This is a genomic window from Cellulomonas endometrii, assembly GCF_949769265.1.
Lineage (GTDB): Bacteria > Actinomycetota > Actinomycetes > Actinomycetales > Cellulomonadaceae > Cellulomonas > Cellulomonas endometrii.
On record NZ_CATKPC010000012.1, the window covers coordinates 54,729 to 112,399 of the forward strand.

At 72.5% G+C, this 57,671-nt stretch carries 48 protein-coding genes and 3 pseudogenes (2 of these 51 cut by a window edge); 34 read left to right on the top strand and 17 right to left on the bottom strand.

Going from position 1 to position 57,671, the window contains the following annotated elements; translation table 11 throughout:
- Positions 1-297 carry the 3' portion of an ImmA/IrrE family metallo-endopeptidase gene (locus QNH85_RS13495; protein ID WP_282947202.1) on the top strand. It extends 264 nt beyond the left edge of the window, so only the last 297 of its 561 coding nucleotides appear in the window; its start codon lies off the left edge, out of view; the stop codon is at positions 295-297.
- A 454-nt stretch (positions 298-751) separates the two neighbouring features.
- A complete protein-coding gene (locus QNH85_RS13500; protein WP_282947204.1) occupies positions 752-1,312 on the top strand; it encodes a hypothetical protein in 561 nt (186 codons plus the stop codon).
- Here QNH85_RS13500 and QNH85_RS13505 read toward each other — a convergent pair.
- Entirely contained in the window at positions 1,243-2,214 is a 972-nt protein-coding gene (locus QNH85_RS13505; RefSeq protein WP_282947206.1) for an IS481 family transposase, read from the bottom strand. The genes QNH85_RS13500 and QNH85_RS13505 overlap by 70 nt on opposite strands.
- A gap of 304 nt (positions 2,215-2,518) precedes the next feature.
- Positions 2,519-4,294: an acyclic terpene utilization AtuA family protein gene (locus tag QNH85_RS13510; protein ID WP_282947207.1), complete on the bottom strand. Its 1,776-nt coding sequence runs from the start codon at positions 4,292-4,294 to the stop codon at positions 2,519-2,521.
- 107 nt (positions 4,295-4,401) lie between these two features.
- Here QNH85_RS13510 and QNH85_RS13515 point away from each other — a divergent pair, with 107 nt between their 5' ends.
- The gene (locus tag QNH85_RS13515; RefSeq protein WP_282947209.1) at positions 4,402-4,986 is read left to right on the top strand and encodes a TetR/AcrR family transcriptional regulator; all 585 of its coding nucleotides are present in this window, start codon (positions 4,402-4,404) and stop codon (positions 4,984-4,986) included.
- 105 nt (positions 4,987-5,091) lie between these two features.
- Here QNH85_RS13515 and QNH85_RS19955 read toward each other — a convergent pair.
- Positions 5,092-6,635 (bottom strand): annotated as a pseudogene (locus tag QNH85_RS19955) (CoA transferase).
- 180 nt (positions 6,636-6,815) lie between these two features.
- A pseudogene (locus QNH85_RS13525) lies at positions 6,816-7,031 on the bottom strand (IS3 family transposase); the annotation flags it as partial.
- Positions 7,032-7,204: 173 nt separating this feature from the next.
- Here QNH85_RS13525 and QNH85_RS13530 point away from each other — a divergent pair.
- The gene (locus tag QNH85_RS13530) at positions 7,205-8,836 is read left to right on the top strand and encodes a HEPN domain-containing protein (RefSeq protein WP_282947211.1); all 1,632 of its coding nucleotides are present in this window, start codon (positions 7,205-7,207) and stop codon (positions 8,834-8,836) included.
- A 100-nt stretch (positions 8,837-8,936) separates the two neighbouring features.
- Here QNH85_RS13530 and QNH85_RS13535 read toward each other — a convergent pair whose 3' ends face one another.
- Together QNH85_RS13535 and QNH85_RS13540 are read right to left on the bottom strand one after the other, a co-directional pair.
- Positions 8,937-9,434 carry an urease accessory protein UreD gene (locus tag QNH85_RS13535; RefSeq protein ID WP_282947213.1) on the bottom strand — a complete coding sequence of 166 codons (498 nt, stop codon included), beginning with the start codon at positions 9,432-9,434 and terminating at the stop codon, positions 8,937-8,939.
- Between the two features lie 76 nt (positions 9,435-9,510).
- A complete protein-coding gene (locus QNH85_RS13540; protein ID WP_282947215.1) occupies positions 9,511-10,143 on the bottom strand; it encodes a hypothetical protein in 633 nt (210 codons plus the stop codon).
- 282 nt (positions 10,144-10,425) lie between these two features.
- On the opposite strand from QNH85_RS13540, the gene QNH85_RS13545 reads away from it, so the two are divergent.
- From QNH85_RS13545 to QNH85_RS13560, 4 genes are read left to right on the top strand one after another with little or no spacing between them, the layout of a single operon-like run.
- The gene (locus tag QNH85_RS13545; protein ID WP_282947217.1) at positions 10,426-13,182 is read left to right on the top strand and encodes an MMPL family transporter; all 2,757 of its coding nucleotides are present in this window, start codon (positions 10,426-10,428) and stop codon (positions 13,180-13,182) included.
- Positions 13,179-15,044, top strand: a complete 1,866-nt coding sequence (locus QNH85_RS13550) for a YhgE/Pip domain-containing protein (RefSeq protein ID WP_282947220.1) — start codon at positions 13,179-13,181, stop codon at positions 15,042-15,044. Before QNH85_RS13545 ends, QNH85_RS13550 begins: the two co-directional genes overlap by 4 nt.
- A gap of 21 nt (positions 15,045-15,065) precedes the next feature.
- Entirely contained in the window at positions 15,066-15,746 is a 681-nt protein-coding gene (locus QNH85_RS13555; protein WP_282947222.1) for a response regulator transcription factor, read from the top strand.
- A gap of 44 nt (positions 15,747-15,790) precedes the next feature.
- Positions 15,791-17,167, top strand: coding sequence for a sensor histidine kinase (locus QNH85_RS13560; protein WP_282947224.1), 1,377 nt, complete (start codon positions 15,791-15,793; stop codon positions 17,165-17,167).
- A gap of 186 nt (positions 17,168-17,353) precedes the next feature.
- On the opposite strand, the pseudogene QNH85_RS20055 reads toward QNH85_RS13560, so the two are convergent.
- Both QNH85_RS20055 and QNH85_RS13565 read right to left on the bottom strand, forming a co-directional pair.
- Positions 17,354-17,872: pseudogene (locus QNH85_RS20055) on the bottom strand (IS3 family transposase); the annotation flags it as partial.
- A complete protein-coding gene (locus QNH85_RS13565) occupies positions 17,761-18,138 on the bottom strand; it encodes a hypothetical protein (RefSeq protein ID WP_282947226.1) in 378 nt (125 codons plus the stop codon). The gene QNH85_RS13565 and the pseudogene QNH85_RS20055, both read right to left, overlap by 112 nt.
- Positions 18,139-18,787: 649 nt before the next feature.
- On the opposite strand from QNH85_RS13565, the gene QNH85_RS13570 reads away from it, so the two are divergent.
- The 6 genes from QNH85_RS13570 to QNH85_RS13595 all read left to right on the top strand — a co-directional run bounded on the left by QNH85_RS13570 (position 18,788) and on the right by QNH85_RS13595 (position 26,552).
- Positions 18,788-19,621, top strand: coding sequence for a hypothetical protein (locus tag QNH85_RS13570; protein ID WP_282947228.1), 834 nt, complete (start codon positions 18,788-18,790; stop codon positions 19,619-19,621).
- The gene (locus QNH85_RS13575; protein ID WP_282947230.1) at positions 19,606-21,801 is read left to right on the top strand and encodes a hypothetical protein; all 2,196 of its coding nucleotides are present in this window, start codon (positions 19,606-19,608) and stop codon (positions 21,799-21,801) included. The genes QNH85_RS13570 and QNH85_RS13575 overlap by 16 nt, the downstream gene beginning before the upstream one ends.
- Entirely contained in the window at positions 21,798-22,799 is a 1,002-nt protein-coding gene (locus QNH85_RS13580) for an AAA family ATPase (RefSeq protein WP_282947232.1), read from the top strand. The genes QNH85_RS13575 and QNH85_RS13580 overlap by 4 nt, the downstream gene beginning before the upstream one ends.
- The gene (locus QNH85_RS13585) at positions 22,792-24,315 is read left to right on the top strand and encodes a TniQ family protein (RefSeq protein ID WP_282947234.1); all 1,524 of its coding nucleotides are present in this window, start codon (positions 22,792-22,794) and stop codon (positions 24,313-24,315) included. Before QNH85_RS13580 ends, QNH85_RS13585 begins: the two co-directional genes overlap by 8 nt.
- Entirely contained in the window at positions 24,290-25,678 is a 1,389-nt protein-coding gene (locus tag QNH85_RS13590) for a TniQ family protein (protein ID WP_282947236.1), read from the top strand. Before QNH85_RS13585 ends, QNH85_RS13590 begins: the two co-directional genes overlap by 26 nt.
- A gap of 145 nt (positions 25,679-25,823) precedes the next feature.
- Positions 25,824-26,552, top strand: a complete 729-nt coding sequence (locus tag QNH85_RS13595) for a hypothetical protein (protein ID WP_282947238.1) — start codon at positions 25,824-25,826, stop codon at positions 26,550-26,552.
- Positions 26,553-27,132: 580 nt separating this feature from the next.
- Here the strand turns inward: QNH85_RS13595 and QNH85_RS13600 are convergent.
- A complete protein-coding gene (locus tag QNH85_RS13600) occupies positions 27,133-27,309 on the bottom strand; it encodes a hypothetical protein (RefSeq protein ID WP_282947240.1) in 177 nt (58 codons plus the stop codon).
- Positions 27,310-27,725: 416 nt separating this feature from the next.
- On the opposite strand from QNH85_RS13600, the gene QNH85_RS13605 reads away from it, so the two are divergent.
- The 4 genes from QNH85_RS13605 to QNH85_RS13620 all read left to right on the top strand — a co-directional run bounded on the left by QNH85_RS13605 (position 27,726) and on the right by QNH85_RS13620 (position 34,186).
- Complete coding sequence (locus QNH85_RS13605; protein ID WP_282947242.1) at positions 27,726-28,127, top strand: hypothetical protein; 402 nt, start codon at positions 27,726-27,728, stop codon at positions 28,125-28,127.
- 193 nt (positions 28,128-28,320) lie between these two features.
- Complete coding sequence (locus tag QNH85_RS13610; RefSeq protein WP_282947244.1) at positions 28,321-33,483, top strand: SdrD B-like domain-containing protein; 5,163 nt, start codon at positions 28,321-28,323, stop codon at positions 33,481-33,483.
- Between the two features lie 116 nt (positions 33,484-33,599).
- The gene (locus QNH85_RS13615) at positions 33,600-33,965 is read left to right on the top strand and encodes a hypothetical protein (protein WP_282947246.1); all 366 of its coding nucleotides are present in this window, start codon (positions 33,600-33,602) and stop codon (positions 33,963-33,965) included.
- Positions 33,966-33,991: 26 nt separating this feature from the next.
- Positions 33,992-34,186 carry a hypothetical protein gene (locus QNH85_RS13620; protein ID WP_282947248.1) on the top strand — a complete coding sequence of 65 codons (195 nt, stop codon included), beginning with the start codon at positions 33,992-33,994 and terminating at the stop codon, positions 34,184-34,186.
- On the opposite strand, the gene QNH85_RS13625 is transcribed toward QNH85_RS13620, so the two are convergent.
- The gene (locus tag QNH85_RS13625) at positions 34,183-34,596 is read right to left on the bottom strand and encodes a phage holin family protein (RefSeq protein ID WP_282947249.1); all 414 of its coding nucleotides are present in this window, start codon (positions 34,594-34,596) and stop codon (positions 34,183-34,185) included. The genes QNH85_RS13620 and QNH85_RS13625 overlap by 4 nt on opposite strands.
- Positions 34,597-34,755: 159 nt before the next feature.
- Here QNH85_RS13625 and QNH85_RS13630 point away from each other — a divergent pair, with 159 nt between their 5' ends.
- The 9 genes from QNH85_RS13630 (at position 34,756) to QNH85_RS13670 (ending at position 42,559) form a co-directional block, all read left to right on the top strand.
- A complete protein-coding gene (locus QNH85_RS13630; protein ID WP_282947250.1) occupies positions 34,756-35,091 on the top strand; it encodes a LapA family protein in 336 nt (111 codons plus the stop codon).
- Between the two features lie 27 nt (positions 35,092-35,118).
- The gene (locus QNH85_RS13635; RefSeq protein WP_282947252.1) at positions 35,119-35,520 is read left to right on the top strand and encodes a hypothetical protein; all 402 of its coding nucleotides are present in this window, start codon (positions 35,119-35,121) and stop codon (positions 35,518-35,520) included.
- Positions 35,521-35,562: 42 nt separating this feature from the next.
- Positions 35,563-36,600: a LacI family DNA-binding transcriptional regulator gene (locus QNH85_RS13640; RefSeq protein ID WP_282947254.1), complete on the top strand. Its 1,038-nt coding sequence runs from the start codon at positions 35,563-35,565 to the stop codon at positions 36,598-36,600.
- Between the two features lie 121 nt (positions 36,601-36,721).
- Positions 36,722-37,975 (top strand): ABC transporter substrate-binding protein, encoded by a 1,254-nt coding sequence (locus tag QNH85_RS13645; protein ID WP_282947256.1) that lies wholly within the window; start codon positions 36,722-36,724, stop codon positions 37,973-37,975.
- Positions 37,976-38,056: 81 nt separating this feature from the next.
- Complete coding sequence (locus QNH85_RS13650) at positions 38,057-39,019, top strand: carbohydrate ABC transporter permease (protein WP_282947258.1); 963 nt, start codon at positions 38,057-38,059, stop codon at positions 39,017-39,019.
- Positions 39,019-39,918 carry a carbohydrate ABC transporter permease gene (locus QNH85_RS13655; RefSeq protein ID WP_282947260.1) on the top strand — a complete coding sequence of 300 codons (900 nt, stop codon included), beginning with the start codon at positions 39,019-39,021 and terminating at the stop codon, positions 39,916-39,918. Before QNH85_RS13650 ends, QNH85_RS13655 begins: the two co-directional genes overlap by 1 nt.
- Positions 39,915-41,222 (top strand): family 1 glycosylhydrolase, encoded by a 1,308-nt coding sequence (locus tag QNH85_RS13660; protein ID WP_282947262.1) that lies wholly within the window; start codon positions 39,915-39,917, stop codon positions 41,220-41,222. Before QNH85_RS13655 ends, QNH85_RS13660 begins: the two co-directional genes overlap by 4 nt.
- A 93-nt stretch (positions 41,223-41,315) precedes the next feature.
- Entirely contained in the window at positions 41,316-42,239 is a 924-nt protein-coding gene (locus tag QNH85_RS13665; protein WP_282947264.1) for a pseudouridine synthase, read from the top strand.
- Between the two features lie 110 nt (positions 42,240-42,349).
- On the top strand, positions 42,350-42,559 hold the full coding sequence (locus QNH85_RS13670; protein ID WP_282947266.1) for a hypothetical protein: 210 nt from the start codon (positions 42,350-42,352) through the stop codon (positions 42,557-42,559).
- Between the two features lie 19 nt (positions 42,560-42,578).
- Here the strand turns inward: QNH85_RS13670 and QNH85_RS13675 are convergent, their stop codons facing one another.
- Both QNH85_RS13675 and QNH85_RS13680 read right to left on the bottom strand, forming a co-directional pair.
- A complete protein-coding gene (locus QNH85_RS13675; protein ID WP_282947267.1) occupies positions 42,579-43,883 on the bottom strand; it encodes an RNA polymerase sigma factor in 1,305 nt (434 codons plus the stop codon).
- Entirely contained in the window at positions 43,856-44,278 is a 423-nt protein-coding gene (locus tag QNH85_RS13680; RefSeq protein ID WP_282947268.1) for a YciI family protein, read from the bottom strand. The genes QNH85_RS13675 and QNH85_RS13680 overlap by 28 nt, the downstream gene beginning before the upstream one ends.
- A 123-nt stretch (positions 44,279-44,401) precedes the next feature.
- Here QNH85_RS13680 and QNH85_RS13685 point away from each other — a divergent pair, with 123 nt between their 5' ends.
- The 5 genes from QNH85_RS13685 (at position 44,402) to QNH85_RS13705 (ending at position 51,783) form a co-directional block, all read left to right on the top strand.
- Positions 44,402-46,048 (top strand): ABC-F family ATP-binding cassette domain-containing protein, encoded by a 1,647-nt coding sequence (locus QNH85_RS13685; RefSeq protein ID WP_282947270.1) that lies wholly within the window; start codon positions 44,402-44,404, stop codon positions 46,046-46,048.
- A 113-nt stretch (positions 46,049-46,161) separates the two neighbouring features.
- Positions 46,162-47,454, top strand: a complete 1,293-nt coding sequence (locus QNH85_RS13690; RefSeq protein ID WP_282947271.1) for an ABC transporter substrate-binding protein — start codon at positions 46,162-46,164, stop codon at positions 47,452-47,454.
- Between the two features lie 37 nt (positions 47,455-47,491).
- The gene (locus tag QNH85_RS13695) at positions 47,492-48,421 is read left to right on the top strand and encodes a carbohydrate ABC transporter permease (protein ID WP_428830408.1); all 930 of its coding nucleotides are present in this window, start codon (positions 47,492-47,494) and stop codon (positions 48,419-48,421) included.
- Positions 48,418-49,320: a carbohydrate ABC transporter permease gene (locus tag QNH85_RS13700; protein ID WP_428830409.1), complete on the top strand. Its 903-nt coding sequence runs from the start codon at positions 48,418-48,420 to the stop codon at positions 49,318-49,320. The genes QNH85_RS13695 and QNH85_RS13700 overlap by 4 nt, the downstream gene beginning before the upstream one ends.
- Before the next feature lie 51 nt (positions 49,321-49,371).
- Positions 49,372-51,783 carry a glycoside hydrolase family 31 protein gene (locus tag QNH85_RS13705; protein ID WP_282947272.1) on the top strand — a complete coding sequence of 804 codons (2,412 nt, stop codon included), beginning with the start codon at positions 49,372-49,374 and terminating at the stop codon, positions 51,781-51,783.
- A gap of 14 nt (positions 51,784-51,797) precedes the next feature.
- On the opposite strand, the gene QNH85_RS13710 is transcribed toward QNH85_RS13705, so the two are convergent.
- The gene (locus QNH85_RS13710) at positions 51,798-52,826 is read right to left on the bottom strand and encodes a LacI family DNA-binding transcriptional regulator (protein WP_282947273.1); all 1,029 of its coding nucleotides are present in this window, start codon (positions 52,824-52,826) and stop codon (positions 51,798-51,800) included.
- Positions 52,827-52,876: 50 nt separating this feature from the next.
- Between QNH85_RS13710 and QNH85_RS13715 the strand changes: the two genes are divergently transcribed.
- Positions 52,877-54,736: a glycoside hydrolase family 2 protein gene (locus tag QNH85_RS13715; protein WP_282947274.1), complete on the top strand. Its 1,860-nt coding sequence runs from the start codon at positions 52,877-52,879 to the stop codon at positions 54,734-54,736.
- Between the two features lie 89 nt (positions 54,737-54,825).
- Positions 54,826-55,284, top strand: a complete 459-nt coding sequence (locus tag QNH85_RS13720) for a nitroreductase family deazaflavin-dependent oxidoreductase (RefSeq protein WP_282947276.1) — start codon at positions 54,826-54,828, stop codon at positions 55,282-55,284.
- A 7-nt stretch (positions 55,285-55,291) separates the two neighbouring features.
- Here the strand turns inward: QNH85_RS13720 and QNH85_RS13725 are convergent, their stop codons facing one another.
- The 4 genes from QNH85_RS13725 to QNH85_RS13740 all read right to left on the bottom strand — a co-directional run.
- Positions 55,292-55,765 (bottom strand): ATP-binding protein, encoded by a 474-nt coding sequence (locus QNH85_RS13725; protein ID WP_282947278.1) that lies wholly within the window; start codon positions 55,763-55,765, stop codon positions 55,292-55,294.
- A gap of 91 nt (positions 55,766-55,856) precedes the next feature.
- On the bottom strand, positions 55,857-56,336 hold the full coding sequence (locus QNH85_RS13730) for a GNAT family N-acetyltransferase (RefSeq protein WP_282947280.1): 480 nt from the start codon (positions 56,334-56,336) through the stop codon (positions 55,857-55,859).
- 19 nt (positions 56,337-56,355) lie between these two features.
- The gene (gene ppk2 / locus QNH85_RS13735) at positions 56,356-57,174 is read right to left on the bottom strand and encodes a polyphosphate kinase 2 (protein WP_282947282.1); all 819 of its coding nucleotides are present in this window, start codon (positions 57,172-57,174) and stop codon (positions 56,356-56,358) included.
- Between the two features lie 60 nt (positions 57,175-57,234).
- Positions 57,235-57,671 carry the end of an APC family permease gene (locus tag QNH85_RS13740; RefSeq protein WP_282947284.1) on the bottom strand. 943 nt of this gene lie beyond the right edge of the window, so the window shows 437 of its 1,380 coding nt (coding positions 944-1,380); its start codon lies beyond the right edge, outside the window; its stop codon occupies positions 57,235-57,237.

Genomic DNA, 57,671 nt, shown 5'->3' on the forward strand with positions numbered 1-57,671 from the left:
TCGAACCTCGCGCACGAGGTGGCGCACTTCGCGGCCGAGCACGAGCTCTCCGCCGCGTGGATGGACGAGAAGGGCAGCTGCGGATCCTCGTCCAAGAGCGACGAGAAGGACGCGGCCGAGCTCGCTGCGGCCTTGCTCATCCCGCCTGAGGCCGCACGCAGCCACGCATTCACCGGAGGAAGCCCGAGCACCCTGGCCGCGCGGTACCGGGTCAGCGAACGCATGGCGCTCTGGCGCATGGAAGTCTCCGGAGGCCGGAAGATCGCGCAGCGGCACCGCGCGAAGCAGCCACGCTGAGGGCACGCCTTCGTCTTGGGGTAGGCACCCAGCGACCAGATCGTGTCAGCGCGAACTGGTTCGATCTGCGCTCGTGAGTACCTCCCCGCCTCGGACCCGCTCGTGACGCCTTCTCACGTGTCTGTGGCCGGCGAGCTGGCATTCGTCTGCGGGACGATCGCATCGCTCAGCGCCGGGTGCGCGCTCTATGGGTGGTGGCTCACCTCGATCGCCCTGACCTGGTTCCGCACTCGGCACCCGAGGACGAGGATTCGCAGACGGGAACGCAAGAGCTGGCCCATCTCGGTGATCGCCGCAGTGCGGGGCGCGTCGAACGATATCGATCGTGCACGCCTAGCCGGAGGTCTGGCTCGCAACGAACTGGCGCGCGTTTCGCCAACGAGTCGGGGTGTCGGTCCTGTCAGCGATCTGCGTTGGCGGAGCTGCTGCGGCACTCCTGTCTCGTGTCCTGGACGTGCGTGAGCCCGACCACGTGGTGTTCCTCATCCTCGGGTCGGGCATGGCGGTCCTGGTCGGCCAGGTCGGGTCACTGCTCCTGGTTCTCCTGGCCCAGAGGTCGCGCGCTCGCCGCGACCCGCTCGACGCGGCTGCAGCCGCAGTCGGGCGGGCGCTGTCGCAGCAGGACCAGCCCGACGACGGTTCGCGCTTCTGGCAGCGCAAGGGCCGCCTCGACACGGCTGATGCCGTCGTCGACGCGCTGTCCCGGGCGAGCATCCCGCACGCCGACCTTGCCGTCCTGCGCTGCGTCGTCGGGGACGACAACTCCGAATGGAACAGAGTCCGTCACGTCGCGCTGCTGAGGGTCGGGCGCGCCTACGAGGGCGAGTTCCTCGCCTCTTCGACCGTCAACCATTCTTCGGAGAGGACGTTGCCGTGGTGGGAGCGACGCTCGGCGGCAATCTCCGGCGCCTTGGGGTTGGGCACCGCGCTAGGTGTACTGAGCCATCACGTTGGTGACAGTCGGCTGATCGGTGGGAGTCCGCCGAGGGCGGTGTGGCTTCGTCGAGTGTTGTAGTACTCGAGCCAGGGGGCAAGGGCTGCGGTGCGCTCGAAGTTGTCGGCGAAGACCTGCCGGTAGGCCCACTCGGTTGCCAGCGTCCGGTTGAGTCGTTCGACCTTCCCGTTCTGCCAAGGGCAGTGCGGGCGGATGAACACCTGTCGGGCGCCCAGGACGGTGGCCGCTTCGCGCAGTGACCAGCGGTAGGCCGAGGCGTTGTCGGTCATGATTCGCTCGATGCGGGCGATGCCGTGATCAGCGAAGTAGGCCGCGCCGCGCAGCAAGAAGCCAGCGCAGGTCGGGCCCTTTTCGTCGAGCAGGACCTCGCAGTAGGCCAGTCGTGAGTGGTCGTCGACCAGGGCGTGGACGTAGTCGTAGCCGATCGGGGTCTTCTCGACGCGCGACTGGTGGTTCGCGCTCGTCCAGCCGGTCGCGCGCCACCCGCCGCCGGGCGGGATGCGGCCGATCTTCTTGACGTCCATGTGAACCAGCTCGCCAGGACGTTCGCGCTCATAGCGCACCGCGGTGACCCGTAAGGCACGGATCGGTTGACCGGTCAGCGGATCGCAGTCGGCGAGCCGCGGGACCTGGTGGCGGGCCAGGACGCGCGAGACGGTCCGGGCAGGGGCGCCGGTTTGCTCGGCGAGCCAGTCCGGCCCGCGCCGCTCGGCCAGGCGCAGCCGGACCACGGCCTGCTCGACGTTCGCACTGGTGCGGGTCGGGCAGCGGTGCGGCCGTGAGGAACGATCGATCAGCCCAGCCGGCCCCTCCGTGCGGAACCGGTTGACCCAGTGGTGCGCGCACTGGCGCGAGACGCCCAGCTCCTTGGCGACGTGCGCGACCGGGCGGCGCTCTTCAATCACCCGCCGCACCAGCAGAGCCCGGCCATGGACAGTCAGACGCGCATTACCGTGAGACACGAGAACCTCCGGCGGGATGTGGGCCTTCGACAAGCCACACCCCAGCCGGAGGTTCTCCTCACGTCAACCATCCCGCACTGTCACGAACGTCCAGGCCGAGTACACCTAGCCCCGGGTGTTCCCGGCGCTGGACGCGGCGGTGACCGGACAGCGCGCTCAGTGCGCTCGTCCGCGCAGCGCGCGCCGGGTGGCGCGCCTCGCCTTCCAGTCGTTGCCCAGAATCTGACTCACCGCGTCGTATACGTGCGGCTACGTCACGGGCGCGCAGCCCCCGACGAGATGGACAGCGCCGGTCGCAGTGCCGTCAGATGGCCGTCGCGAGTGCGGCGACGTCGGCCGGGACCCGCACCAGGCGAGCGCGCAGGAACTCCGACAGCGCCTTGCCGAGGGTGTCGACGTCGAGATTGCTCGCGCCGCTGGTGCCGAGGTGGCCTCGCAGGACGAACGCGAGGCCGTTCAGGTTCGCCAGCTCGTACCGCTCGATCGTGACGTCAGCGGGCTCGTGGAGCAGTTCCCGCAGCCGGTTGGTGGTCAGGAAGCGGATGAGCCAGTTGGCGGCGGTCGGGTCGGCTGCCCAGACTCCGAGGTCGCAGTTGGCTCCCTTGTCGCTGGACCGTGCATAGACCAGCGCGCCCAGCGGGAGAGTCACCTCGTCCTCGGTTCGGGCGGATGCGATGCCCGTCGCTCCGGGGTGCTGCTTCTGACCGTGGTACTCGGCGCCAGGGACGACGGGGGCTTCGACGGCGGCACCATCGGGGAGGTGCACCACCTGCGAGACGGTGGACTGGAGCATCAGACCGGGCAGGTACTCGGTGCGGGCGGTGATGTTCAGCGACCCGTCGGCGTACCAGCCCGGGTAGCTGCTCAGGCCGAGTCCCATGAACCCGGCATGCAACGCCTGCAGCGTGTCCTTGTCGGCGGCCGCAGCGCTGATGAACACCGCCATCGTGGCCTGCCACTGGGAGGCGGGGTCGACGACGGGCCGGCCCAGCGGGCGCAGGCGGAGCTCGGAGACCTGCAAGGAGTCGGCGATCCCACGCAGCTGCTCCTCGAGCAGTGCCACCTTCTGCTCGTGGTCCAGACCGGTGACGAAGCCGTAGAAGGTGCTCTTGTACCCGTGCTCGGCGAAGATGCCGATCTTGGTGGTCAGCGGTGCCGGGCTGCCAACGATTCCTGAGACACGGACCCGGTCGGGACCCTCCTGGGTGACCGACACGGTGTCCATGTGCACGATCACGTCGGGGTTGAGGTACCGCACCCCCTGGATCTCGTAGAGCAGCTGGGCGGTCACCGTGTTCACCGTAACCGCCCCGCCTGCACCCGGGTGCTTGGTGATGACGCTGCTCCCGTCGTGCGCCACCTCGGCGACCGGGAAGCCGAGCACGACACGGTCGGGGACCTGCAGGAATCCGGAGAAGTTTCCTCCCGAGGGCTGCGGACCGCACTCGATGACGTGCCCGGCTACGACGGCGCCGGCTACCCGGTCCCAGTCGTCGAGGTTCCAGTCGTGCCACCAGGCCGCCGGCCCGGTGACGAGGGAGGCGTCTGCCACGCGGCCCGTGATGACGATGTCGGCGCCGGCGCGCAGGGCGGTGGTGATGCCCCAGCCGCCGATGTAGGCGTTGGCGGCGACGACGCGCCGGTCGGACACGTCCAGCAACCCGCCGGTGTCAAGGTGACGAAGCTCGCCGCGGTGCTGCATGTCCGGCAGCGTGGCAAGCACATCGTCCCCGTCGATGTACGCCACCGTCAGGCTGAGGCCGTGGTCGGCGATCAGACCGCGCAGAGCCTCGGCCAGCCCGCAGGGGTTGAACGCGCCCGCGTTGACGACGACCTTGATGCCCTTGTCGGCGATGAAGCCGAGCTCAGGCTCGATCTGCGCAAGGAACGGTGAGGCGTAGAACGCCCGCTGGCCTTCAAGGTCGCCGCGCAGAGCGGAGGTGACCCCCGCCATGGTCGCCTCGGCGAGGTAGTCGCCCATGACGACGTCGACCTCACCGCCGTGCAGCATCTCGCTCAGCGCCGTGAACCGGTCGCCGAGGAAGCCTGAGAAGTTACCGATGCGCACCGGGCGAGCCACGGTCGTCCTCCATCCTGGTCGGAGACGTACTCCGATGCTGTCGCGGACGGCTGTCCGCGAACACCACTGTACGCTTTCACGGTCAGGTGTCAACGAAGGGTGAGGTCATGGCCAGGCGGTCGACCAGCACGGACCCGCGTGCGCAGCGCGCGCGCCAGGCGATCAGGCGTGCCGCGATGGACCTCGCCGCGCGCGAGCCGGTCGACTCCATGACGCTGGCCCGGCTGCTGGAGGAGGCGGGCGTCAGTCGCCAGGGGTTCTACGAGCACTTCCGGGACCGGGACGAGGCGCTGCTCGCCGCGATCACGATGGACTTCCAGGCCGGCGTGGAGGAGCCCTGTCGGTCGGCGCGCGATGTCCAGGAGATGCTCGACATCCTGACCGCCTACGTCGACGTGCACCGGCCGATGTACCTCAACCTGCGTTCCAGCGCGGTCTTCGAGGACGTGGTCGAGATGTGGCGTGAGCTGTTCCTGCCGCACTGCCGGGACATCGCGGCACGCGCCATCGAGGTGCGCGGGGAGTACCTGGACGACTCTGACCGGGAGGCACTTACGCGCTTCGTGCTCGGGGGGCTGGTGGAGCTGATCCGGACATGGCTGCGCGAGGGCGACCGTTCCGTCAGCCCGGCAACGGAGGCGGGCGTCATCGCGCGCCAGCTCGAGCGGTTCCTAGGGCTGCCCGCGGCATGACGTCGGAGGTTCGCCCTGCTCGGCAGCGCTCGAGGACGCCGTCCAGCGACAACGGCGGGGCCCCGGCTATCCAGGGTCCCGCCGTTTGCATCGAGCCGACGACGGTCAGCTCGTGCCGAGGATGGCCGAGATGAGGGCCTGGACGTCGAGCGCCTCGGGCCTGGGCAGCCACGTGCCCTGGTCGGCACCCCGGGCCGAGAGCACGTTCGTGTAGTGGTGCGGCGTCCGGCTCAAAGTGACCTGCTCCGTCACGCCCTGGTAGAGACCCAACGGTGTCAGAGACGTGAACAGCTGTGGGTCGACGAGCTCGTGCTGGCCGCCCGTGCCCACCGTCGACCGCACGTACTCCGGGTCGAAGAACCCGAGCGAGTTCAACCAGATCGCCGCCCGGTCGAGCGAGACGTGCACCCTGTAGCTGCCACCCTCGCTCGCCCTGCGCCGCAGAGCCACCATCGCGCCGGTCGCCGCGAGCCACGCGACCAGGTAGTCGTTCACGATGGAGGTCGGCGGCAGCTTGGGGTTCGCAAGTGTTCCCTCCGCCGCCAAGCTCCCGGTGACGGCACCGGCGGGCTGGTCGAATCCGACCCGCCCGCCCCGGCCCCCTGCCCGTGCGTCGAGACGGTCACGTGCACCAGTCCCGGGCGAACCGCGGCAGCGGCCTCGAGATCGAGGCCCAGAGCTTCGAGCAGACCCGGGCGGCGGTTGGCGAAGAACACGTCCGCCTCGCGCAGCAGCCCGTACACCTGCTCGCGCCCGGCCGGCGTGCGCACGTTGATTCGTGTCGAGCGGGCGCCCACGTTCGCGGTGCTGATCAGGGTGTCCTGCTCCCAGTCCATCGCCCGCCAGACCTGCAAGACGTCGGCCCCCAGCGAGGCGAGCGAGCGGCCGATGCCCGCACCGGCGATCACGTGGCCCATGCCCAACGCCCGCACGCCGGACAGGGGAGCGGTGGCGAACGACGTGAACGGCTCGGGGTCGCTGTCCGCGATCCTCTCGATCTCGATCAGCGGGCGCGAGGCCAGGTAGTCGAAGACGGGCTCGGCGACGAACTCCTCGACCGAACGCACCTTTGCCATGACGAAGCCACCTGCCTCAGCCATGGCCTCCAGCTCGTCGGCTGTATGAGAGGCGATCGCGCGCCCGAGCGCGATCGGGTTGTCGGCGCAGTCCAGCGCGGCGAGCATGCGCGACTTGATGCCCGAGTACACGTTGGCCGGCACCACGTGCCGCCCGTCGGACGTCAGCCACGGGCGGATCAGGTAGCCGATCGACTTGTCGGCCACGTCCGCAGGAAGACCGTTGATGGTCTCCCAACGGAACTCGGTGGAGGGAGCGAGTCGGCGGATCGCCTGACCGAGGTCAACGGAGATGTCCTGGCCGCGCCCGGTCCGGTCCCGCCAGATCGCCGCGGCAACGACGGACTGCTGGACCAGCGCGATCGCGGAGGCGGCGCCCAGCCGGATGTTGCTCGGCATCAGCGGGTCGAGCTTGTCCCATGTGATGGCACCACCCGAGTCCTCCGGGACGAGCCCCAGCGGAGCCAGGACCGCCCGCAGCTCGCCGTCGAGGTCGAACTCGTCGCTCGTCGCTCGATGTGTGACGCCATCGAGCAGAGCGCGTCGCATCGACTCCGGGTCGGTGGTCTCCATGGGCTTCTCCGTCTCCGGCAACCTGCGGTCACCAAATCGCTGACATGTGCCTACGAAGCCACGCTAGACCGAGTCGCGTACAGTCGTCAACGACTCAGGGTCCCTGCGTCGGTCGCACTCGCCTGCGGTGGGGGGGCGAAGAGGCACCGGGTCTGCTGCACGAGTAGGTGACAGCGGAACTCAGGCGGCAAGTGCGACCTGAGTGGTCATGATCGTCTCGTACTCGATGGGTGTCAGGCGGCCGAGCCGGGCTTGGCGTCGGCGGCGGTGGTAGGTCCGTTCGATCCAGGTGATGATCGCCAGGCGTAGCTCGTGGCGGGTGGCCCAGCGGCGTCGGTCCAGGACGTTCTTTCTTCGTGCAGCAGACCCAGGTGTAGTTGCGGCCCTCGTTCCGCACCTGGTGTGTGCCAGGTGCGGAGGTCCCGGTGAGCGGTCCGCGAGCGCAGCGATCCAGTCGGCGAATGTGCGATGCGGAGCACCCGCGGGGCCTGACCGAGGCGAGCATCGGGTCTAGACCAGGTGTCCGAAGAGCGGGTCAGGCTCCTTCGTCTTTCTGGCACTATGTGCCGATGGCGGATCACGTCGATCGGGCTGGTGCGGACCGGGTCATGGAGCTTTTAGGCCCTGGACTACTTCACTTCCTGTGCGCTTCTCATGCGGTCGATGGTGCGGGTTTGAGCACAGAAGCAGGTGCGACAGCTGTTGCGTTGAGCGCGGCACTCGATGCGCTACCGCCCGAACTGGGCGAACGGGATGCGCGCGAGCAGGTGTTCATCTTCAACCTCGCGTCCGTCCGCGACGGCGGTGACACCGTCGCGATGCTTCTGCACAAGGAGGCCGGCGGTGTCGTCGAGATCCCCCGGACCTCGAACCGGATCGAGCGAGCGGTGGTCGAGCTGGCCGTCCAGAGCTACCCGTTCCTGCTGCTGCCCCCGGAGGAGTGGGCGCTGACCTTCCCGGGCCGTGTGCATCACGTCGTTTCGGTCCTGCTGCACAACCATCCGGCGAACCGCGAGATGCAAGATGCGGTCCAGGCGGACACACAGCTGGCTGAGCTCTTTGGTGAGCCCTCCGAGCACACCGGATCATCGACCGGGATGATCTTCCGCAGCACCGGGCGGGGTAGCAGCGTGCAGCTCTGGGGTCTCCCGTCTCTGGTCATCGCAAGCGCACGGCGATCCAGAACGGCCGTGGACGAGGCTCCGACCGTGAGCGAGTTCGCGGCGCACGCCTTGCGTCGCTGGCATGTGATCCGCAAGGCGCTGCTGGGTAGCGGACCCCGTTTGACGGACGCGCGAGTTGCGCTCACCGGGGTACGGCTGCCAGACCGACGTGACCTCGACTTCGGAGACGTCCTGGTTCGGCCGCCCTCGCGGGGCGATCAGCAGTACGTGCCTCACGGACTCGCCGGTGAACTCGCGTCCACCGACGCCGATGGCAAGGTCACCACTATCGACTATGCAGGGGATGTCGTTGCGCAGTTCAGCGTGCCGTACGCCGCAAAGATGGTTCCCACGTCCGACTCTGGCGACAGCGACACAATGATGGACTTTCCACCCGGACTCGTGGATGTGGACTCGGTTGAAAGAATCATTCGACGACTTCGCATCAGTTTGCTGCTGGCGTCGTCCGACACGAGCCGAGCCCCTCTTCTCCCGACGTGGAGGGCGATCGACGATCCGCTCGAAGAAGTCACGGGAGTTTCGTGGTCGGATCCTCGATCGAACTTCTCCCTGAGGCCCACAAGCCTGACAACGGACGAGGTGAGCGAGTGGCAGCAGTGGTACGGCTGGGTCGGCGCTCCTGGCGCGGATCGGTTGGCGGTCGCGATGACGCGAGTTCTGCGAGCGAGCGCCGAGAGAACTGACTTGGTCGACGTCCTGATCGACGCCGTCATCGCGTGGGAGAACGTCTTCGGCAGCAGTGAAGGTGAGCCGACGCTGAGGGTCACCGCCAGCATCGCCCGATTGCTCGAGTCGGAACCGGCGCGCCGGTCCGATCTACAGCGCAGGCTCGCCAAGATCTACGGTTTGCGGAGCAGGGCGGTGCACGGAAACCCGGTGAAGGCAAGCGAGTACGAGCTCTGTTCGGAGGCACTTGAGATCGCCATCCGGGTTCTGCGCGCCGTCTTGGACAGTCGCCGCGACCTGCTGCACAAATCCAGCGGAACCGAGCGCAGCCTCCAGTTATTGGTTGAGTGACGCCCGCTGACGCGCGTCTCACTCACGACGTGCGTCGCGGGCGTGTGAGCACATGACGCGGTCGTCCGGCCAGCCGAGCCAGGTGCGCGGCGCGATGACGTCAGACGCCCGCGCGCCGCGCTGCGTCGGCCTCGCTCCGCCACGCCGCCCACCGCTCGTCGAGCGTCGGGTCGTGCGTGTGCGCCCGCAGGTCGCGCGCGACCGCGCCGGGACCGGCAAGTTCCAGCACGGTGGCACCGCCCGCCACCTCCGCGTCCAGCGGCCCTCCAGGTAGCAGCCCCAGGACGGTGACCGTGTCGAGCACCCGCGCCCCGCCCCGCGTCGCCAGGTCGGACCGCGGGTCGCCGAGCACGACGTCGTCCACGAGCACCGGCACCCCCGCCTGCGTGACCCGGGTCGTCGACCGAACGAAGCCGCCGACCTCACCCGTCCGCCCGAGCACGAGCGCCTCGCGCCACGCCGCGACCGCACCCGCGCCGAGCGTCACGTCCGTCCGCCGCTCCACGTGCGCCCCGGTGGCGACGACGAACGGCGGCGCGTCCCAGGCCAGCGAACCGCCCGCGCCGACCCGCGCGTCGATCGACCAGGACGACGCCACCCCCGGAGGCGTCGTACGCGACGGTGCCGGTCACCTCCTCGATCTTCAACCACGCCTCGGGGCGACTCCGGGCGGATCAGTCCTCCGGTGCTGCGAGCGGGACGTCCAGCACCAGAACCGAGATCCGCAGCCCGTCTTCCGTGACCGTCGCAGCGTCGAGGGTCACCGGCTTCGACGTGAGCTGCGCGGCAAGATCCTCGGCGGACGACAGCATGGAACCGATGTCGATCCGGTGCTCGGAGAGCAGGTCGCCGGCGAAGTTCGCGAGCGGCCCGTCCGCCGCGGCACTCAGCTCGCGCCCGGCTATCGCGACGGTGGTCGGGGTGAGCACCAGGTCGCCGCCGTCCGCGCGCACGGCCAGCCGGACCTCGGCCGGTATCTCGACCCCCGCACGGTTCAGCCGGGATGCGGCAACCAGCTGACCGTCGGATCCCGACAGCTCGACGCCAGCCCGGCGGCTCCCGACGTCGAACGAGGTGTCCAGCCGATCGGACAGCATGTCGAACGGGACGGTCGCGGAGACGCGCGCCTCGGGGACCTGCCCCCGTGCGAGCCCCACCGCGAACGGCCACCCCCCGAGCTCGATCTCGAGGTCCCGGACGCCGGCGTCCTGCGCCCCGTCCCACGCAGCCTCCGACGCGCGGTCCTCGGCGACGGCGCGCAGTGCGGCGTCGCCCAGGACGAACGCGACGATCAGCGCGGTCGCCACACCGGTGATCCACCACCGACGTCGACGACCGGAACGAACCGGTGCGGACATGTCACTCCCGAAGTCGCAGGGAGCCAAGCCGTCCGACCTGGTCGTCCGCTGCACGCCGGGGTGTGCGCGCGCTGACGGATCGCTGACGACCTCCGGAGCCTCGTGCGGTGGCGTCGGTGGCGTCGCTGGTCGCGGACGGGTCGTCAGCCAGCCGTCAGGTCGCCGGGGGCCGTCGCGTCAGCAGCAGCTCGTTGACTTCCCGGGTCGCGTCGTCCACCCCTCAGGAACATCATGTCGCTCGCACTGCACCGTCTCGGCCTGTTCATCTCACGTCACCGTCTGCTCGTCATCGTCGTGTGGATCGTGCTGCTCGCCGGCGTCCTCGTCGGAGTGCGGGCGGTGGGCGCCGCCTACGAGGACGACTACACGATCCCCGGCACGGAGTCCCAGGAAGGGCAGGATGTCCTCGCGAACCGGTTCGGCGGGGCGGCCTCGGGTGCGAGCGGGCAGGTCCTGTACCGGGTCCCCGAGGGCGACGACATCGCCGATCCCGGGACGAGGGACGCCGTGGCGGAGAGCCTGGACGCCATCGCGGCCGTTCCTGGGGTCGCATCGGTGACCGCTCCCGACCAGCTCGACATCAACGACGACGCCGACGCGGCTCTCGCGACGATCCAGTTCGAGGACGAGCAGCCCGACGACGAGGTCAAGGACGAGGTCGCACGAGTCGCGGAGGTGGACCACGGCTCCGTGACCTCCACGGTCGGCGGCAGCGGCTTCGGGTCGGGCCTCGCCGAGGGCGGGCACGCGGCCGAGGCGTTCGGTCTCGGCATCGCCCTCGTGGTGCTCGTGCTGACCTTCGGGTCGTTCCTCGCCGCGGGCATGCCGATCGTGACGGCGCTCGTCGGAGTGGCCCTGACGACCGGCCTGCTGGGGCTCGTGTCGCACCTGACCCCCGTCGCAGGGATGACCCCCAGCTTCGCCTCCATGCTCGGTCTGGCGGTCGGCATCGACTACGCCCTGTTCATCGTGTCCCGCCACCGCAGCCAGCTCGCGCACGGTGCGACCCCTGCCGAGTCGATGGCACGGGCGCTCGGCACGTCCGGGAGCGCCGTCGTGTTCGCCGGGCTCACCGTGGTCGTGTCGCTCGCGGGCCTCGCGGTCGTCAGGATCCCGCTGCTGACGGTCATGGGTCTGGCCGGCGCGACGTCCGTCGGGATCTCGGTGCTGGTTGCGCTGACGCTGGTCCCCGCGGTGGCGCTGCTCGCGGGCGATCGGCTCCGTCCCCGCCCCCGACGCCGGCGCAGGAGCCGGGAGGCCGGCGCCGGCACGGCCACCGCGCGCCGGTCGTTCTCCGCGTCCTGGGTGCGCGTGGTCACCAGGCGCCCGGTCCTGACGGTCGTCTCGGTCGTCGCGGTGCTCGCGGTCATGTCGATCCCGGCGTTCCGGATGATCCTCGCCCTGCCCGGCGCCAGCACGGACGAGCCCGGCACGCAGTCCCGGGAGCACTTCGACGCCGTCGCCGAGTCCTTCGGGCCGGGCTGGAACGCGCCGTTGCTCATCACGGCGGACATCATCGCCAGCGACGACCCGCTGGGCGCGGTCGAGGACCTGCAGGCCGAGATCGAGGCGGTTCCGGGTGTCGTCGCCGTGACGACGGCGACGCCCAACGAGAGCGGCGACACCGCCCTGCTGCGGGTGATCCCGGAGGGCGGGCAGTCCGACCCCGTCACCGCCGACCTCGTGCACGACCTGCGCGACGAGGCAGCGGCGATCGAGGACCGGACGGGCGCGAGCGACCTGCGCGTCACCGGCACCACGGCAGTCAACATCGACATCTCCGAGCAGCTCGCGGCGGCCCTGGTCCCGTTCGGGCTGACCGTGGTCGGCCTGTCGTTCGTCCTGCTGCTCCTGGTGTTCCGGTCGATCGCGGTCCCGGTCAAGGCCACCGTCGGGTACGTGCTGTCGGTCGGCGCGTCCTTCGGGGCGATCGTCGCGGTCTTCCAGTGGGGCTGGGCGCCCGCCCTGATGTTCGGGCAGAGCCCCGGACCGGTCGTGAGCTTCCTGCCGATCATCGTGATGGGCGTGCTGTTCGGCCTCGCGATGGACTACGAGATGTTCCTGGTCAGCCGGATACGCGAGGAGTACGCGCACAACGGCCGGGACCCGCAGAAGGCGATCTCCTCGGGCTTCGCGCACTCGGCGCCCGTGGTCGCGGCCGCGGCGCTCATCATGGTCAGCGTGTTCGGCGCCTTCGTGCCGAACGGCGCGGCCATGCTGAAGCCGGTCGCGTTCGGACTGGCTGTAGGTGTGCTCATCGACGCCTTCTTCGTCCGGATGACCCTGGTCCCCGCGGTGCTCCGACTGCTCGACACCCGGGCGTGGTGGCTGCCGCGCCGGCTCGACCGCGCGCTGCCGACGGTCGACGTCGAGGGCGAGGCGGTCGAGCGGCACGTGCAGGCGGCGGCCGTCGCCGGCCGGAGCGGGCCACCGGTGCTGCGCGCCCGGCAGCTCGTCGCGCACCCCGGCGCCGAACCCATCGACCTGGACGTGGACTCCGGCGACCTCGCCATCGTGACGGTCGGCGGGCCGCGCGCGGCGCTCGCGCTCGCGTCGGCGCTGACGGGGCGATCGGTCCCGGTCGCGGGCGACGTGGTGGTGAACGGCTTGATCGTCCCCGAGCAGAGCGAGCAGGTCCGGTGCTGGGCGGCCGTGCCGACCGCGGCCGACGTGCCGGACGGGACGACCGCCGAGGCGTACGCCCGCCGGATGCTCGCCATGACCACCCGCTCACGGTCCGAGAGGCGCAGGCGGATGACCCCGGTCCTGGCTGTCGCAGGCCCGCTCGGCGACCCCACGGACTCGATGTCCGCTGCGGAGCGCACCACGTTGTCGGCGGCCGTCGCGTTCGCCGGCGGCGCGCGGCTCCTCCTCCTGGTGGACCCGCCTGACCGCCTCGCGCCGACGCTGGTGCGGCACGGAGCCACCGTCGTGCTGCTCCGCTTCGCGCTCGTCTCGACCACTGCCGACCTGGAGACCGTCCGATGAGCCGCCCCACCCGTAGCCGAGAGCGTGTCGTGCGGCTCTCCGCCCTCGTGCTGCTGCCGCTGCTCGGCACCGGTGTCCTGATCTGGAGCTATTCGGGCCGTGCCGACGCCGTGGACCAGATCCCGGTCGCGATCGTCAACGACGACGAGATCGTCCGGGGCGACACGCCGATGGCCGCCGGCCGTGCGCTGTCCGCCGAGCTGATCCACTCCGACGACGCCTCGCTCGGGTGGGAGCTGACGACTCCGGACGCCGCCGCCGACGGGCTCGAGGAGGGGACCTACGACGCGGTCCTGACGATCCCACCGGACTTCTCCGCCGACGTGCTGTCCACGTCGGGAGACGACCCGCAGCAGGCGCGGCTGTTCCTCGAGACCGACCCCGCCTCGGCGGCGGCCGCCGCCCTGGCCACGGAGCAGATCGCGCAGGCAGCCGCCGGCGCGCTGGGCGACCACGTCACCGAGACCTACCTCACCCAGGTGTACGCCGGGCTCGGCGACGTGGCGGCGTCGATGTCCGACGCGGCGGACGGCGCGCTGGAGCTCGCCACCGGCCTCGACGCCACCGCGGCCGGCGCCGACCAGGTCGCGGACGGCGCGGTCGCTCTCGACGACGGTGCCGGCCAGCTCGACCACGGCACCACGGCGCTCGCGGACGGCGCTGCGCAGCTGGCCGGCGGCGCCGACCGGCTGGCCTCCTCGACCGGTGAGCTCGCCTCGGGTGCGGTCGGGCTCAGCGACGGATCCGCCTCCGTCGCGGCCGGGGCGGCGGACGTCGCGTCCGGGGTCGACGGACTCAGCACCTCGCTCGGCAGCCTCGCAGCCGCGTGCCCGCAAGCCACCACGTCCGCGCGGTTCTGCGCCCAGCTGTCCGCCGCCGCACACGGTGCAGCGACGCTCGCCGGCGGATCGCGCGGCGTCGCCGACGGGGCGAGCGCCACCGCGAGCGGTGCCCTCCAGCTCGCCGACGGCGCCGGGCTGGTCGACTCCGGCGCCGAGCAGCTCGTCTCCGGCACCGCGGACCTGGCCGACGGCGCCGGGCAGCTCGCTGCGGGGTCCGGGCAGCTCGCGACCAGCGCGGACCAGCTGGTAGCGGGTTCCCGTCAGGTGGCCGACGCCACCGCGCAGGCCGGAGCAGGCGCCCACACGCTGGCTGACGGGCTGGCCGTGGGTGCGGGGCAGGTCCCGGCCGCGGATCCTGAGCAGGCCGACGCCCTCGCGGGTGTCGTGGCGCAGCCGGTGGCGTTGACGACGGATGCCGTCAGCTCCGCCGACGGGTGGCTTCCGGCGCTCTGCACAGCGGTCGTCCTGTGGCTCGGTGCGCTCGTGGGCATGGTCACCGGACCCGTGGTGCGCCGGTCGGACCTCGCCGCGCCCGTGCGCACCGCCCGGTTGGTGGGGTCCGCCCTGCGACCCCGGCTCGTGGCGGCGACGGTGGCGGCGGTGATGTCGCTCGCGGCGCTGGCGATCAGCGGGATCGGGCTGGACTCCACCTGGGGGTTCGCCGGCTTGACCGTTCTCGCGGCGGGGACCTTCGCGCTGCTGGGCACGGGCCTGGCCGCGGTGATGCCCCGCGCCGGAGCAGGCGTGTTCGTCGCCCTGTCGGTGCTGCAGCTCGCGGCCGCGGGCGGGCTCGTCCCGATCGAGACCGCGCCGGCCCCGCTCGCGGCGATCGCGCGCGTGCTGCCGCTCGGTGCCTACGCCGAAGGCGCCGCCGAACTCGCGAGCGGCGGGGGTGCTGCCGTGCCCGTCGTCGTGGTCCTGGCGGCGTGGGGTGCCCTGGGCGCTGCGCTCACCTACGCGGGCGTGCGACGAGGGCGGACCTCGCCGACGGTGCCCCACGCGCTGACCCGGACGGCGTGACGTACGTGCGAGGCTGACGCCATGGCCCACCGCGTGCTGATCGTGGACGACGACCCGGACATCCGGGAGATGCTGGCGTCCACCCTGGACTTCGCCGGGTTCGAGGTGGACCTGGCCCCGGGCGCCACGGCCGCGCTCACCGTCCTGCGGCAGCAGCCCCCCGACGTCCTGGTGCTGGATGTCACGATGCCGGGGATCGACGGGTTCGAGTTGCTGCAGTTGGTCCGGCGCAAGGAGCCGGACCTGCCGGTGCTGTTCCTGTCGGCACGGGACGCGGTCGACGACCGGGTCCGGGGTCTGAGGCTCGGGGGCGACGACTACGTCACGAAGCCGTTCAGCTCCGTCGAGGTCGTCGCGCGTCTGGAGGCGCTGCTGCGTCGGGGGCCGGGTCGCGACAGCGGGGACGTCCTGCGGTGCGCAGACTTGGAGCTCGACCCCGAACGGCACGAGGTCCGGCGGGCGGGCGAGCCGGTGGACCTGTCGCCCACGGAGTTCCGGCTGCTCGAGCTCCTGCTTGAGAACCGCGGGCGCGTGCTGTCGAAGGGGCAGATCCTCGCCGCCGTGTGGCAGTACGACTTCGGCGGGGACGGCAACGTCGTGGAGCGGTTCGTGTCCAACCTGCGGCGCAAGGTCGACGACGGCCACGACCCCCTGATCCGCACCGTGCGCGGGTTCGGGTACACGGTGCGGGAGCCCTCGTGAGACCGAGATCCATCCGGGCGAGGCTGACGGTGACGCTCGCGGTCGTGACCTCGCTCGCCATCGTGCTGTCCGCGGTCATCTGCTACCTGCTGGCCTCGCACGCGCTGGACGAGCGCGACCGCACGTCGCTGGAGGTGGCGGCCGCGCGGGTCACGAGCAGCCTCGGGGGCGCCGGTGGCGCGGTGATGACGGCGGAGACGCTCGACGGCGCCGCTGGTGCGCAGGTCGGCGTCGTCCTCCTGGACGCGGACGACCACGTGCTCGCGCACAAGCCGCCGGTCGGTCCGGACCTGACGGCGGCGGTGGCGGTGCGTTCGCCCGATGCCGAGACGATCGCCGACGACGACGTCGCCCTGTCGGTCGACACCTCCGGCCTGGGGCTCGCGTACGAGGACGCCTCGGGGTCGACGACGGTGGACCGGATCGTCCTGGTGTCCGACGGCGGCCAGCGTCGCGCCACGCTGGCCACGATCGTCGGTGCGCTCGCCGTCGCCGCGGCCATCACCATCGCTCTGCTGATCGGGGTGGCGGTCGCGATCGTCGCCCGCGGCCTGCGGCCGCTGACCACGATGGCCGAGCGCGCGACGCAGATCGCGCGCGGGGACCGCACAGTCCGGCTGCCGGTCGACGATGACGGTGACCCCGCGGTGGCGAACGTCGCGCGCATGGTGAACAGCGCCTTCGACGCCCAGCAGGACGCCGAGCAGCGGACGCGCGCCTTCGTCGCCGACGCCTCGCACGAGCTCCGCTCGCCGTTGACCGCCGCGACCGGGTGGGTCGAGCTGTACCTGCGCGGAGGTCTGACCGACCCCGACCGGAAGGACTCCGCGCTGGAGCGGGTCGAGACGCAGCTCATCCGGATGCGCCTGCTGGTCGACGAGCTCGCCACGCTCGCGAGGACCGACAGCGGTCGACCGCTCGAGGCCGAGCGGGTGGACCTCGCCGAGCTGGCCCGCGACATCGTGACGGACGCACGGATCGCCTTCCCGGACCGCGAGGTGCGCCTCGACGCCGACCGCAGCGCGCCGGTCCTGGGCGACGGCGCCCGGCTCGCCCAGGTGCTGCGCAACCTCATCGGCAACGGCGTGCAGCACACGCCGGACGGCGCGGTGGTCACCGTCCGCGTCCTGCCCGGCGAGGACCGCCACCGGCTCGTCGTGGCCGACACCGGCCCCGGGATCCCCGCGGAGCACCTCCCGCACGTCTTCGAGCGGTTCTGGCGCGCCGACCCCGGGCGGGCGAGGGCAGCCGGGTCGGGGGGGTCCGGGCTCGGGACGGCGATCGCCCAGTCCCTGGTGGAGGCGCACGGAGGGCGGATCACGGTCGCCAGCTCCGCGGAGAGAGGCACCGCATTCACGGTCGACCTCCCCGCGCTGACCGACCGTGACCGCGTGATCGACCAGGCGTCCCGGACGCCGTAACCCGAGATGAGGAGCAGCGCCGGGGACCACGCCGCCGCCCCCGAGCCGTTCAGCCGTGCGAGGGGGGTGCCCGGTCGGGCGCGGGCCGGTCATCTCGCCACGAGCGCGAGGCCGATGACGAGCGCCCCCACGCTGGGCACCGCGGCGAGGGCGGGGTGGACGCCGGCTCCCGGGAGCGGGGTGGCGCCGCCAGATTGCCATCTGCAGCGCGTCCACGACCAGCTCGGAGCGCATGTGGTCGGCGATCGACCAGCCCACGATCTTCCTCGTGAACACGTCGAGCACCGCGGCGCAGTAGACCTTTCCGGTGCTCGTGGGGTGCTCAGTGATGTCGGTGCACCACAACCGGTCCGGGCTGTCGGCGGTGAACCGCCGCTGGACGAGGTCCTCGTGCGGGGCGGGCAGCGGGCGTTGTCCCCGGCGGTTGCGCCGGTGACAGACCCCGACCAACCCCGCGGCACGCATCAGCCTCGCGACCCGCTTGCGGCCGCAGGTGATCCCGAGCCCGAGGCGCAGCTCGGCATGGACCCTCGGGGCGCCGTAGGTCGCGCGGGAGCCGTGGTGGATCGCCGTGATCGCCGTGATCGTCGCGGTCAGCGCCTGGTCGGCGCGTCGCGGTCTTGCCGTCGCAGCACCGCGCTGTAGCCAGTGGAGTCTTGCCGGAACGCCTCTTCGATGTGCGCGACGATCTGCAACCCAGGCCAGCGCCGACCATCGGAGATGTGCCGTAGCGACCCCCCGGAGAGGCCGGTGCGCTTCTGGATCTGTTCGAACCCGTAGTTGAGCGTCCCGCCGTGCTCAAGTGCCCGGCGGCGCAAGAACGACGCGAACTCTGCGGCGTACAGAACGGCTCTCGGCGTCCCAGGGGTGGGGTCGCCGTCGGGCCATGTTGCCTGGGTGAAGTAGGTGATTGGCGCCGCGAGGCTGGGGGCGTCGAAGGCGCCGCTCTCGTCAGAGGCCGGCGGTGTCATGGTGACGAGGGTAGGCCGAAGCACGGGTGAAGTCTCGTCGCTGGCCCGCGAAACTTGTACGGATCCGTAACCGGGGCGCGGCGAGGCGGTGCCGCGATGATGCCCGAAGGATGATGCTCCGGCGCCGTTGTTGCGCCGGGACGAGCGCCTCGGAAAGCGTCTATACACTGGGGTATCACCGAGCGGGTGTGTTGTAACAACACACCCGGGGGCACGCGAACGGTGCTCCCGGTGGAGGGCTTCGCGGGCTTGACGGATTCATGCGGCCCGCTCCAGAGTGAGCACCACGACCCACGCGCTGCGGTCGTCCGGGACGCCCGACCTAACCGCTTCAGGGCGAGGAGCTCGATGCCGCGAGCGGCTCGTCACGAGACAAGAGAAAGGGCCAGCCACCCCATGCCGGGGGCGACTGGCCCGGTGGGCGAGCCCGCCACGCCCAGCAGTCAGGTACCAACCGAACCCTTGGACGCGACATGGATGCTCTCACCCACCACCGACAGCGTCGCGCAACGACGCACCCGCTGAACTACGCCCGTCAAGGGTAGGGGCGCCGGTGCCCGCGGCTCTCGCTCTCACGCAGAGCGCGCCGCGACGATCTCCCGAGCCTGAGTACCTGGTGTGGCGGCGGCCCTACCAACGGCCCAACGTCGTGGGCTTCAAGCGTGGACGACGCCAGTGCTTTCTCGATGGTGACCTGCCCGCGAAGCCGACTCCGTTCACGCAGCGTGCGCCGATCTCGGCGGAAACGCTGGATCTGATCGCTCGCCCTGGTGTCGTCCGAGTTGCCCTGCGGCCTCGCGGGCGCACACGCCTGGTCGGCCCGGCAGACCTGTGCGGCGCGGACCTGTACGACCTGGAGGAGATCACCCGACCGACGACCTGGCGGGCACAGAAGAACTTCACCGGCAAGGTCGCGATCGCCCACCCACGTGGGGACTTCCAGGGCTGGTACTGGTCCGACCTGGAGTACGACCACTACCTCGAGCTCGCGTGGGAGGGCTACGAAGAGTTCAACACCCAGTTCATGCGGATCTATTGGCACTGGCCGGACGGGACGGTCGAGTTCCACGACGTCGATGCCGGCTTCGTCCGGGATGGTCAGCTCACGCTGGTGGACATCTCGGCGCGGGCCTACCTGACCCCGGAGAAGCGTCGGCTGTTCACGCTGACGTCACTGACCGCACTCGTGCACGGGTTGGAGTACGAGGTCGGGACCGAAGGTGGGCTGCCCGAGGTTCGCCGCGCCAATCTCGCGTTCATCGAGATGGCGTCGGAGCACGCTTCGGTCGAGCGGATCACCGGGGCACCGGAGACGTTCACCGGTCTCGTGAACGCGTACGGCGGTGGACGCACCGGTCGGACCAGGGCGCTGCGTGCCCTGTGGCAGCGGGACTTCTTCATCGACATGAACACCGAGCTGCGGCCGTCGAGCTGGCTCAGCTCCCGTCCTCGTTCGCCCCGCCGCGCGTGGAGGACGAGATGAGTCGCCGTCGGGCTGCTCCGCACGGCGCCGGCCAGCGCAGGCGCCTACGTCGAACAGAGGAGTACGTCCGCAACGGCAAGCCCTTCCGGCTCTCCCACGTCGGGATCATCGACTACCGGGTCATCGCCTACGTCGAGGTTCGCGACGAGCTCATCGAGATGCCGTTCAACGACCTGGCGGCGTGGGTGTCGGAGTCCGAGCCGAAGGAGGACGAGGACGACGAGCCGCTGCCGTACGACGCTCGCACCCGCTGCCTCATGCGGATGCTCAACCCGCAGGACCGCTTGTACGTGTCGTTGGCGCTGGAGCACATGTGCCAGGTCGAGCACGGTGACAGGTACGGCAGCTTCACCGAGGCGCGGCCGGGCTTCCGTGAGCTTCCCGGGTACAAGGAGGAGTACGACCCGGAGAAGGTGCCTTCGCGCGTCGAGCGCATGCGGGCGAAGGCCGAGGAGCTGACGACGGACTGGGGAAAGGGGTGGAGCTTCTCTCAGCTCTACCTGAAGATCCGCCACGCCCTCTGGGGTGGTGAGCGGGGGCTGGGCGTGCTGTTCGACGCGCGCAAGCACGCGGTCTTGAAGGTCTTCACCCAGATCAAGGACAAGCGGGTCTGGGCCGCGCTCGAGGAAGTGACGTTGATCCACACGGCGCCCGGCGTCGGGTCCCTGACTTGGGAGATCCGTGATGCGGATTTCCTCGCCGCTCTTGAACGTCACGGCGTCGACCCGGAGTCGGTCAGCAAGAAGCTACGACTAGACCTGATCGACTATGGCGCCTCCGGGAAGTACTTGGACGATCCCGGTTCGACCCGGCAGAGCAAGGACGTCAGACCGAAACGCCCGTTCGGACACCAGGACGTCCTGCGCCCGGGACAGGTCGTCGAGATCGACTCGACTCCGGTGAACGCCTTCTGCCGTACTCCGGCGGGAGAACCCATTTCGGCGGAGGTGCTCGTCGCTATCGACGTGTGCACCCGCATGATCCTTGCGCTGCGGGTCGTCCCGGCCGGTGTCGTGTCCGGCAACGTCAAGCTGTTGCTCTTCGACCTGCTCTCGGGTGCGTTCCGCAGGAGGTGGCGGCTGCGAGACAAGAGCGAGTGGACCTGCGTGCCGGCGGCCTTCGCGTTGCCAGAGGGCATGCGCCCGATCATCGACGGTGTCAAGCTTGACCGCGGGCCTCAGATGGACAGCACTGAGACGTGGATCTCGCTGGCGCAGCACGGCGTCGACGTGAACCAGGCACCGACGTGCACCGGTACCGCGAAAGGCTTCGTCGAGGCCGTACAGCGGAACTGGGCGCTCGTCACCTCAGGCACTCCCGGAGACAAGGGTGCGTCCCCGAAGGACCGCGGTGACCAGACCGGCGCCGCGCTCGGTCCGACGATCGAGCAGTTCGAGCTGATGCTCCGGGAATGGGTCGTCCGGGCGTACCACGATCGCAAGCACCGCAGCGTCCGGGACCCGCTCGACCGCCGTCGGTCTGTCTCCCCGATGGAGTGCTTCATCAACCACAACAGCCCGTGGGACGAGATCACCGTTCCCATCGACGAGAACTTCGTCGCGGACTTCCTGCACCACGCAACCGCCCGCGCGACCTTCGCCGGGATGCGCGTCGGCAAGCACGTCTACCAGGGCAACGAGTTGAACGGGTTGCGCGACGAGGATCGCGGCACCCGCTGTCCTCCGCTCGAGGTGCGCTACGACCCGTACTTCCCCGACCGCGTGCTCGTCCGGCGGCCTGAAGACAAGAAGTACCGCAGCGTCGGCCTGAAGGCGGAGTACAACGACGAGCAGACCGTCGGCCAGGCGTTCGTCGAAGCGGACCTGCGTGAGCGCCGCGCGTCCGGGGAGCGCACCAACTTCACCGCGACTGCGACGCAGAGCCTGCTCGAAACGGGACGCGTGAGATACGAGCACCGCCAGATCGTCACGGCCGGGAACGAAGAGCTCGAACGCGAACGTCGAGCCGCGCGCCGCCGGAACCGGCGTGGGCGCGTCGCTGAAGAGGAACGGCGCCGGCTGTCGGCGAATGACCCCGCTCTCGCCGGCGTCCTGCACAGCGTCGGGGATGACGCCGACGTGGTCGACCTCACCGCCGCCCGGGCGCGCAAGGACCCCAAGGCGAAGCCCGCCGCGGTCAGGCAGGACGTCCGCACGTTCTCGTTCGAGGACATCCCGTGAGACTGGGCAAGCTCGTCGATCGGCGCTCGTGGCCCGACCGGATTGTGGCGATGGACAAGGCGTACACGAGCGGAATGGACGCGTCCCACGCGCCGAGGTGCGTAGCGCCCGAGAATCCCGACGCGGCCGCGATGAGCTCGTGCAGCGGACAGCCGATCTGGGTTCCGACGCCTTTCGCCAACGCAGTCGCCCGGACGATCCGCCGGGTCGTTGCCCGGAACGCCGACGACGTCGATGCCGAACGGGTAGTCGCGGTGAACGCGCTTCCGCACATGGGCAAGACCAAGGCGATCGAGCGACCCATGCTTCGTGACACCTCCGCCGCGTGGGCAGCCCAAGGGCGCATCGTCCGAGGCGACATCCCCCGGATGCCGTGGATCTACGCGCGCACGGGAGCGACGAGCGGTCCACGCGACTTCATCCGGGCGCTCGCCAAGGGCTTCGGCCGTGACAACCCGACGGGCAGTATCGACTCGACGGTCACTTGGATGGCCGAAATCGTGGAGCAGAGCGAGGTCGTCGGCCTTGCGATCGACGAGATCCACGAGGTGCAGGGCCCGTACGCGCCGGAGATCACGCACATCATCCGGAACCTGATGGCCTCGCTCCCGGTCACGATCGTGCTGATTGGTGCACGGCTGGAGCAGAGCGAAGTCCTGAACTCCACGACCCGGCGAGGGCGCATCGCTTCGGAGCAGATCGCGGAGCGCACGACGTGGGTGCACGAGCGCGAGCACACGATGCCTGCTGAGTCCGTCCAGTGGCAGGCGCTCATGCGCAAGCTCGCCTCGCAGGTACACCTGCCAGACGGCCAGGTAGCAGCGGACGCCTTCCTCGACCCGGAGCTCAGCGCCCTCACGCACCACAAGGTCGGTGGCCGGATCGGGCGGGCCTCCAAGAAGATCAACGACGCCGCCGACGTCGCGGTCAACGAAGGAACCACGTTCCTCACCGCGCTGCTGGATCAGCTGGGAGTACCGGAGAACGACGATGCGTGAACTCGAGCCGCGCCTGCCGGTCCGCCCTACCCCTGCGGAGTTCGAGGCGCTCGGCGGGTTCCTCCTTCGAATGACGATCCCGCTGCGAATGGGGGTCGGCGACTTGCTCGCCGAACTGCAGATCCCACGCTCGGCCCGGACGCTGGAGCGGCTGACGCTCAAGGCGTCACCGGACGAAGCGCGCGAGGTCGCTGGGGCGTTCGGGCTCACGACCGATCGTGTCCAGGCGATGACCGTTCGGTCGTTCGGAGACGGGGCGCTCAACGACGTCCTTGCTGCCAACCGGGCGCTGACGCTCATCCCGGTGTGCGTTCGGTGCGTAACCGCCGGTTACTGGGACGCACGGTGGTTTACCGGGCTGCTCACTGTGTGCCAGAGCCATCGCACAGCACTCGTCGCACGGTGCGAGAAGTGCGCGACCCTGCTGGGTCTGCATGCCGTGTGGACGACTGCGGAAAGCCCGGGGCACTTCGTCCACCGCGATGGCAAGGATCCGTGCGGCGGACCTGGACCAACCGTTCGGCCTGCGGTCGACATCGTGCACGCCAGCGCGGTTGCCGTTCGGCTCCTCGACGCGATCCGGGGCGGCGACGCTACGAACGCGGTCGACGCAATGCGTACCGTGGCGTTGCTGAGAGCTTCGCGCGTCAAGGACAGTGCGAGGCCAGCACCGGCGGTTGTGGCCGGGACCTTCCAGGTGAGTGACCTGATAGCTGCGGTCACGCTTGTGACCGAGGGGCCGGAGGCTGCATCTCAATCCCTGCCGATGGTCGATCTCGCGAAGCGTGCGGCTCGGAAGCGACAACGCCCCCGCATTCCACCAGCTGTCGATCGCGACGGTCGGGACCGGCTCAGGATCGCGGTCAATCGTGCGCGAGAGCGACAGCTGTTGGCCAACGGTGATGTTGAGGTGCCGCGCCCGGGGAGCCTCGGTTGCGTCGACCGGATGCCTTCCGCAGTTCCCGCAGATCTGCTCCCCGTCGAAGTGTCGGATCTCCTCTGCGAGTTCGACATGGATGCAGTTCGGACGATCGTCGCGATCGCTCTCGTCCAACCGGGGGGATCCGCCTCGTGGGCTTCGCCGACCAGAGCCCTCGGGTTGAGCAGACCGGTGGGCTTCATAGCCCGTGAGGCTGTCCGAGAGGTACACGCGGCTGGGCGCGAGGTCGAGTTCTGGTCTGCGGTCGCACGGATCCGGCGCGAGCTCGAACACGCGGGTATCAACTTCGCGGACCGCCGCCGAATCGTCATCGACGACGCAGCCGCAGGTGGGGAACTCGTCGAGGGCTTCGCCTCGGCGCTGGGGGTTCGTTCCGTGGACGCCAGTCGGTGGCTCCTCGACAGGTGGGCGTGTCTTGCTCCTCGTTCGTTCCCGCCGCTGTTGCGCCGCGGAGCAAGCCACGCTGACGCGCTGAACGCGATCGATATGGCCACAGCACTGACGGCAGTGTGGCGGCTCGACCTAGGCGACATCGTGGAAGGAGCCGGCGATGCTGCCGTCCGCCGCTACGCCTAGAACGCACGAGTCGCTCGGTGGCTACCTCTGGCGAGTCGTGCGCTCATCCAGGATCCCGATGACCGAGGTGGTCGCGCAGCTCTACCCGGCGGCCCGCCGTCGCCGGAACGTCCTCGGCTTCGCGTTCGTCCCGCCGTCGGTCACTGCGGCCTTCGCGCGGCAGCTCGACACCACGCCGGCGCAGGTGCGCGCGATGACTCTTCAACGATTCGGGGCGTTCCGGGACGGCGTCGACCAGGCGAGCATCCGGGGCAACCGTGACGCGCTCACCCACCAACGCGCGCACTGGTGGCAGTTCAGGGCAGACAGGTACTGCCCGGACTGTCTGTGCGAGGACGGGACGTGGCGGGTCTCGTGGCTCTCTCCGTGGGCGTTCGCGTGCACCGAGCACCGACGGTTGCTGCGCGACGAGTGCTCCGAGTGCGGGGCCGTCACGCGGTTGATCACGAACGCTCACGACGGCGCGACCGACGAACGCTGCTCGTGTGGCGCCTTGTGGCGTGCAGCGGTCGCGGAAGCCGTGTCCGACATCGACGTCGTGGTGCAAGCACGACTCACCACTCTCGTCGAGGACGACTGGGCGACGCTGTGGGGTGACCCCGTGCCGAGTGCGGTCGCGCTAGACGTGTGGCGTGCAGGAGCGGCGCTCACCGCGGGCGCGGTCGGCATCCGCCGCTGGGCAGCCCGTCCGTGGTTGACGCCGCCACGTCCGAGCGACGCCCGGGCGGTGTTCGTCGTCGCGGGTGTCATCGCCGAAGCCTCAGACGTCGGTGCGGCAGCGTACGAGCTGCGTGAGCTCATTGACGAAGGCGATGCCTTCATCACGAACCGGGTCCGCGACCGCATCCCCGCGACGTCCGCGCTGCAACCAGCCATCGAGTCCTGGCAGACGTCGAGGACGCGCGTCGCTACTCGTCTCGACCACCGCTACCGACAGGCCGGGCTGGACGTCTTCGGACTCCGGGAGAGCCCACTACCCACAGTGGCGCCTCTCCAAGCACTCCCTGACGGTTGGCGCGCCGATGGGCCACCGCACATCCTGCTTCGCCGTGCCGCGGTCTCTCTCGCGGCAGCACGGCTCGGCGGAGCGGGCTCCTGGGCGGAAGCCGGCGCACGAGTCGGCATCACCGCGCGCTACGCACCGCGCGTCAGCAGGTACGTCCTCGCCGGGATGGGTGCTAGTGCCGCTGTCGACCTCGGCAGAGCGGCGACGAACCTCGCCGCACATGTCGGACGCTCTGCCGAGATCGCTGCACCACCGATTGACTCGTTCGCCGCGCTCCTGTCCTTCGTCCTCTCCACTGAGGCTCAGCACCCGCGGGGGTCGGCCGCGCCGAAGCCGGAGGTGATCGAACGCGCGTGAACGACTGACGCTTGACACGCGAGGCCGCTAGCCTGCTGTCAGTTGAGCAGATCGGGCGGTACCCGATCCAGCGGCCTACCCACCTTTCGCGCCCTCGCCCCAGAGGTTGAGCGCGCGTCCCTGGTCACGTGAGGACCTCCTCGTCATGACCAGCTTCTCCCCGGACCGCTACACGTTCGCCCTGCTGAATGCGGAGACACGATCGCGCATCTCTATTGTCGTACCCGACGTCGACGGCCGCCGGTCGCCGCGCGTCGAGGCGCTCACCACCCTCGTCGATTCGCACGATCTGGCCGAGCGCCTCGCGGATGCCCTGAACCTCGCGTCGTCGTCGGGTGACTTCACGGGCGTGCAGCGGCTGATGAGTGAGATGCTCGAACCGGTCGCGATTGCCGTGATGAAGGCCGTCGAGCGCATCGCGGTGCCTGTGCCGACCGGATCGGCCGATGCGGCCGGCCGAGATGACCGTGATGCGCGGGTTGTGGTTCACGTCCGCGGAGGACGCGGTCGAGCACTTGCGGTCCGCGATGACTCTCGACTGCAGCTCGTCATCGTGCACGAGCTCGACGACCGTGGCATCTTGATGTCGGCGATGCTGATGTCCGAAGACGTCGAGCTCAGCCACACGAGCACTCCGGCATGGCACGTCCCACATGTCGAGGGTGCCCTTCTCGAGCGCCGCTATCCGGGGGAACACGAGCTGCTGGACGCTTTCAGCGACCCGCGCTGGGAGACGCTCGACTCACGGGCGTACTGGGTCTGGGTCCAAGACGAGGACGGTGCTGGCGGCGCCACCACGGAGATCGTCATCGAGCACTGGGACCGCGATATCCGACATGTCGGAACCTACGACGACGAGGTGGGGGTGCGGTGACACGCCGATCGCGACAGGAGGTTCCGCGTCTGGACGTCCTCAGCCCCAGACCACAGACGCGATGACGCCGACGCCTGCCACAGGAGCGGGAGGCACGGCCGCAACAGACCACGACCTCAACTCGAGTCGGTCAGGCAGTAGTCGGACTTCGCTGGCGCCTGCAGTGCCGCAAGGGTCGCGATGCGCTCAGAGTGATTCACCGGCTGCGCCACGACGTGCGCGCTTTCGTGACCGCCTAGACGGTGAATACCCGTGGGCCCTGGTGTCGAGGGCGACATCGTGACGGTCGTGACCGTCGGCGCGCCTCTCGATCCTCCGGCGAACAGCGACCCCCGCGCTGACACGGCTCTCCCGCTGGTTCCAACGGCTGCCGCGGATCGTCGGTACGGAGGTTGCCTCTCATTTCCTACGAAGGGCGTCTATTTCCTACGATCGGCTCGCCCTGTCAGGGTCCGCTGCCGACGGGCAGAGATGCCTGGACGGTCGCCCCAACTCGCGAGAGTCGGACGATCGGGGCCCCTCGTGGACCGGGCGTGCAGCGTCACCCCCGCGATGCGAGGGTCGCTCGCGCCGGCGCCGCCTACTCCGGCGCCGCCACCTGGCCCCGGGCCGCCCTGCGGCGGGCGTCGCGTTCGGCGAGCACCTGCGCGACGATCACGCACGCCATACCCGCCACGGTCCACCAGTTCCGCCCCGCCGCGGACACCGCGCCGACGACGACCGCCACCACCACGAGGCCCCACCGGAATCCGCGCATACCGCCAGGCTGCCACGCCGCGGGGCCGGAACGCGTGCCTTCGGTCCGGTCGTCCTGGCCTGCGCGGTCGTGCTCGTCATGGTCGCGGTCGTCGCGCTCCCGGCGCCGGGTCCGCACGCGCCGCCACGCGGCCGCCCTCGCGACCCGCGCACGCCGACCGGCTGTGCGGATCGACAGGACCGTCGACCTCGTACGACGGTCCGGCCCGCATCCCCGTCGCGATGGTGCAGGGTGAGAAGCACACGCACTCCCTCCGACGCCCGACGCCCGATCGCCTGGAGAGGCGGACCATGAGCGAGCATCCAGCGGACCGACTCGCCGCCGTGATCCGTGCGGTCACGGACCCGAGCGGGGCGCACGACCCGTTCCGATCGGTGGCCGTCCATCCGGTGGGGCGGTCGGGGAAGGTCATCGACGTGCGCCTTCCCGGACACCACGTCGCCCTCGTGGTGGGCCCGGACGGCGACACGGCGCTGCAGGTCGACGGAGTCCCGCTCACCGAGCTCGACACCAGCGACGACCTCGACCGGTTCGTCCGCGAGACGCTCGTGCCGCTCGTGCACGCGCTCGACGCCGGCCAGGTGACGGTCGAGGACACCACGGTCATGACCGTCGACGGCGTCGACGTGAGGGTGCGGCGGCGGCCCGGTGGCTCGACGTTCGACGTGACCATCCCCGCGGGCGCGGACGGCCCGAGCGGCTTCACCCTCACGTTCTTCCCGGAGGGTGGCGCGGTCGCCGAGGCGACCCTCCGCGAGGAGATCGCGCGCAACGTCGAGGGTCTCGCCACGTCCGAGCGGGACCCCGGCACGTCCTGACCGCGAAGGTGCCCGCCGTTCACCCGGCACTCACCTCCGCTCACCCCCGCCCCACCCCGATGTCCGATCAGCCGGACGTGCGCGCACGAGCGCTCGACCACCACCGGCGATGTCGAGACGGATGGACGTGGGGATGACCTGGGGAACGGGACGTGGGCGTGGGCTCGCGTCGATCGGGCGGCCGGTGGCGCGGTTGACCGCGCTGGTGACCGTGCTGGCGCTGATGCTCGTGACGGCGGTGCTGACCGTGGCCGCGCCGGGGGCCGCGAGCGCGGCCGAGGGCGACCGCGGGACGCTGACGGTCCGGAAGACCGCGTCGGCGGCGACCGCGCGGCCGGGCGACCGGATCACGTGGACCGTGGAGGTGACCTGCGAGTCGATCGTCGCGTTCTGCGAGGACGTCACGGTCGCCGACGTGGTGCCGGAGCCGTTCGTGCTCGACGCCGACGGGGTCGCCGTCCAGTCCGAGCAGACCGGCCAGGCGACCGTGACGGTCACGGGGAACGACGTGCGCGTCGCGTTCCGGGAGACGGACGCGAACCACCCGGGCGTCGTCGGCCTGGCCGCCGGCCAGAGCGTGTCGGTGCTGCTGCGGAGCACGCTGCCCGCCGGGACGCCGCTGTCGTGGGACGGGCGCACGGTGACGAACACCGCCGACGCCACCGCGACGAACGCCGACCCCGCGCAGGCCGCGGCCACCGTCACCATCGCGGTGCCGGTCACGCCCCAGGTCGCGCTGACCAAGCAGATCGCCCCCTCCGACCAGGTCGCCGGCGAGGCCGGTGACGTCACCGCGACGCTCGGGGCGCGCAACACCTCGCCCGTCGCCGCGACGGCGCTCACGGTGACCGACCCCGCCGCCGGGGCGCCGGCGGCCTTCGGGCCCGGCACCCCGCTGGAGCTCCGCTCCCTCGGCGCGTGGACCGCTCCCGAGGGCGCCTCCTCCCTGAGCGTCGAGCTGACGACGGCGGACGGCACCACCACGCTCGGCCCGTTCCTGCCGGGCCAGGACATCGACGCCGACGCCGTGGACCTCGCGGCGGTGACGGCCGTCGTCCTGCGGTTCGACGGCGCGACGACGCCCGACGGCACGATCGTCGCGGGCGGCGCGCCCGGCAGCGTCCCGCTGGTGCTCGGCCAGTCGGGCTCGGCGCCGCGCGACGCGACGACCCGCGTCACCAACACCGCGGCCGCCACGCTGAGCACGCCCCGCGGCGACGCGTCCGCCACCGCCTCTGCGGACTTCCAGATCAACTCGGTGACCGTCGAGGTCGCCGCGGGCAAGACGTTCGACGGTGCCGCCCGCGCCGAGGTGGTCGCCGGGCAGCCCTCCGTGGTCCGCCTGACCGCCCGGAACTCCTCCAACACCGCGCTGTCCGCGCTGCGCATCGCCGAGCCCTCGACCGCCGGTGCCGGCCCCCTCGGGGCGACCGCGGACGGGCTGCTGGCCTTCGCCGGCTTCGGTGCCGACGGGTCGGGCGCAGTGCCCGCCGCCGACTGGCCGGCCGGCGCGACCGGGGCGTCCGTGACGCTGCTGGGCACCGGGCCGGGCCTCCCGCTCACCACGACGGTCACGCCGCCGAGCGGCGCGACGACCGCGTGGCCGACGGCCCCGGCCGGCGCCGTCGTCACGGGCTTCACCGTGGAGTACACCGGCGTGCTGGCCGCAGGCGCCGCGGCCGCCGTGCCGTTCCGCGTCACCACGGACCCGGCGTGGGCGGACCTGCGGTCGTTCACCAACGAGGTCGCCGTGGACGGCACCGCCGCCGACGGGACCGCCGCCACCCCGCGCACCACGAGCGCCGCGCTCACGGTCGTCCCCCGGCAGGTCGTGACCACGGCCGCCAAGACGCTCACCCAGCAGGCCGCGGGCGCTCCGCTGCCCGGGGCGGACGGCCAGGAGCTCGTGGCGACCGTGACGGGCCGGGTCTCGGCCGACACCACGGTCCCGGTGGGCTCGCTGGTGGTCGAGGACGTCGCCGGCCCGGACTCCCCGCTGTGGGACGCCGCCGTGCTGGACCGGATCGGCTCCGTGCAGGTGCCGGCCGGCTCGCGCGCCGAAGTGCTCGTGCGCCGCGGGGGTGCCTGGTCCACCGTGGCCGGCCCCACGACGGACGCCGCCGCGCTGCTCGACGTCGCGGTGCCGGCGGACGGTGGCCGGGTGGACGGCGTGCGGGTCGTGTGGACCGCGACCGGCGCGTCCCTGCCGGTCGACGGGTCGTTCGGTCCCCGCGTGACGCTCGTGCTCGCCCTCGACGGCGCGCAGCCGGCCGGGACGACGCTGCGGAACACCGTGACCGCCACCGGCACCGGCACGGGGGTGGGCGCCGGGCTGACCGGTGTCGCGCCGGCCGACGACGACGTCACCTTCGGGCCCGGCGACGCCCCGGTGGACATCCGCCGGGTGGACGCGAGCAAGTCGTGGCGTGACGCGTCCGCGCTGATCGGCGTGGACAACACCGACGCGGGCGCCGATCGGCCGGAGAACCGGCTGACCATGCAGGTGCAGAACGTCACCGGCATCCCGGTCGGCACGCTGCGGCTGACCGACCCCGACCCGCAGACCGCGGGCAACGCCTTCGACCACGTGGACCTCACGCACCTGACCGTCACCGCGCCCTCGGGCACCGGGACGCTCCGGGTAGTGCTGCGCGCGGCGGACGGCGGCGTCCTGCACGACCTCGGCTCGGCGTCCGCGGTCGCGGATCTCTCGGCTGAGGACCTGGCCGACGTCGTGTCGGTCGAGGCCCGCGCGGACGGCACCCTGCCGGACGGCGCGGTGCTGCGGGTGGTCGCCGACACGGTGCTGCGCAGCACCACCCGCAGCGGTGCGCCGATCTCCGGCACCGTGGACGGCGCGCCCAGCACCCTGCTGACCAACACCCTGCTCGGCGACCTCGGGGACGGCACGCCGTCCGACGCGGCGCAGGCGTCCACCGTCCTGTACCCGGAGGCCCTGCAGCCGCTCGACGGCGCGCTGGCGAAGTCGGTGTCCCCGGGCACCGGCACCCGGTACTCCGCCGACCCGGACCGCACCGTCCGGCTGTCGCTGACGGCCCGCCGCGTCAGCGACGCGTCGGTCAGCCGGCCGGCGCAGTACGTCCTGGAGGACACGTCCGAGCAGTTCTGGGACGCGTTCGACCTGGTGGGCCTGGAGGCGCTGGCCGGCGTCACCGCCGCGGACGGCGCCGGGTACACCGCCGCCGTGCAGTACCGCGTGGCGGGGTCCTGGACCGCCCCGGTGACGAGCGCGCTGCCCGCGGGCGTCAGCACCACGATGCCGCCGCTGCCCGACGGCGCCGCCACGCTCCCGGACGGCACGTCCGCCGCGGACGTGACCGGCGTGCGGGTGACGTTCACGGCGCCGTCCGGGTCGTGGTTCGAGAACCGCGAGGTCGGCGGGTTCGAGGGCCCGACGGCCCTGTTCACGCTCCGGCCGCGCGCCGAGCTGCGCAGCACCGGCGCCGAGGTCCCGGCCGGCACGCTCACCAACGTCGTGACCGGCACCGTGCAGGCCGAGCACCAGCCGACGCCCGTCGTGCTGGACCCGGCCGAGGCGACGTACACGGTCACCGACGGCGTGCTCGACGCGGCCGTGTCGAAGACCCCGGCGACCACGACCACCGGCCCCGGCACGCGGCTGCCGTTCCGGCTGACCGTCACCAACACGGGCACGGCGCCGGTCGTCGACCCCGTGCTGACGGACGTGCTGCCCGCCGACGCGTCGGGCGCGCTGCTCGTCTACGCGCCCGAGGCGTACGGCGCCGCGACCGTGGCGGTCACCCCGTCCGACGCGGCGATCGCCGGTGCGGAGCCGGTCGTGACGCTCGACGGGACGGACCTGCGGGTCACGTTCCCGGCGGGCACGCGCCTCATGCCCGGCGAGCAGGTCGTGGCCACCGTGCCGCTGGCGGTCCGCGCCGGCACCCCGGCCGGCACGACGCTGGTCAACGGGTTCGTCCTCACCGCCGCCGGCGGGCTCGACCGGCGGGCGTCGGCCGAGGTGGACGTGGTCGCGCTGCCGAACTACCTGCGGGTCAAGGACGTGGCCGAGGACGTCGCGCCCGGCGCCACGCCGACCGGCGTGGTGAACACCTCCGGGTCGGGTCAGGCGTGCGTCCCGGAGGACGGGTTCTACCGGACGCCGTGCCTCGTGCGGACCCAGCCGGGCGGCACCGAGACGTGGCGGCTGCGGGTGACCAACACCGGCAACCTGCCGACCGCGAGCGCCACCCTGGTGGACGTCCTGCCGTACGCCGGCGACACCGGGACCTCGCGCTCGCAGAGCTCGAGCGCCCGCGGCAGCGTGTGGGCCACCGCGTACCTCGGTGACCTGCAGCTCACCGGCCTGCCGGCCGGTGCGACCAGCACGGTGCGGTACCTCCTGGCGGGCGAGACCTGCGCCTACACCGGGGACCCGCGGTCCGCCGACCCGTTCGGCACCGGCTGCGCCGAGGACGTCTGGACCCCCGCGGCCGACGTCGACGACCTGTCGCAGGTGCGCGGCGTGCGCGTCGACCTGGACCTCTCGGCGGACCACCTGGAGCCGGGGGAGACGATCACCGCGACGTTCCGCACCCGCTCGGCGACGTCGTACGACACGGCGGCCGCCGACGTGGACGCCCCGGCGTGGAACACGATGGTCGTCACCACGGCCAGCGTCACCCCGTCCGGGCTGGACCACGAGACGCTGGAGCCCAACCGCGCCGGCGTCGCGGTGTCCCGGACGTACGCGCTGGGCGACCGCGTGTGGGTCGACGAGGACCGTGACGGACAGCAGGACGACGGCGAGCCCGGCGTGCCGGGCGTCACCGTGCGCCTCTACCCGGCCGGCTCGGACGTCCCGGTGGCGACCACCACCACGGACGCCGACGGGCGGTACGCGTTCGACCTGCTGCCCGCGAGCGACTACCGCGTCGAGTTCGTGCTCGACGGCCCCACGGCCGCCCGCTACGGGTTCACCACCGCGCTGCGGGGCGACGCCGCGAGCGACTCGGACGCCGACGCGGCCGGGTGGAGCCGCACGGTCACGCTCGGCGCCGGCCAGGGGCGGGTCCGGCCCGTGACGTCCGGCGACGGCGTGCAGGCGGACTACCTGGATCCGACGGTCGACGCCGGCCTGGTGCTGCTGCCCACGGGCGGCGGGTCGGGCGGCGGGACCGGTGGCGACCCGGACGGCGGGTCCGGCGGCGGGGCGGGCGCGGGCGCCGCGCCGGACGTCCTCACCGCAGGCCGGGGCGCGCTGGCCGTGACCGGGTCGGCCGGCACGGTCGCCCTGCTCACGGTGGTCGCCGGGCTGCTGCTGCTGGGTGCGGCGCTGGTCGCGCCGCGGACGCGGTGGCGCCGGCGCGACTGACGCCGGCTGCGGGAGCGCGGGCGAGGGGGACGGTCCACGGGCCGTCCCCCTCGTGCGTCCCGTCCGGGCTCTTGCCACACTGGCGCCACTGACGTCCAGCAGGCGGGAGTCATCGAGTGCGCGTCGACGTGTGGGGTCTGATCAGCGTGGTCCTGATCGGTGGCGTCGTGCTGCTGACGCGCGCGGCGGTGCGGCGTGGCACGCGCGAGACGCAGCCGGACCACCACGCCGAGGGCCGCCGGGTCCGCGACATGACGCCCGCCGCGAAGGTCGTCGGGGTGCTGGCGGGCCTGGCGCTGGTCGGCATGGTCGTCGGCCGGTCGCTCGACCCGATGCCCCCGTGGACGTGGTGGTGCATCCTCGCCGCGATGGCCGGGGCGGTGTTCGTGGTGGTCAGCGAGCACCGTCGGGTGCGCCGCGACCCCCGGCTCGCGGAGTTCCGGGGTCCACGGCCGGGCGACCGCGACGTCGACGCGCGCTAGCGCCCGCGGGTCGAGAGGGAGAGATCATGGCTGCGCCGGCACCGGACAGGCGTACGAAGGCCCTGCTGCTCGGGGTGTTCCCCCTGGTCGCGGTCCTCGGCCTCGTGCTGCTGCTGCGCGACGACGACCCGCCCAGTGCCGTCGTCGTCTGCGTGGTCGGGCTGTCCGCTGTCTCTGCCTGGGCGCTGACGATGCAGCTGACCCGCTGGCGCAGGGACTAGCGCCCGGCGGGCCCGCCCGCCGCCGCGCGCCGCTGCTCCAGCCGCTTGCGGAGGAACACGAACGGCAGCAGCCACGTCGCCAGGGCGGTCACGAGCCACACGAGCACGACCGCCGCGATCCACGTCGCCGCACCGCCGGTGACCTCCAGCCCGCCGGAGATCGCCTGGGCGATCAGCAGCGCCACGAACGTGGACACCAGCCCGATCCCGCCGAGGAACGCGCTGGCGTACTGGCGCGTGATCTTGGCGATGAACGGCGTGAGGATCGCCTGCGCGACGGTGAACACGAGCACCGCCGTGACGAACCCGCCGGCGCTGAGGTGGAACCCGTCGAGCACGAGCGACGTGATCCACAGGCCGAGGGCCGCGGAGCCGAGGTAGATCAGCACCCGGATCAGGAAGATGATCATGGGCCGACCGTAGACCCGCGGGCGGTGGCGCGAACAGGGCCCGGGAGACCTTGCTCTCCGGCGCTGCCGCGGCGTGACCGGCGTAAAGTCGGGAGCAGCCCGGTGTCGAGGACCTCCCAGGGGGGCGACGACCCGGATCCAGCAGCATCGGAGGGCGTCATGCCCGTCCAGCCCGCCTCCAGCCCCCTCTCCCCGCGCACCCGTGAGCCGGCCGTCCCGCGGACCCGCGAACCCCGCGCCACCCGCCCGCGCGGCGCGGGCACCCGCACCAGCGCGGCGTGGCTCGGCATCAGCGTCGGGGTGCTCCTGCTCATCGCGCTGATCGTGTTCATGCTCCAGAACACCGGCCCGGTGGCGGTGTCGTTCCTCGGGATGAGCGGGACCGCCCCGCTCGCCCTCGCCCTCCTGATCGCCGGCGTCGCGGTCGGCGTGGTCGTGCTGGTCTTCGCGTCCCTGCGCATCGGGCAGCTCCGCCGGCGCGCGGGTGGCCGGTGAGCGGTCGCGGCGGGCCCGGGGTGCGTCGTGGATGACGTGACCGGGCTGCACGCGGGCCTGCGCGCGTGGGCGCGGGGGATCGACCCGCTGGAGGCCGCGACCGAGCTGCTCATCCGCGCCGGGTTCGCGCGGCCGGAGGACCCGTGGGTCCGGCAGGGGACGCCGACCGGGAACGTGCCGGGGCCGTGGATCGACTTCGCGGCCGTGTCCGCGTTCGTGGAGGGGGTGTCGTCCGGTGAGCGGCGGCTGCTGCTGCTCGCCGCCTCGTTGTCCGGCGTCGACGACGCCCCCGCGGTCCGGCTGGGCGAGCTGATGACCCTCGGGCCGCGGCAGCTCGCTCTGGTGGTGGCGGCGGTCGCGCACGCCGGCGGGCGACGCGAGGTCTGGGGGCCCGACCCGTCGCGGGCGGCGCGGGGGCTGCTCTCGTAGTACCGGCCGGATCCGCCGGTGCAACGTTGTAACGTGACCCTCGTGCACACGCCATCCGAGGGCAGGGGCGCCCCGACGCTGCACGACGTGGCGCGCGTCGCCGGGGTCTCGTTCAAGACCGTGTCCAACGTCCTCAACGACCACCCGCAGGTCCGCGACTCGACCCGCTCGAAGGTGCTGGCCGCCGTCGCGGAGCTCGGGTACCGGCCGAACCAGGCCGCCCGGAACCTCCGGCTGGGCCGCAGCGGCGTGATCGGCCTCGCGGTGCCGGAGCTGAGCCAGGCGTTCTTCGCCCAGCTCGCCGACGAGGTGATCCGGGTGGCTGCCGAGCAGAACCTGGTCGTGCTGGTCGAGCAGACCGGGGGCGAGCGCGACCGGGAGCTCGAGGCCCTGCGCAACCCGCGCCTGTCGCTGACGGACGGCCTCCTGCTGGCGCCGCTCGGGCTGACGCACGAGGACATCGGGGCGGAGCTCGCGACCCGGCCGCTGGTCGTGCTGGGCGAGCCGCTGTTCCCGGGGCCCGTCGACCACGTGACGATGCAGCACGAGGCGGCCGCGCGCGCGGCGACCGAGCACCTGCTGGGCCTCGGGCGGCGGCGCGTCATGCTGCTCGGCGCGCACGCGTCCGAGACCACCGGGGTGGCCGCGCTGCGGCACGCCGGCTACCGGGTGGCGCTCGCGGCCGGCGGGGTGGCGGCGGACGACGCGCTGGTCGTGCCGGTCGAGACGTGGGACCGCCGCAGCGGCGCCGAGGCGATGGCCGCGGTGCTCGACGCGGGCGTCACGATGGACGCGGTGTTCGCGATGAACGACGACCTGGCGCTCGGGGCGATGCGGTCCCTGCAGGAGCGCGGGGTCCGGGTCCCGCAGGACGTCGCGCTGGTCGGGTTCGACGACGTCGCGGACGGCCGCTACACCTACCCGAGCCTCACGACCGTCGAGCCGGGCCGGCACGACATCGCCCGGATCGCGGTGGACCTGCTGGTCGCGCGCATCTCCGGCGCCCGGGGCGAGGAGCGGGAACCGCAGGTCGTCGCCCCCGGCTTCCACCTGGTGGTCCGGGAGTCGACGGCGTCCTGACCCGCGCGGGGTCCGGCACCCCTCGCCCGGGGTTGACACCGGCCGATCCCGTGCCTCAGGATCGCACTTACAACGTTGTCTTACAACGTTGTATGCGGGCTCTCCCGAAAGGACTCACGCAATGAAGCGCACCCCCGCCCTCCTCGTCGCCCCGGTCTGCCTCGCCCTCACCCTCGCCGCGTGCTCCGGGGGTGACGACGCGGCCTCCGACGGCCCGGTCGAGCTCACCTTCTGGCACGGCTACACCGAGGCCGACGGCGACGTCCTCGAGCAGATCGTCGAGGACTTCAACGCCTCCCAGGACGACGTCGTCATCAGCACCGAGGTCAACCCCTGGGACGTCATCGACGACACGTTCCTGCCCGCCCTCTCCGCGGGCAACGGCCCCGAGATCGTGGCGATGCCGGCCGAGCGCCTGCCCGTCTACGCGGACCGCGGCGCGTTCGTCGCCCTCGACGACTTCTACGCCGACGACGAGGCGACGCCGGACGTGAACCCCGGCGCGCTCGACATGGTCACCGTCGACGGCACCGAGTACGCCGTCCCGACGGGCTTCGTCCCGCTGACGATGTTCTACAACACGGCCCTCCTCGACGCCGCCGGCGTCGCGGTGCCGACCACCTGGGACGAGTGGGTCACCGCCGCGCAGGCCCTCACGGTCGACGCGGACGGCGACGGCACGCCCGAGCAGTACGGCCTGGCGCTCACCGACCACGCCACGGTCGGCAACGGCGTGTGGCCGACGCTGTTCTACGGCAACGGCGGCGCGATCGTGGAGGACGGCGAGGCCGTCGTCGACTCCCCGGAGAACGCCGAGACCCTCGAGTTCTGGCACGACGCGATCGCCGCCGGGAAGATCAGCCCGACCGGGGTCGACGGCGTCTCGGGCGACGGCCTGTTCAGCAGCGGCCGCGTCGGCATGTACATCGCCGGGCCGTGGATGGCGAGCATCGCCGAGGAGAACGGCATCGACTGGGGCATCGCGCCCATCCCGGCCGGCCCGGAGACGCAGGCGGCCTCGGCCATCGGCGTGGCGATGGCGCTGACCGAGCAGGCGGACCAGGCGCAGCAGGAGGCGGCTCAGGAGTTCTTCTCCTACTTCCTGGCCCGGGAGCAGGCCGTGACGTGGTCGCTCGGCTCCGGCTGGCCGCCGCTGCGCACCGACGTGACCGCCGACGAGGTCGACGAGAACCCCGTCGTCGCCGCGCTCACCGAGCAGGCCGAGCTGGGCCGCCCGCTGCTGCCGGGCGTCGTCAACAGCACCGACGTGCTCGCCGCCGTGGACTCCCTGACCCAGCGCGCGATGGCCGGCGAGCCGGTCGACGACCTGCTGGCCGAGGCGCAGACGACGATCCAGGCCGCGCTCGACGACTGAACGACCGAGCGCCCACCCGGTCCGGCCGTCCCCGCCCACCCCCTGCGCGGCGGGGGCGGCCCCACCAGAGAGGTACCCCCAATGACCACCGCGCAGACGGTGGGCCCCCGCAAGCGGGCCTACCGCGCCCCCGCCCCGCTCGGCGGGCGCCGCAGCACCCGCCGGGTGCCGGGCGCCGGGCGCCGCACCCGCACCGCGCTCGCGTTCCTGGCGCCGGCGCTGCTGGTCCTCGCCGTGTTCGTCGTCTGGCCGATGCTGTCGGCCCTGCAGATGTCCTTCACCGACGCGAGCGGGTTCGGGCAGGCCGAGTGGGTCGGGCTGGAGAACTACACCCGGATCCTCACCGACCCCGACATCCGCGACGCGGTCGGCAACACGGTGCTGTACGCGGTGCTGTTCACCCCGACCGCCGTCCTGGTCGCGCTGGCGCTCGCGCTGGTGCTCACCAGCTCCCGCCTGCCGTTCCGGGGGCTGTTCCGGACGTCGCTGTTCCTGCCGTTCATCATCTCGCTGGCGGTGGCGGCGCTCGCGTGGTCCTACCTGATCGACCCGCAGGTCGGGCTGCTGCACTACTGGCTGCGCGGCCTCGGCATCGACCTCGGCAACGTGCTGCAGGACCCGCAGCTCGCGATGCCCGCGGTCGCACTGGTCGCGGTGTGGAAGAACTTCGGCTTCTACATGGTGATCTTCATGGCCGGGCTGCAGGAGATCCCCGGCTCGCTGTACGAGGCGGCGAAGATGGACGGCGCCGGCGCCTGGTCCCGGTTCCGGCACATCACCGTGCCGATGCTGTCGAACACGACCGCCTTCGTGCTGATCTTCGCGATGATCGCGGCCCTGCAGGCCTTCGACCAGATCTACGTGATGACCGGCGGCGGCCCCTACGGCAGCACCCAGACCGTCGTCATGGAGATCTACGAGTCCGGGTTCCGCAAGCTCGAGCTCGGGTTCGCCTCGGCCCTGTCCTACGTCCTGCTGCTGGCCACGCTGCTGCTCAGCGTCGTGCAGTTCGTGTTCTTCGGGCGCCGCGAGGAGGAGTCCTGATGTCCGCCGCCACCCTCACCCCCACGACGCCGCCCGCCCCGCCGTCCGCGCGGCCCCGGGTCGTCACCGCCGGCCGGCGCCGGGTCCGCGTCTCGACCGTCCTGATGACCGCGGGCGTCGGCCTCACCACGCTCGTCGTGCTGCTGCCGCTGTTCATCGTGCTGTTCACCGCGTTCAAGCCGACGGCGGAGGTCAACGCGTACCCGCCGACGCTGCTGCCGGACGCGTGGACCACCGCGAACTTCGAGCGGATCTTCTCGGACCTGCCGTTCGCGCGGCTGATCGGCAACAGCTTCCTGTTCGCCGGCGGGGTCACCCTGTTCGCGCTCGTCTTCGACTCCCTGGCGGCGTACGCGCTGGCGCGGATCGACTTCGCCGGCCGCAAGACGCTGCTGGTGGCGATCGTCGCGACGCTGATGATCCCGTTCCAGGCGACGCTCATCCCCGTCTACCAGATCGTCAGCGACCTGGGCTGGGTCAACACCTTCGCCGGGCTGATCGCCCCGCGGGCCGCCGACGCGTTCGGCATCTTCTTCCTGCGGCAGTTCTTCATCGCGCTGCCGCGGGACCTGGACAACGCGGCGCGCATCGACGGCGCCTCCGAGCTGCGGGTGTTCTGGCAGATCGTCCTGCCCAACGCCCGGCCCGCGCTGCTGACCCTCGCGATCTTCGTCTTCGTCAACAACTGGAACGACCTGCTCTGGCCGCTGGTCTTCACCACACAACGGGAGATGGGCACCATCACCTCCGGACTGACCCTGCTGACCGGCCCCGGGGGCATCGTCCCCTACGGCGTCATGATGGCCGGCGCGCTCGTCGCCGTCGTCCCGCTCGTGCTGGCGTTCATGCTGGTGCAGCGCAAGTTCATCGAGTCCATCGCCACCACGGGGCTCAAGTGACCGGCCCCGGCGAGCGCTGGTTCGAGGACGGCGCGCTGCACTTCGGCCTGGGCATCGAGGACACGTTCGTGCCGCAGAGCCGGCCCGGCGAGCGCGCGATCGACGAGTACGCGCTGACCGACCACTACGCCCGCTACGCGCAGGACCTGGACCTCGCGGTGGGCAGCGGCGCGACGTTCCTGCGCTGGGGCGTGCCCTGGTACCGGGTCAACCCGGCCCGCGGCACCTGGGACTGGTCGTGGGTGGACCGCGTCGTCGACCGGTTCGCCGAGGTGGGGCTGCGCCCCGTCATCGACCTGCTGCACTACGGCACGCCGCTGTGGCTGGACGGGCAGTTCGCGCACCCCGACTACCCGCAGGTCGTGGCGGAGTACGCCGTCGCGTTCGCCGAGCGGTACGGCGACACGGTCACCGACTACACGCCGGTCAACGAGCCGATGATCCACGCCCTGTTCTCCGGGGTGTACGGGTACTGGCCGCCGTACCTGACCGGCGACGACGGCCTCACCACGATGGTGCGGGCGCTCGGCGAGGGGTTCGTGCGCAGCCAGCGCGGCATCGCGGACGTGCTCGGCGACCGGGCGACCTTCATGCACGTCGACGCCTCCATGCGGTACGCCGGGGACGTGCACGGCGGCCACCGGGCGCAGGCGGAGCGGCTGCGCGAGCAGGCCTACCTCGTCGAGGACCTGGTCACCGGCCGGGTCGGCGACGACCACCCGCTGGCCGGGGTGCTGCGCGCCGGCGGCATGGCGGACGCGCACCTGGCCTGGTTCGCGGAGCACGCGGTCCGGCCGGACGTCATGGGCGTCAACTACTACCCCCGCATCTCCACCGAGGTCTTCGAGGAGGGCGTGCACCACCTCGGCGGGTTCGCCGACCCCCGGCCGACGCAGGACGCGGGCGTCGCCGGGCTCGTCGAGGTGCTGACCGCGGCCGAGCGCCGGTACGGCGTCCCGGTGATGCTCACCGAGACCTCGGTGACCGCGCCCGCCGCCGACCGGGTCGCGTGGCTGCGGGAGTCCGTCGGGGCGGTCCGCGCGCTGCGGGCCGTCGGGCACCGGGTCGTCGGCTACACCTGGTGGCCCCTGTTCGACATGTACGAGTGGACGTACCGGCACGGCACCGGCCCGCGGGAGGACTACCTGCTCACCATGGGGCTGTACGACCTGGTCGAGGACGGCGCCGGCGGCCTGGACCGCCGCCCGACCCCGGTCGCCGACACCTACCGCGAGCTGGCCGCGGACCACGCGGCGAACGGGGCGTCCGCGCGCGTGGCGGTGCCGGACCTGCTGCCGAGATGACAGCGCCCGCCCGTGCGCCGCGGGGGCGACGCAGGCCGGGACTGCCATCTCGGGGGGCGCGGCGGGGCTGAGCGCGGCCCGTAGCATCGCCGGGTGCCTCCCCGTTCCCCGCTCCCGGCGCGCCACGGGCTGAGCGCCGCCTGGCTGCGCACCCCCGACACGGACCGCTCGCGGCCCGTCGGGTGGACGACGATGGGCGCCTGGCTGCGGGACCGGCTCCCCGAGCACGTGGACGTCCCGGGCATGCTGGCCGACCAGCGGTTCGTGGACGAGGACGGCCGCCCGGTCCGGGACGACGACCCCTACGGGCCGCACCGGTTCGTGTGGTTCCACCGGGACCTGCGCGAGGAGCCCGAGGTCCCCGGCACGATCCACGTCGTGCACCGCGACGAGCGGCTCGTCGTCGTCGACAAGCCGCCGTTCCTGTCCTCGATCCCGCGGGGACGGCACGTCATGCAGAGCGTCGTCGTCCGGCTGCGCGCGGAGCTCGGGCTGCCGGAGCTGTCGCCGCTGCACCGGCTGGACCGCGTCACGTCCGGGCTCCTGATGCTCGCGACCGAGGCCCGGTGGCGCGGGCCGTACCAGACGGCGTTCGAGCGGCGGGAGGTCCGCAAGACCTACTGGGCGCTGGCGCCGCTGCGCGCGGACCTCGCGCTGCCGGTCGTCGTCCGGAACCACATCCGCAAGGAGCGGGGCTCGTGGCAGGCCCAGGTCGTGCCGGACGCGCCGGCGAACGCCGAGACGCTCGTGGAGCTGGAGCGGGAGGTCGACGGCCGGGGGGTGTACCGCCTGTCCCCGCGCACCGGCCGGACGCACCAGCTGCGGCTGCACCTGCTCGGGCTCGGCATCCCGATCGTCGACGACCCGCTGTACCCCGACGTGCTGGACGTCGAGGTCGACGACGTCAGCCGGCCGCTGCAGCTGCTCGCCGGCGAGCTGGCGTTCACCGACCCCGTCGACGGGTCGCCGCGGCTGTTCCGCAGCGTGCGGCGGCTGCCCCTCCCGCCCGGGGGCTGACCCGCCCGGCCGGGCCGAAATGCCCATGACGGCGCGCCCCCCGCGGCCGATGATGACGGAGTGCCGGCGACCCCGGCCGCCCACCCATCTCGCCCACGAGGAGAGCCGCCATGACCACGCCCGCGTTCACCGCCCCCACCGGCACCCTGCCCCGGCTCCGTGAGGTCGTGCAGCACCTGCGCCACGACCCCGCGCCGCGCTGGGAGGAGGGCTCCCGCGCCAGGCTCGCGGTGTGGGTCGGCGGCAGCATGGTCGTGTGGACGGCGATCGGCCTCGGGGCGACCGCGCTCCTGGGCGCGCTGGTCGAGCTCGTCGCCTGACGCCCGGGCGGCGCGCGGGTCAGAGCGCGGCGGCCTTGCGTTCCAGGACCGCGCGCTCGCGGGCGTTGCCGCACAGCCGCGCGGCGAGCTCCAGCTCGTCCCGCGCCTCCGCCGTCCGCCCGAGCTGCGCGAGCAGCTCGCCCCGCACGCTGGGCACGAGGTAGGTGCCGCCCAGGGTCGCGTCGGTCGCGAGCGCGTCGACCAGCGGCAGCGCCGCCGCCGGGCCCGCCGCCATCGACAGGGCGACGGCCCGGTTCAGCTCGACGACGGGTGACGGCGCCACGCGCCCCAGCGCCTCGTAGAGCACGACGATGCGCTCCCAGTCGGTGCCCGGCACGGACGGTGCCAGCGCGTGCTGCTCGGCGATCGACGCCTGCAGCGCGTAGGGCCCGAGCCCGCGTCCGGAGCTGGTGGCCCGGGCGAGCGCCGCGCGGCCCCGCCGGATCGCCGAACGGTCCCAGCGCCGCCGGTCCTGGTCCGCGAGCAGCACCGGCTCGCCGTCGGGACCCGTGCGCGCGGGGAACCGGGCGGCGGTGAGCTCGAGCAGCGCCAGCAGCCCCTGGGCCTCGGGCTCGTCGGGCACCAGCTGCACCAGCACGCGCGCGAGCCGGACCGCCTCGTCCGCCAGGTCGAGCCGCAGCCAGGAGTCGCCGGTCGAGGCCGACGAGCCCTCCGTGAACAGCACGTACACCACGTTCAGCACGGACCCCAGCCGCTCGGCGCGCTCGGCCGCGGGCGGCACCTCGAACGGCACGCGGGCCGCCGCCAGGGTCTTCTTCGCCCGCGTGATCCGCGCCTGCACCGTCGGCACCGGCACCAGCAGGGACGCGGCGACCTGCTCGCTGGTCAGCCCGCCCACCACCCGCAGGGTCAGCGCGAGCCGCGCCTCCTTGGACAGCACGGGGTGGCACGCGATGAACAGCAGCGCGAGCCGGTCGTCCTCGATGCGGTCCGGGTCCCACAGGACGTCCGGGTCGCCGGGCCGGTCCGGCGTCGCCCCGGTGTGCGCGCCGCCCTCCGCGAGCTCCCGGCCGAGGGCGGCGTACCTCTCGTCACGGCCCGACCGGCGCCGGAACGCGTCGATCGCCCGCCGCCGGCCGACCGTCAGCAGCCAGCCGACCGGGTCCCGCGGCACCCCGTCGCGGGGCCACGCGACCAGCGCCTCCGCCAGCGCCTCGGACGCGACGTCCTCGGCGAGCGGGAAGTCACCGGTGTACCGGGCGAGCGCGCCGACGATGCGGGCGGACTCGATGCGCCACACCGCCTCGACGGCGCGCCGCCCGGCGTCGGGACCGGTCAGTTGGTCCCGAGCTGCTCGCGCCACACGGCCTCCTTCTGGATCCACTCGTCGTCCTGCGGGAAGTCCTCGGGGCCGTTGATCCGGCGCACCTCGATCTTGTTGCCCGGGCCCTGCAGCGGCGCGCGCTTCGCCCACTCGACGGCCTCCTCCTTGGTGGCGACGTCGACCGTCCAGAAGCCGTTGAACAGCTCCTTGGTCTCGCCGTAGGGGCCGTCGGTGACGACCGGGGTGTCCCCGGAGAAGTCGACGACCGCGCCCTCGGCCGCGTCGCTGAGGCCCTCGCCGGCGACGAGGACGCCCGCCTGCATCATCGACTCGTTGTAGCGGCCCATCGCCGCGATGACCTCGCGGAAGTCCGTGTCCTGGTACGCGGCGACGCCCTCGTCGGTGCCCCGCATGATCAGCATGTACTTCGACATCGCGCCGTCTCCTTCGTGTCGGTGGTCCGCGAGCCGGACCCTCTCACCTCCGAGGTCGCACGGGAACCCCCCGGATCGACAGGGGCCGTCATCGAGTTCCGCCGGACGCCCGACAATGGACCCATGAGTGCCACCGTGCAGGCCAAGGGCGTCGGTGCGGGGTTCGGCGACCGCGAGCTGTTCTCCGGTGTCGACCTCGTCGTCGCCCCCGGGGACGTGGTCGGGCTGGTCGGGCCGAACGGTGCGGGGAAGTCGACGCTGCTGCGCATCCTCGCCGGGCACCGGGCGCCCGACGCGGGCGCCGTCGCGGTGTCCCCGCCGCACGCGCAGCTGGGGTACCTCGCGCAGGAGATCGAGCGCCGCGAGGACGAGTCGGTGCGCGCGCACCTGGAGCGGCGCACCGGCGTCGGGCCCGCGCAGGTCGCCATGGACACCGCGGCCGAGCGGCTCGCGACGGGGGAGCCGGGCGCCGACGACGAGTTCGCCGAGGCGCTGGAACGGTGGATGGGCCTGGGCGGCGGCGACCTCGACTCCCGCCGGGGCTCGGTGCTGGCGGACCTCGGGCTCGACGTCGACCCGGAGCTGCCGATGACGGCGCTGTCCGGCGGGCAGGCGGCGCGCGTGGGGCTGGCGGCGCTGCTGCTGTCCCGGTACGACCTCTACCTGCTGGACGAGCCGACGAACGACCTGGACCTGGAGGGCCTCGCGCTGCTGGAGGACTTCGTCGACCGGGTGGACGCGCCGGTGGTGGTGGTGAGCCACGACCGCGAGTTCCTGAGCCGGACGGTGACGTCGGTGGTGGAGATCGACCGCAGCCTGCAGCGGGTCGCGGTCTACGGTGGGTCCTACGACGCCTACCTGGAGGAGCGGTCGACGGCCCGCCGCCAGGCCCGCGAGGCGTACGAGGACTACGCCGCCCGCCGAGACGCCCTGTCGGCGCGCGCGCGGATGCAGCGCGCGTGGATGGACAAGGGCGTGAAGAACGCCCGCCGCAAGTCGTCCGACAACGACAAGATCGGCCGGAAGTTCCGGGCGGACTCCTCGGAGAAGCAGGCGGCGAAGGCCCGGCAGACGGAGCGGCTGATCGAGCGGCTGGACGTCGTGGCGGAGCCCCGCAAGGAGTGGCAGCTGCAGATGACCATCGCGGCCGCGCCACGGTCCGGGACGGTCGTCGCCGCGGCGCGGGCCGCGACCGTGCGCCTCGGGGAGTTCACGCTGGGGCCCGTCGACGTGCAGCTCGACTGGCAGGACCGGGTCGCGATCACCGGGCCGAACGGCGCCGGCAAGACCACGCTGCTGGGGCTGCTGCTGGGCCGGTTGGCTCCCGACGAGGGCCGCGTCGACCTCGGGTCCGGCGTGCTGGTCGGCGAGGTCGACCAGGCGCGCGCGGCGTTCGAGGACGACGCCCCGCTCGCCGACGCGTTCTCGCGGCTGGTCCCCGAGTGGAGCACCGCGGACGTCCGGACGCTGCTCGCGAAGTTCGGGCTGGGCGGGCACCACGTCGGACGGCCCGCGTCGTCCCTGTCCCCGGGGGAGCGCACCCGCGCGGCGCTCGCCTTGCTGCAGGCCCGGGGCGTGAACCTGCTGGTGCTCGACGAGCCGACGAACCACCTGGACCTGCCGGCGATCGAGCAGCTCGAGCAGGCGCTGGAGGCGTTCGACGGCACGGTGCTGCTGGTCACGCACGACCGCCGGATGCTCGACAGCGTGCGGCTCACCCGCCGGTGGCACGTCGAGGACGGCCGGGTCACGGAGGTCACCGCGGACTGACGCGCCCACGGAGGGCGGCACGACAACGCTCTTGACAGCCGTTTACAGCGCTGTAAAGTGGCCGGTGCACGGCGCGAGATCGACGACGATCCGAGGTCGAAGGAGACGAAGACGTGGCTGCCGCACACCCGGCCGCAGGAGCGGCACTGAGCCGCCGGTCGTTCCTCACCGGCTCGGCCGGCGCGCTGGCGCTGGCACTCGCCGGCTGCGCCGCACCCGGGGCCGGCGGCGACGGCAGCACGCTGCGCTTCTACCTGCAGAAGCAGGAGGTGATCGGGTACTTCGGGGACCTGCTGCGCCGGTTCGAGTCCGAGCACCCCGGGACGCGGGTGGTGCACGACTCCACCACCGCGATCGCGCCGCAGTTCGTCCGCGGCGCGCCCTCCGACGTCGGGTGCTTCAACGGCAACCTGGAGCTCGCGCGCTACATCGGCAGAGGGCAGTTCCGCGACCTGTCGGAGCTGCCGTCCGCGGGGCGCGTCCGGCCGGACATCGGCAGGCTGGCGGACCAGTACGCGACCTACGAGGGCCGCACGAGCGTCATCCCGTACTCGCTGGCCGCGGCCGGGGTCATCTACAACAAGCAGATCTTCGCCCGTCTCGAGCTCCCGGTGCCCGAGACCTGGACGCAGTTCGTGGACGTCTGCACCGCGCTGCAGTCCGCCGGGGTGACGCCCGTCTACGCGACCGACCGCGACACCTGGACGCTCTGGCAGGGGCTGTTCGACTACTCGGTGGGCTCCCTGGTCGACACGGCGGCGTTCTTCGCGCGGATGAAGGAGGTCGGGGCGGACGTCGGCCCGGACGCGCCGGTGTCGTTCGAGCAGGACTTCGCGGTCCCCATGGAGCGTGCGAAGACGATCTCCGGGTTCTTCAACCCGGACCACGCGGTGCGGTCGTACGCGGACGGCAACCTCGCGTTCGGCCGCGGCGAGGTGGGGATGTACCTGCAGGGCCCGTGGGCGCTCGGGCAGATCGCCCTGGTGGACGAGACCCTCGACATCGGCACGTTCGCGCTGCCGGTCAGCGAGGACCCGGACGACCGGCAGGCGCGCGTCAACGTCGACCTCGCGCTGTACGTCCCGGAGCGCACGCGCCACGTGGCCGAGGCGGAGGAGCTCGTGGAGTTCCTCATGCAGCCCGAGATCGTCGACGCCTACAACCGTGACAACCTCGCGTACTCGACCACGACGGACGCACCGGCGCAGGACGACCAACGGCTCGCCGGCCTGCAGGTCTACGTGGACGACGCGGCGTTCTACCAGGGCGCCGGGACGTTCATCCCCACCTCGATCCCGCTGGGCAACTACCTGCAGGCCGCCATCCGCACCGGTGACTTCGACGGCATGCTCCGCCAGCTCGACGCCGACTGGCGCCGGCTCGCCACCAGGGACGCGACCGCGTGACCGCGACGACGCCGTCGCGGTCGGAGAAGGAGTGCTCGTGACCGTTCAGACCCCGCTCGGCGCCGCTGCGGCGGCTCCGGAGCAGCACGGCGTGAGACCGCGGCACCGCGGCCGGCCCGAGCTGATCGCCTACCTGTTCCTCGTCCCCGCGCTGGTGGTGTTCACCGCCGTGATCGTCGTGCCGGCCGCGATGGGCATCTTCTACAGCTTCACCAGCTACGTCGGGTTCGGCGACTGGTCGTTCCTGGGCCTGCGGAACTACGCCGCCCTGGTCACCGACCCCACGATCCTCGAGTCGTACGGCTTCACGCTGGGGTTCGCGCTCGTCACCGTGGTGGTGGCGCAGACGATCGCACTCGCGCTGGCCATCGCCCTCACGCGGCGCATCCGGTTCGCGACCCCGCTGCGCACCGTCTTCGTCATCCCGATGGTCGTCTCCGGGATCGTGGTCGCCTACGTGTTCAGCTTCCTGTTCTCCAACACGCTGCCGGCGTTCGCCAGCACGCTCGGGATCGGTCCGCTGGAGCAGAGCATCCTGGGCAACCCGGACCTGGCGTGGCTGTCCATCGTGGTCGTGTCCGCGTGGCAGACGATCCCGGGCGCGCTGCTCGTCTACACCGCGGGCCTGACCTCGATCCCACCGGACCTGTACGAGGCGAGTGCGCTCGACGGGGCGGGGCCGTGGCGGCAGTTCCGGTCGGTGACGCTGCCGCTGATCGGCGGGTTCGTCCTCATCAACACCATCCTGGGTGTCAAGGGGTACCTCGGGGTCTACGACGTCATCGTGGGCCTCACCGGCGGCGGGCCCGGCACGGCCACTCGCAGCGTCGCCATGACGATCTTCGGCGGGTTCACCGGCGGCGACTACGCGTACCAGATGGCCAACGCGACCGTGTTCTTCGTGATCACCGTGCTCATCTCGGTCGCCCAGCTGGTCGCCACCCGAGGCAGGAGCGTGCGACTGTGACCGCGACGACCACCACCACCGTCCGCGCCGGCGAGCCGGCGCACCGCCCTGCGGAGCCCCCCCGGCGCCCGCACCGCCCGCACCGGACGAGCTGGCTCCTCACCGTCCTGCTCTGCCTCGCGTCGCTGACCGTGCTCGCCCCGCTCTACGTCACCGTCTCGATGGCGTTCAAGACGACCGAGCAGTCGGTGGACGGCAACGCGTTCGCCCTGCCGGCGCCGTTCCACCCGGGCAGCTTCGCCGAGGCGTGGCAGCTGACCCGGTTCCCCGTGGCCTTCGGCGTCTCGGCCGGCGTCGCGGCCCTCACCGTCGTCCTGACGCTGCTGCTCAGCTCGATGGCCGCGTACGCGATCGTGCGGCACTGGCAGCACCGGTTCTTCCGGTGGTCGTTCGTGTACCTGCTCGCCGCGATGTTCCTGCCGTTCCCGGTCGTCGCCCTGCCGCAGATCAAGATGACCGCAGCGCTGGGCCTGGACAACCCTGTCGGCGTCGGGCTGCTGCACGCCATGTTCCAGCTGTCGTTCAGCGTGCTGCTGTTCTCGGCCTACCTGCGCTCGGTCCCGGTGGAGCTCGAGGAGAGCGCACGGATCGACGGCGCCACCACGTGGCAGGTGTTCTGGCGCATCATCCTGCCCATCCTGGGGCCCATGAACGCGACCGTCGGGATCTTCGCGTTCCTCGCGTCGTGGAACGACTTCATGATCCCGTCGCTGATCACCGCCGACCCGGGGCTGCAGACGCTCCCGGTGGTGCAGAACATCTTCCAGAGCCAGTTCGGCACCAGCTACAACGTCGCCTTCGCGTCCTACCTCATGGCGATGGCTCCCACGATCGTGGTCTACCTGATCGCCCAGCGCTGGGTGGTCAGCGGCATCACGCAGGGCGCCGTCAAGAGCTGACACCGACCCTGCCGCACCCCGGACCCGCAGCCGAGACCCGAAGGAGCGCCCGTGCCCGTCGCCACCGAGGACCGCACCGACCTGCCCGTCATCCGCCCGCTGCCCTACGCCGCGCCGTCCGCGCGAGCCGACCAGCAGGTGCGGGGCCCGCACTGGCGCGTGACGGTGCTGGCCGACGGGCTGTTCCGGGTCGAGTGGACGCCCGACGGCGGCGTCGAGGACCGGGCGTCGACGTTCGCGCAGCGCCGGGACCTCCCGGCGGCGGAGTTCACGGCGCGGCCGCTCGGCGAGGGAGTCGAGATCACCACGACGCGCGCCCGGCTCCGGTACGACGGGCGGCAGCCGTCTGCGGACGGGCTCCTGGTCGAGCTGATCGGCGCGGACCCCGGGCGCTGGCGGTACGGCGAGCCGACGCACGACCTCGGGGGCACCGCCCGGACGCTCGACGACGTCGACGGGCGCACCGAGCTGGAGTCCGGGGTGGTCGCCCAGGACGGCATCGCGCTCGTCGACGACTCGACGTCCTTCCTGTTCGAGGACGACGGGTGGATCGGCACCCGGACACCCGGCCGACGCGACCTGTACGTGTTCGCGTACGGGCGGGACTTCGCCGAGGCGGTCCGCGCGCTGTACGCCGTCTCCGGGCCGCCGACCCGGCTGCCGCGCTGGGCGCTCGGCAACTGGTGGAGCCGCTACCACGACTACTCCGCGGACTCGTACCTCGCGCTGATGGACCGGCTCGCCGCCGAGGGCCTGCCCTTCTCGGTCGCGGTGATCGACATGGACTGGCACCGGGTGGGATCCGTGCCGCCCGAGCACGGGTCCGGGTGGACGGGTTACTCGTGGGAGCGCGCGCTGTTCCCCGACCCGCCGGCCTTCCTCGGGGCCCTGCACGCCCGCGGCCTGCGCACCACCCTCAACCTGCACCCGGCCGACGGGGTCCGGGCGTTCGAGGACGCCTACCCCCAGGTCGCGCGCGCCGTGGGGGTCGACCCCGCGTCGGGCGCCCCCGTGCCGTTCGACCTGACGGACCCGGCGTTCGCCCGGGCGTACTTCGACGAGCTGCACCACCCGCTCGAGGAGCAGGGCGTCGACTTCTGGTGGATCGACTGGCAGCAGGGCCGGACCTCGAACCGGCCGGGCGTGGACCCGCTCTGGTTGCTCAACCACTTCCACCACCTCGACGCGGCGCGTGCCGGCGGCACGGGCATGACCTTCTCGCGGTACGCCGGGCCCGGCAGCCACCGGTACGCCGTCGGGTTCTCCGGCGACACGGTGGTCTCGTGGGCCTCGCTGGCGTTCCAGCCCGAGTTCACCGCGACGGCGGCGAACATCGGCTACTGCTGGTGGAGCCACGACATCGGGGGTCACACCCGCGGCGTCCGGGACGACGAGCTCGCGACCCGCTGGCTGCAGCACGGCGTGTTCTCCCCGATCACGCGGCTGCACTCGGCCAACAACCCGTTCATCCGCAAGGAGCCCTGGGTGTTCCCGCCGGAGCACCGGCAGGCGATGGGCGAGGCGCTGCGGTTCCGGCACCGGATGGTGCCGTACCTGCACACGATGAACCACCGTGCCGCCGGGGGGACGCCGCTGGTGCAGCCGGTCTACCACCTGCACCCGCGCCGCAGCGAGGCGTTCACGGTCCCGAACCAGTACGCGTTCGGATCGGAGCTGATGGTCGTGCCGGTCACCGCGCCGCGCAGCCCCGTGTCGCTGCTGGGCCGCACCCGCGGGTGGCTGCCGCCGGGTCTCTGGACGGACGTGTTCACCGGCACGGTCTACCGCGGGGACCGGTACGTCGACCTGCACCGCAGCCTCGCGGAGATCCCCGTGCTCCTGCGCGCCGGCGGGATGCTGCCGCTCACCGACCCCGGCGAGCTCGACGCCACCCGCAACCCGTCCGCGCTGGAGGTCATGGTGGCGCCGGCCGCGGACGGCGCGCTGGACCTCGCGGAGGACGCCGAGGACGACGCCGCCCCGGCCGCGCAGGACGAGGGCCCTGCGGCGGTCACGCCGCTGCGCTGGGACGCCGCAGCCCGCACCTTCACCGTGGGGGCCGTCCGTGGCCGGGCGGACGCCGTACCCGCGGTGCGCCGGTGGACGGTGACGTTCCTCGCGCTGCTGCCCGAGGGGCCCGTCACGGCGGGTGGGACGCCGCTGGAGGTCACGGGCGTGGACGGGCGCTGGAGCGTGACGGTCACGGCTCCCGTGACCGGGCCGGTCGAGGTCCACGTCGGCGGGCCGCTGCGGGTGGGACCGGACCGGCGCGACGCCGTGCGCGAGGTGCTCGAGCGCGCGCAGGCCGGCAACCCGGGCAAGCTCGACGCCTGGCGCGTCGTCGAACGCGACAGGGACGCGGCTGAGCGGGTCGCCGAGCTGGGCGCGGTGGATCTGGACGACGACGTGCGGGCCGCGGTCACCGAGCTGCTGGGTGCGGTCGTGGGCGCCGACGTCCGGTGACGGGAGGCCTCGACTCAGGCGGGGTGCTGGCCCGGCGCCGCCGCCGTGCTCTCCCGGTGCACGAGCTCGTACCCGACCGTCACGTGCCGACCCGGGGACGTGTCCCCGTCCATGCGCGCGAGCAGCAGGTCCAGGGCCCGGGACGCGAGCGCGTGGGTGTCCGGTGCCACGCTGGTGAGGGCCGGCACGGTGCTCGCGGTGAGCACGGTGGCGTCCCACCCGATGACGGCGACGTCGCCCGGCACGTCGATCCCCCGGACGCGCAGGGCCCGCAGCGCGCCGATCGCGGCGAGGTCGTCCCGGCACAGCAGGGCGTCGACCCGCAGCCCGGCGTCCAGGGCGTCGCCGAGGGCCTGCTCCGCGCCGATGGCGTCGCCCTGCCCGCGCGCCACGAGCAGGCGGTCGTCGGCGGGCAGCCCCGCGCGCTCCAGGCCGCGGCGGAAGCCCTGGATCCGGAGCGCCGACGTCCGGGACCAGGCGTCGACCTCGTGGCCCAGGAACCCGATGCGCCGACGGCCGATCTCGACGAGGTGCGTGACGGCGTCGTCCGCCGCGGCGACGTTGTCGATGGCCACCTGGTCCGCGCCGGGGGGCTGGGCGTCCTCGCCCAGGAACACCATCGGGGTGTCGCCGCGCATCGCGTCGAGCTCGGTGGCCGTCAGGGACTGGGGGTGCACCACGACGCCGTCGACGATCCCGGCCTCGCGGTCCTGGATGACCGACCGCTCGCCGTCGGCGGTGCCGCCGGTCTCCTCCAGCAGCAGCCGGTAGCCGCGCGCCGCGCTGACCCGGGCGAACACGTGCGCGAGCTCCGCGAAGTAGGGGCGGCGCAGGTCCGGGAACGCCAGGGCCACCATGCTCGACCGCCCGGTCGCCAGGCTGCGCCCGCGGGAGTCGGGGCGGTAGCCGAGCTCGTCGACCGCCGCCTGGACCCGCGCGCGCATGGCCGGGCTGACGTGCTCGTAGCCGCGGACGACGTTGGACACCGTCTTCATCGAGACGCCCGCGCGCACGGCCACGTCCTGCAGGGTCACCCTTCCCATCGGGCCAACCTAACGGCGACAGTGCATTACAGCGCTGTAAAGTGGCGCGGATGACGAGCACCGCAGCGCGCGACGACGCGCACCCGGCACGCCCGCTGCCGATCGCGACCCGCCAGGACGGCTCCTACCCGCGTCCCCAGCTCCTCCGGGCGGCATGGGCCGACCTCGACGGTCCCTGGGCGTTCCGCCGCGACGACGCGGACGAGGGCCTGGCCGCCGGGTGGGCCCACGGCCTGCCCGGGGACGAGCGGATCACCGTGCCCTTCCCTCCCGAGTCCGCCGCGTCGGGCGTCGCGGACCCCGGGTTCCACCCCGTCGTCTGGTACGCGCGGGTCGTGACGCCGGAGGACCTGGCCGCAGCCGGTCGGTCCGAGCGCGCCCCGCGCGTGCTGCTGCACCTCGGCGCCGTCGACTACCGCGCGACCGTGTGGGTCGACGGCGCGCTCGCGGGCGAGCACGAGGGCGGCCACACGCCGTTCACGCTCGACGTCACCGCCCACGTCGCCGCGGACGGCGAGCACCTGGTCGTCGTGCGGGCCGAGGACGACCCGCACGACGCCGCCCAGCCGCGCGGCAAGCAGGACTGGCACGAGCAGCCGCACGCCATCTGGTACCACCGGACGACGGGCATCTGGCAGACCGTCTGGCTCGAGGCCGTCCCGACCACGAGCATCGCGAGCCTGCGCTGGGCGACCCCCGAGGCGACCACGGTCGACGTGACCGTCGGGCTGCGCGGGCGGGTCCGGCCCGGCAGCCGCCTGCGGGTGGCGCTGCGGGTCACCGACCGCGACGAGGACCTCGGCGCCGTGGAGGCCCTCGTCGTCGACGGCGGCTCCCGGCAGCGGCTGAGCCTCCCGCTCGCCCGGCAGCGCAACGGGCAGGCCCGCGACGAGCTGTTCTGGACGCCCGAGCGGCCGCGGCTGGTCGACGCGACGGTGACCCTCCTGGACCCGGCCGGTGAGGTGGTCGACGCCGTCAGCTCCTACCTCGGCGTCCGGACCGTCGGGGTCGCCGGCGGCCGGTTCCTGCTCAACGAGCGGCCCTACGACGTGCGCTCGGTGCTGAACCAGGGCTACTGGCCGGAGAGCCACCTCGCTGCGCCGACCCGGGACGCACTGCGGCGGGAGGTCGAGCTGATCCGGGACCTCGGGTTCACCGCCTGCCGGGTGCACCAGAAGGTCGAGGACCCCCGGTTCCTGCACTGGGCCGACCGCCTCGGCCTCCTCGTCTGGGGAGAGGCGCCCGCGACCTACGAGTTCTCCCCGAGCGCGATCCAGCGGGCCACCCGCGAGTGGATGGACGCCGTCGAGCGCGACGCCTCCCACCCGTGCGTCGTCACCTGGGTGCCGCACAACGAGTCCTGGGGCATCGAGCGTCTGGCGACGGACCCCGCGCAGCAGGCGTTCGCCCGGGCGCTCGCGGACCTCACGCGCGCGCTCGACCCGACGCGCCCTGTCGTCTCGAACGACGGCTGGGAGCAGCAGAACACCGACATCGTCACGGTGCACGACTACGAGGGCGACGGCGAGGTCGTCGCCAGGACGTACGCCGACGACGACGCGCGCGTCCGCATCGTGACGGGTACGGCGCCCTCCGGGCACCCGCAGTTCGTCGGTGGCGCGCGCGACGCGGGCCAGCCGCTCATGCTGACGGAGTTCGGCGGCGTGAGCTTCCAGCCGGACGCCGCGCGGCCGAACGGCTGGGGCTACACGGCCGCCGCGGACGTCGACGACTGGGTCGCGCGGCTGCAGGCGCTCTACGACGGCGTCCGAGCCGGCACGCTGCTCGCGGGCACCTGCTACACCCAGCTCGCGGACACGCTGCAGGAGACCAACGGGCTCCTCACCGCGGACCGGCGGCCCAAGGCGCCGGTCGAGCGCATCCGGGCGGCGGTCACCGGGCAGGGGTGAGGTCGGCTCACGCCCGCGGTCTTGACGGCCGGGGACGACGCGACGAGGGTGGGTGCGGCGACGACCCTGCCCCGATCCGGAAGACCCCCATGAGCTTCAGCACGGAACCCGGGACGCGCGGCGCCCGGCAGCCCTCCGGCCCGCTGCTCCGGGTCGCCAACCGGCTCACCACCGGCCGGCTGCGCCGCCGCGGCGGACGGCTGATGGGCATGGACGTGCTGGTGCTCCACACCGTCGGTGCGAGGTCGGGGCAGCCACGCGCCACGCCCGTGGCCTGGTTCCCCGGCCCCGACGGCAGCCGGTACGTGGTCGCCTCGGCGGCCGGCGCCCCGGGGCACCCCGCCTGGTACCTCAACATCGCCGCGCACCCCGGCGAGGTCGCGATCGAGGCCGACGGCCGGACCGTGCCCGTGGCGCCCACCGTGCTCACCGGAGCCGAGCGGGACGACGCGTGGCGCGCGGTCGTCGCGGCGGCGCCCCGCTTCGCGGGGTACCAGGAGAAGACGGACCGGGTGCTGCCGGTCCTGCGGCTGACACCGCGGGACTGACGCCGCCTCAGTGCTGCGCGGGGAAGATCGCCCAGACGTGCTTGGTGTCGTGGGTCGTGTACCAGCCGACGTCCTGCGACAGCCGCCGCGCGATCACCAGGCCGAAGCCGCCGGCACCGGAGGGCCGCTCCCCGGCGACCACCGGGGCGGTGTGCACGTCGCTGTCGCACACGTCGAGCAGGTACTCCTGCCCGTCGGTGGACAGGGTGAGGCTCGTCGGCGGGCGTCCGTGCTGCAGGGCGTTCGACGCCAGCTCCGAGGCGACCAGCACCATGTTGCCCGGGACGCGGTCGAGGCGCTCCTGCGCGGGCGCGTGGCCGGTCGTGATCTCGACGAGGAGCTCGCGGCGCACCGGCGAGAGGTCCGCCACGCTGGTGAGCTCCCAGGTGCGGACGGGCGTGAACCGGGCCGGGGGACGGGAGGACGCCAGACCGGCGTCGGTCTGGGGCCCGGCTCCCCGTCCGTGCTCGCTGTGCGCCACATCGCCTCCGTGTCCTGGGGGTGTCGGGTCCCGACGGTATTTCGGCGGCGACCCGGGCGCCACTTCGGCTCCGGGCGAGCGCGAGGAGACGTCAGCGGGCCGCGAGGTCCAGCGTCATGAACGTCGAGTACGGGCTGGGCCGGTAGGAGCCGAACGGGCCGCACTCCTCGAACCCGGCCCGCGCGTACATCGCCCGCGCCGCCGCGAAGCCGTCCTGCGTCCCGGTCTCCAGGCTGACCCGCTCGTAGCGCCGCTCGACCGCGAGCCCGACGAGGTGCTCGACCAGCGCGGCCGCCACGCCGCGTCGCCGTGCCGCCGCGGCGGTGTGCATGGACTTCAGCTCCCCGTGACCCGGCGCGACCTCGGCCAGCGCGCCGACGCCGAGCAGCGTCCCGTCGTCACCGTCGCGGGCGCTGCAGAACGTGACGTGCGGCGCGGTGAGCCCGTCGACGTCCAGGGCGTGCACCTCCTCCGGCGGGCTCAGCTCGTACATCAGCTCGAGGTGCCGGGTGAGCAGCGCGAGGACGTCGGGCGTGCGGGGGTCGTCGGGGGCGATCGTCAGCGAGGTCATCGCCGGTGACGGTACCGCCTCAGGCGCTCAGCTCCGGGTCGCCCGCCAGCGTCGCGGCGTGGTCCGGGACGGACGTGAACAGCTCCCGCGGCGGGCGCTCGTAGTCGTCCCGCGCCGGCGGCCGGTCGGGCAGGTGCACCGGCTCGTGGGGGACCTCCCGGTACGGGATCGTCGAGAGCAGGTGGGCCATCATGTTCAGCCGGGCGTTGCGCTTCTTGTCCGACTCGACGACGAACCACGGGTTCTCCGGGGTGTCGGTGTGCGCGAACATCTCGTCCTTGGCGCGGGAGTAGTCCTCCCACCGCGCGATGGACTCCAGGTCCATGGGGCTGAGCTTCCACCGCCGCACCGGGTCGTGCAGCCGGGACCGGAACCGGCGCAGCTGCTCCGCGTCCGACACGGAGAACCAGTACTTGCGCAGCAGGATCCCGTCGTCCGCGAGCATCCGCTCGAACACCGGGGCCTGCTCCAGGAACAGCGCGTGCTCCTCGGGCGTGCAGAAGCCCATGACCTTCTCGACGCCCGCCCGGTTGTACCAGGAGCGGTCGAACAGCACGAGCTCCCCGGCGGCGGGCAGGTGCGCGATGTACCGCTGGAAGTACCACTGGCCGCGCTCGCGCTCGGTCGGCGCGGGCAGGGCAGCGATGCGCGCGACGCGGGGGCTGAGGTACTCGGCGATCCGCTTGATCGTGCCGCCCTTGCCGGCGGCGTCGCGGCCCTCGAACACCACGACCACGCGGGCGCCGGTGCTCCGCACCCACTCCTGGAGCGTCACCAGCTCGGACTGCAGCCGGAACAGCTCCGCCTCGTACACCGCCTTGGGCACCTTCGCCGTCATCCCCGGACCGTACGCCGGGCGGTGCGGGCGTGACCAGGCCCGGGCGCCACGGCTCGGGGGTCAGGCGTCCGGCGTCCGCTCCGCCCTGCCCGTGACCACGCGGTTCACCACGTACAGCACCACGCCGATCCCGAGCAGCACGAGCGCCCGCAGGTAGACGCTGCCCTCGCGCCCGGTGAGCGGGGAGGCGAGCACGAGCGACACGACGGCGCCGATCGCCGGCGCCCAGGTCGGCGCGCGGAACGACTTCTCGGTGTCGCCGTCGACGGTCTCGGGGTCGCCGTCGGTGTCCCGGCGCCGCAGCACCAGCACCGCGACGTTGACCACCGCGAACACCAGCAGCAGGAGCAGCACGGTGGTGTCCGCGAGGTCGCCCAGGTCACCGGTCGCGGTGAGGGTCAGCGCCAGCACGACGGTGAACGCGATCGCCACGACGGGCGTCCGCCGCCGGGCGTGCACCCGGCCCAGGACCGCGGGCACGATCCCCTCCCGCGACA

Bases quoted from the DNA above. Each gene is read 5' to 3' on its own strand.
- QNH85_RS13645 (WP_282947256.1), top strand. From the start codon at position 36,722: ATGAAGCGCACCCCCGCCCTCCTCGTCGCCCCGGTCTGCCTCGCCCTC.
- QNH85_RS13585 (WP_282947234.1), top strand. From the start codon at position 22,792: ATGCGTGAACTCGAGCCGCGCCTGCCGGTCCGCCCTACCCCTGCGGAG.
- QNH85_RS13595 (WP_282947238.1), top strand. From the start codon at position 25,824: ATGACCAGCTTCTCCCCGGACCGCTACACGTTCGCCCTGCTGAATGCG.
- QNH85_RS13600 (WP_282947240.1), bottom strand. From the start codon at position 27,309: ATGCGCGGATTCCGGTGGGGCCTCGTGGTGGTGGCGGTCGTCGTCGGC.
- QNH85_RS13715 (WP_282947274.1), top strand. From the start codon at position 52,877: ATGACGAGCACCGCAGCGCGCGACGACGCGCACCCGGCACGCCCGCTG.
- QNH85_RS13685 (WP_282947270.1), top strand. From the start codon at position 44,402: ATGAGTGCCACCGTGCAGGCCAAGGGCGTCGGTGCGGGGTTCGGCGAC.
- QNH85_RS13720 (WP_282947276.1), top strand. From the start codon at position 54,826: ATGAGCTTCAGCACGGAACCCGGGACGCGCGGCGCCCGGCAGCCCTCC.
- QNH85_RS13710 (WP_282947273.1), bottom strand. From the start codon at position 52,826: ATGGGAAGGGTGACCCTGCAGGACGTGGCCGTGCGCGCGGGCGTCTCG.
- QNH85_RS13590 (WP_282947236.1), top strand. From the start codon at position 24,290: ATGCTGCCGTCCGCCGCTACGCCTAGAACGCACGAGTCGCTCGGTGGC.
- QNH85_RS13515 (WP_282947209.1), top strand. From the start codon at position 4,402: ATGGCCAGGCGGTCGACCAGCACGGACCCGCGTGCGCAGCGCGCGCGC.
- QNH85_RS13655 (WP_282947260.1), top strand. From the start codon at position 39,019: ATGTCCGCCGCCACCCTCACCCCCACGACGCCGCCCGCCCCGCCGTCC.
- QNH85_RS13680 (WP_282947268.1), bottom strand. From the start codon at position 44,278: ATGTCGAAGTACATGCTGATCATGCGGGGCACCGACGAGGGCGTCGCC.
- QNH85_RS13545 (WP_282947217.1), top strand. From the start codon at position 10,426: ATGTCGCTCGCACTGCACCGTCTCGGCCTGTTCATCTCACGTCACCGT.
- QNH85_RS13650 (WP_282947258.1), top strand. From the start codon at position 38,057: ATGACCACCGCGCAGACGGTGGGCCCCCGCAAGCGGGCCTACCGCGCC.
- QNH85_RS13530 (WP_282947211.1), top strand. From the start codon at position 7,205: ATGGCGGATCACGTCGATCGGGCTGGTGCGGACCGGGTCATGGAGCTT.
- QNH85_RS13565 (WP_282947226.1), bottom strand. From the start codon at position 18,138: ATGACACCGCCGGCCTCTGACGAGAGCGGCGCCTTCGACGCCCCCAGC.
- QNH85_RS13620 (WP_282947248.1), top strand. From the start codon at position 33,992: ATGGCTGCGCCGGCACCGGACAGGCGTACGAAGGCCCTGCTGCTCGGG.
- QNH85_RS13625 (WP_282947249.1), bottom strand. From the start codon at position 34,596: ATGATCATCTTCCTGATCCGGGTGCTGATCTACCTCGGCTCCGCGGCC.
- QNH85_RS13730 (WP_282947280.1), bottom strand. From the start codon at position 56,336: ATGACCTCGCTGACGATCGCCCCCGACGACCCCCGCACGCCCGACGTC.
- ppk2 (WP_282947282.1), bottom strand. From the start codon at position 57,174: ATGACGGCGAAGGTGCCCAAGGCGGTGTACGAGGCGGAGCTGTTCCGG.
- QNH85_RS13550 (WP_282947220.1), top strand. From the start codon at position 13,179: ATGAGCCGCCCCACCCGTAGCCGAGAGCGTGTCGTGCGGCTCTCCGCC.
- QNH85_RS13670 (WP_282947266.1), top strand. From the start codon at position 42,350: ATGACCACGCCCGCGTTCACCGCCCCCACCGGCACCCTGCCCCGGCTC.
- QNH85_RS13555 (WP_282947222.1), top strand. From the start codon at position 15,066: ATGGCCCACCGCGTGCTGATCGTGGACGACGACCCGGACATCCGGGAG.
- QNH85_RS13630 (WP_282947250.1), top strand. From the start codon at position 34,756: ATGCCCGTCCAGCCCGCCTCCAGCCCCCTCTCCCCGCGCACCCGTGAG.